Origin of the sequence: Parazoarcus communis SWub3 = DSM 12120 (assembly GCF_003226565.1) — a bacterium.
Lineage (GTDB): Bacteria > Pseudomonadota > Gammaproteobacteria > Burkholderiales > Rhodocyclaceae > Parazoarcus > Parazoarcus communis.
In genome coordinates, this window is sequence record NZ_QKOE01000002.1 from 57,672 (window position 1) to 115,342 (window position 57,671).

Below are 57,671 nucleotides of genomic sequence, written 5' to 3' on the forward strand. Positions count from 1 at the left end.
GCTGACCCAGCGCCTGGCCCGCGCGCTGCACCCCCACCAGGGCCCACGCATCTCCGCCGCGCTGATCACGCTATACGGCTGCGCCCAGCTGACCGGTCCGTGGCTGGCACGGATGTGGCTGGAGCAGGGCGGCAGCATGAGCGACACCTACTGGCTGGGGGCCGGCGCGCTGCTGTGGGCCACGGTATGGACGCTGCGTACCCAAGGCGCGCCCGCTCAGGCCGGGACTGGAGGAATCCACCCTCAACGCTGTGTTCCGGGACGTTGATACACCATCAGCATGGCGGCAACATCATCGCAATCGGTTGCCGCCAACCCAACAGACTCGCTTCGGTACCAATTTGTCATGCAGCCGCAGCATCCCGGCACCTGTGTGCCGGGACAGGATCGCTCAAGCGCGGCCCGCCACCACCGCAGTCAACCCAGCCAGTTGCCAGCCTGCCGTCTCGAGCGCGTGACGCAGTCGGCGCGCACTGTCGACCGCGCCGGGGGTGTCACCATGCACACAGATGCTGTCCATGGTCGCCGACAGCACCTTGCCGGATTGCGACACCACACCACCCGCATCAAGCATGCGCAGCACATGATCGACCAGCGCATCCGGGTCATGGATCACCGCACCCGGCTGCTTGCGTGGCACCAGCATGCCGGTATCGGTATAGGCACGGTCGGCAAAGATCTCACCCGCTACCGGCAAGTCGGCAGCCTCCGCAGCGCGGTACAGTTCGGACAACACCGGTGCCAGCAGGATCAGGTCACGGTCGAAGGCGCGCACCGCACGCACGACCGTCCAGGCCAGATCAGCGTCCTCACAGGCCTGATTGCTGAGTGCGCCGTGCGGCTTCACATGGGTCAGCCTGCCCCCCTCGGCCGCCGCAATGCCTGCCAGCGCACCGACCTGATAAAGAATCATCGCCTCCAGCTCGGCCGCCGCCAGCTTCATCGGACGCCGGCCAAAGCCCTGCAGGTCGGGATAGGCCGGATGCGCGCCCAGACTCACACCGGCGGCAAGCGCGGTGTGCACCGTCTGCCGCATCACCAGCGGATCGCCAGCATGAAAGCCGCATGCAATGTTGGCTGAACAGATCACCTGCAACAGCGCCGCATCCTCGCCCATGGTCCAGGCGCCGAAGGATTCGCCGAGATCGGCGTTGAGGTTGATCCGCTTCATCGAGTTCTCCCTTGCACCCATTCAGTCAACAGGCCACCACTGCGGCCGGTGTTCGGGCGACAGGGCGTGCACCACGCCACCCACCAGGTTGACACTGTACAGGGTGTCAAGATCGATGCCATCCGGTAGCAAGGGGCGGATGGCATCGATCAGCGCACGAGTCTCGGCCTCGGCGCGGCGGGCAGACTCCTCTGCTTCAAACGCAGCAACACGTGCAAAACGCAGTATCTGACCCGGCCGGCAAGCCGCCAGACGCGGTAGGTCGGCACTGATCACGGTAGCGATCTTCGGATAACCGCCGGCAGTCTGGGCGTCGGCCAGCAGCACAATGGGCTGTCCATTGCCCGGCACCTGGATGGAGCCGGGCACGGTGGCATCCGACACAATTTCTCGGGTGCCTGCGTGTTCCAGTGCCGGACCTTCCAGGCGGATGCCCATACGGTCGGCCTCGGTACTGATACGGTAATCGGCGCTGATCAAGGTATGCAGCGCCGCTGCGCTGAAATGGTCGGCCTGCGGTCCCAGCACCACGCGGATCGGCGACGGATCGGTTAAGGGCACATGCCTCAGGACCCGGTCCACACCCTCGCCATGACTCACGACCGGCAACTGCATGCCCGCAGCCAGCGCCCGCCCGTCAACGCCACCCAACACCGCGCGGGCATAGGTTGACACGCTGCCCAGGGTCTCAGGCAAGGCCAGGCCTTCGATCGCCACCACCGCAATCCGCCCGCCAGCAAGCAGCTTGCGAATCCGCAACTGATCACCATCAGCCAGCATGGTGGATCGCCATGGCGGCAAGGGGCGACGCTCACCTGCCACTTCCAGTTCGACCACCGCGTCGCCCGCAACCGCCACCCGGATGGGCCCGCCGTGAGCAAGCAAGACCAGGCCACCATCGAAACACTCGATCACGGCATGGGTTTCAGGGTTGCCAACCAGCGCATTGGCGATACGCATCAGTCTCGGATCGAGTACCCCCGCCCAGGGCACACCAATGCGGCGAAAGCCACGCCGCCCGCGATCCTGCACCGACGCATACGCCCCTGGCGCCAGAACCTCGATCCGCGCTGCATTCATTGCCCATCCTCCGCGACCCGTATCAGCCATTGCGCAGGATCGATGTCACCTGCCGCGCACGCGGCATCAAGCCTGAGGTACTCGCTGATCGACACCGGCTCGAAGCACACACGATCACCAGCGGCCAGCAAGGCGGGCGCGCGACGCCGGACGTCGAACAGGCTGACCGGACAGCGCCCGAGCAGGTGCCAGCCGCCCGGGCTTTCCCATGGGTAGATTGCAGTCAGCCCGGTCGCAATCGCGACGCTACCGGCCGGGACCCGCACGCGAGGTTGTGCCCGTCGTGGCAGACGCAGCAGGTCCGGCAGATCCCCCATGAAAGGAAATCCGGGGAGAAAGCCCATCATGTAGACGCAATACTCGGCGCCACTGTGCAAGGCCACCACCTCGTCCTCCGACACGCCGATTGCCGCCGCCGTCTCTGCCAGGTCTGGCCCGGCATCGCCTTCGTAACAGACTGGCAGACGCCAGCACCGTTGCTGAATGTCGGGTGCAGGTTCGGCAGATGCCGCCAACACCGGCCGCAACACCGACAGCAGCGCCTGGCGACCGGTCACCAAGGGGTCGAAAAACACCGTCAGCGAACGGAAGGTAGGCATGGTCTCGATCAGACCGGGCAGGGCGCCTGCCACGCTCAGCGCCTGGATCGCCCGGTCCAGGGCATCTACCCGGGCCAGTAGTGCCGGATCGATGGCATTGCCGAACTCGATCGTCAGGGCGGCATCACCCGCGTCAAGCACACGATAGGCGGGGAAAGTCTCGGTGGCCATGATCGATGTTGAAAGTTGTGGACGACGACGATACCGCAATGCCCGGTTCAGCAATGAACCCGTTGGCACACAATGCAAAAAGGCCCCGCAGGGCCTTAGCATTGTGCCAATAGCCGGACGAATCAGCTTTCGAGCAGGCTGCGCAGCATCCACGCATTCTTTTCATGCACCTGCATGCGCTGGGTCAGCAGATCCAGGGTCGGTTCATCACTGACCTTGTCAGCCAGCGGGGCCACGCTGCGTGCGGTGCGCACCACGGCTTCCTGACCTTGCACCAGCAGCTTGATCATGTCGGTTGCGCTCGGCACGCCTTCCGGCTCGCTCATGCTGGTGAGCTTCTGGAACTCCTTGTAGGTGCCCGGTGCCGGGAAGCCCAGCGCACGGATACGCTCGGCGATCAGGTCCACCGCCAGTGCGAGTTCGTTGTACTGCGCCTCGAACATCAGGTGCAGGGTGTTGAACATCGGGCCGGTCACGTTCCAGTGAAAGTTGTGCGTGGTCAGGTACAGCGTGTAGCTGTCGGCGAGCAGGCGGGACAGCCCGTTGGCGATGGCAGCGCGATCGTCCTTGTTGATGCCGATATCGATTTCCATACTGTTCTCCTTGTCGCGTGGTTCTCTCAGTCCGGCACGGATACCGTGCCGCCATGATCGAATGCTAAGCCAACCGATTCATCCTATCCAATTCAATAGCCCTATTCACCATATGGAAAAACCCTATGTGAGCAGGCTCAGCCCAACTCGAAAGCGGGCAAACGACCTACAGGGCGAACGCCGGGCAGCTCGCTCTCGAAGACCGCCGTACGCAGGATGTCGATCGCACCACTGCGCGGGTAGGTGACCCGCCAAGCCAGCGCAACCCGGCGCGAGGGTTCCGGCTGCGAGAACGGACGCACCGCCACCAGCGGATTCTGCGTTCCCATCTCGTCCGCGGCGGAGCTGGGCAGAACGGTCACCCCCAACCCGGTCGCCACCATATGGCGGATGGTCTCGAGCGAGCTGCCTTCCAGCGTGCGTTGCAAGCCACCGACATTGCGACAGTGCGGACACACCTCCAGCACCTGGTCACGGAAGCAGTTGCCGGATCCGAGCAGCAGCAATTGATCGTCCGCCAGGTGGACCGGATCGATTTCCTTGTCCGCAGTCCACGGATGCGAGGCCGGCAGCAGCACGCGGAACGGTTCGTCGTAAACCGGCTGGGTGACGATGCCGGCTTCTTCGAACGGCAGGCTGATGATGATGACGTCGAGTTCGCCACGCTTGAGCGCCTCGGCCAGCCGGGTGGTGTAGTTTTCCTGAATGATCAGCGGCATGCGCGGCGCCAGCTGATGCACTCGCGGGATCAGCCGCGGCAGCAGGTAGGGACCGATGGTGTAGATCACGCCGACACGCAAGGGGCCGGCCAGCGGATCCTTGCCGGCCGCGGCAATCTCGTGGATCTGGCCGGCCTCGACCAGCACCTTCTCGGCCTGGGCAACGATGCGGCGGCCGGTTTCGGTGATCTTGACCTCGGACGCACTGCGCTCGAACAACTGGATGCCCAGTTCCTCCTCCACCTTCTTGATCGCCACCGACAAGGTGGGCTGGGAGACATGGCACTTTTCGGCCGCACGGCCAAAGTGGCGTTCATGGGCCAGGGCAACGAGGTAACGCAGATCGGTCAGAGTCATCAGGCATACCAGTCTATCGAGGATGCAGCGTCAGGCTTGAAACGTGTCCGGTGGCAGCCGCCAAATCAATCTTGCATCGATAATGAATTCGCGTTTGGCTGAAGGATATAATCCAGCACTCCAAGATCATTATCCCGCCAAGCCAGCATGCCGGTCCGTCTCATTTCCCGCCGAGTTGCAGGATGCCTTCTCGCAGGCTTTGCTGCAACCGTGTCGGCGCATGAAGAAGCCAGCGAACGCAGCTTCTTCGAGGCCTTGCCGGTCGTGCTGACCCCCTCGCGCCTGCCACAGACGCTGCAGGATACGCCGGCTGCGGTCAGCGTCATCGATGCTGACATGATCGCCGCCACCGGGTATCGCGATCTGGGGCGGCTGTTCCGCCTGGTACCGGGGATGCAGGTGGCCCAGGAGCGGGGACACGACCAGTGGGTCACCTATCATGGGCTGGGCGGTGATTATCCCAACCAGATGCAGGTTCTGGTCGATGGGCGATCGGTATACAGTCCCTACTTCTTCGGCGGCGCCGACTGGGGTGCGCTTCCCGTCCGACCGGAAGACATCGAGCGCATCGAAATCGTGCGCGGAACCAATTCGGCAACTTACGGCGCAAACGCGTTCCTCGGCGTGGTCAATATCCTGACCCGGCACACCGCGACCGAAACCGGCAGCACCGTCAATGTCAATCTGGGCAGCCGCGGCATTGCCGACGCCAGCGCACGCATGATCAGCCAGAGCGGCCCGCTCGGTATCCGTATCAGCGCCTCTCACCAACAGGACGAAGGCATCAGCGCAGTCAAGGACAACCGCAGGATCAACGTACTGAACCTTCGCGGCGACCTCCGGCTCAGCGACACGGACGAACTCTCCATCATTGGTGGACACACCCAGGGGCGACGTGGTCAGGGCTTCGAGGGTGTGCTTTTCGATGGCAGTGCAACGCGCGACGCCAGGCATCAGGACAGCCATCTGCATCTGCGCTGGCGCCACACCCCTTCAGACCAGGAAGAATGGTCCCTGTCGTGGTTCACCAACCACGAGCGCACTCGCGATCCCTGGCAGGTAAACTCGCATGCCAACCTGGAAGGCAGCCTGGGCAGTGCCCCCGCGCTCATTGCCATGCTGCGCTCGGTTCCAGCCCTGATCATCGATGTCGATAACAATCGCGACAGCCGCCGCAACAACATCGAACTTCAGCACCGTCTGCGCAGCTCCGAGAACCTGCACCTGCTGTGGGGTGTGGAATGGCGCCAGGACTGGCTGGAGGCCGACTCGCTGTTCTACTCGGGAGAAGCCTACAGTCAGCAGGAATGGCGCATGTTCGGCAATGCCGAGTGGCGTTTTTCACCCAACTGGCTGCTCAATGCCGGCACCATGCTCGAGTACATCGAAGACGACCGCGCCCGTATCGCGCCACGTGTCTTCCTGAACTGGCAGCCCTCACCGGATCTCACCTGGCGGGCCGGTTACTCCGCCGGCTGGCGCCAGCCCTCGCTGTTCGAACGCCATGCCGATGTCCGTATCGTTCATGCCACCCAGGGTGAGCTGCAGATCCGCCATCAAGGCAACCCCGACCTTCGGCCACAACGTATTGACGCCGTCGAGATCGGCTTCCTGGGGCTGCTGCCGCGCGCCCAGGGAAGCGTCGATGTGCGTGTGTTCCATGAACGCGTCAAGGACTTCATCGTCCGGCGGCCGACTTCGTTTGCGCTCGACAACACGCTCGACACCTATTTCCCGGTGGTTCCCGGCATCGATACGACCTACCTGTTCCAGAACCTGCTGGGGAGCACCCGCTGGGACAATGCCAGAGGAACTGTCAGGCTGACCGGTCTCGAATACCAGCTACGGACACGCCCATGGCAGAACGGTGAGCTGATCCTCAACCACAGCATGATCAGGGCCCGCAGCTCGGACGCAGCAGTCACCGGCAGCGTTGCGCCCTATGTTGCGAGCCTGAGCTGGTTGCAGCAGATCGGCCCCTGGCAATCCATGCTCAGCCTGTTTCGCATGGGTCCGTCGGATGCGGGTACCGGTTACACCGAAGGCGAATCCCTTAGCATGAAGGCATACACTACGCTGGACTGGAGCGTATCGCGCAGGCTGCTGTTTGGACGACAGCCGGTCGAAGTCCGGCTGACCGGCATCAATCTGCTGGGCAAGCACCAGGAACTGATCCATCGTCCAGCCGAAACCCTGCCGCAATATGCGGGTAACAAGGCAGCCAATCCGATGGAACCCCAGGTCTGGATCTCGATGCGGACGACCTTCTGAATAGCCCATGGGCTTGATTCCGGAACCGATGGCCCTCATGTTGCCTGCAAGCTCCCGGGAACAGGACACCGATTCTGGCGTCAACACCCGGTCGATCGTCTTTGACTGAAAGGACTGCTCATGCGAAACACTCTGGCTGCAAGCACCCTGATTCTTGCCCTGACCGCCGCCATTTCCGGCAGCGGCCTGATCACTCCGGCTCACGCACAGGTCACTCAAGGTAGCGCGGCGACGTCGATGGTCAGCCCCAATCGCTACGGCCTGCCCGACTTTGGCGATCTGGTCGAGCAAGTTGGCCCGGCAGTGGTCAACATCAGCGTAGTGGAAGAGCGCCAGGTGGGCATGACAGACAACCCATTCGGCAACGATCCGTTCTACGACTTCCTGCGTCGCTTCGGTGTACCCATGCCCGACATGCCGGGACAACCCGGAGGCACCCCCCGCATCAACCGCGGGATCGGCTCGGGTTTCATCGTCAGTTCCGACGGCTACGTGCTGACCAATGCCCACGTTGTCGGCGACAGTGGCGCAGAGGTCACCGTCCGCCTGATCGACAAGCGCGAATTCAAGGCCAGGGTGGTGGGCACCGACAAGCGTACTGACGTTGCCGTACTCAAGATCGAAGCCAGCAACCTGCCGACGGTCAAGATTGGCAATGCCGACCGCGCGCGGGTAGGCGAATGGGTCGTTGCAATGGGCTCACCCTTCGGCTTCGACAACACGGTCACCGCCGGCATCATCTCGGCAAAGGCGCGCCGGCTGCCTGACGAAAACTATGTCCCCTTCATCCAGACCGACGTCGCCATCAACCCGGGCAACTCCGGCGGCCCGCTGTTCAACCTGGCGGGTGAGGTGGTCGGCATCAATTCACAGATCTACTCACGGTCTGGTGGATTCATGGGCATTTCCTTTGCCATCCCGATCGACGTCGCGATGACGGTCAAGGACCAGCTCGTCACCCACGGCAGGGTCCAGCGCGGTCGGCTCGGCATCGCCATCCAGGGCGTCGACAAGGAACTTGCCCAGACCTTTGGCCTGAGCGATGCACGTGGCGCCCTCGTTGCCAGCGTCGAACCGGGCAGTGCGGCCGACAAGGCCGGTCTGAAAGCCGGTGATGTCGTCCTGACCGTAGATGGCACCCGTGTGGTCGATTCTGCCGACCTGCCGCGCATCATCGGTGAAAAGCGCCCCGGCAACCGCGTCAGACTCGAAATCTGGCGAGACGGCAAGGCCCGCGAAGTCACCGCAACACTGGACGAACTGACCCCCGAACCCACCACCACGGCCCGCCGCAGCGGCGGCGAACCTGCAGGCGGCAAACTTGGCCTCAACGCGCGCATGCTCACCAGCCAGGAAGCGTCCCAACTTGGCGTGAGCAACGGTATCGTCGTCGAAGGCGCAAGTGGACCGGCTGCACGTGCGGGCTTGCGCCGTGGCGATGTGATCCTGGCGATCAACAACCAGCCCGTCGGATCACTGGAACAGTTCCGCCAGCAGATCGAACGCGCCGGCAATCGCTTCGCATTACTGATCCAGCGCGGCGAAGCGCGAATCTTCGTTCCCGTCCGGATCGAGTAAGTACTCGATGGCACCCGTCGGATCGGCATGTGGGCATGCATATCATCCGACGGGTGCCATGTTCATGGCCGGTACAACATGGTCAGTGGCGACGCTGCTCGCCTTTCCGGATTCTCCTTGTTACACAGAGGGTTTATGATGTCGGGTTTGGGGAGTCATGCATGACTCTCAAACACTCAGGCGATCACTGATGCCGTTCTCGGACACCCTGGCCCACAGCCCGACCGCGTTGCTCGAAACCGTCTTCGACGCACTGCCCGACAGTGTGTTCCTGATCGACCCCGACACTTCCCGCATCGTCTATTGCAATCGAGCCGCTTGGTCCGATCTGGGCTACGACCAGGCAAGCGACCTGCTCGACCACTCGGTACTCAGCCTGCAGAAAGACGTCATCGGGCCGGAGCAATGGCGCAGCATCGCGATCGAGATCCGCGCGCGCTCGCCTTATGTCTTCATCGGTCGCCACCGCCACCGCCAGGGCTGGGAACTGCCGGTCGAGGTCTATACCAGCTGCTTCGAGTTCGACGGTCGTGATTACTTCCTGTCGGTTGCCCGCGACATCACCACCCGTACCCAGCTGGAACGCGAACTCAGCGCACGCGATGCACAGTTGCGCTTTGCACTGAATGAAGCCAGCGACGGGCTTTGGGATTGGGACATCATCAGCGGATCGGTGTTCTTCAGCCCACAACTCAAACGCATGCTGGGCTACGGCCCCGAAGAGCTAGCCCCCCATCTGTCGAGCTGGGCCGACAACATCCATCCGGACGACGTGGTCTGGGTCCGATCCGTCATCGATGACCACCTCGCCGGCCGGCGCGAGCGTTTCGAAGCCGAATACCGCCTGCGCAACCGCAATGGCCACTATCTATGGGTTCATGATCGCGGCCGCATCTGCGAACGCGATCCGGATGGACGCCCCTTGCGCATGGTCGGCATGGTGCATAACGTCACCGACCGCAAGAACCTCGAACTCCGACTGCAGCGCCTGGCCTCGCACGACAGCCTGACCGGCTTGTTGAACCGGCGGGAGAGCGAGATCATCCTCGAAACCCAGATCAGCCTGTGTCGACGCCTGCAACTACCGCTGGGCATCTGCCTGTTCGACCTCGACAACTTCAAGTCGATCAATGACGTCCACGGTCACCTGTGCGGCGATCAGGTCCTCGCCGGCGTCGCCGAACTATTCAATCAGCACGTCCGCAGCGCAGACTACCTGTTCCGCTGGGGCGGTGAAGAGTTCATGCTGATCTGTGTCGACACCACGCTGGAACAACTTCAGCAGCGTGTCGAAGGGCTGCGCACCCTGCTCGAGTCCAAAACCTGGGACACCCTGCCCGCGCTGGGCAAGGTCACCGCCAGTTTCGGCATCGCGGTATTCCCTGACCACGGCGACAGTGCCCGCGAACTGTTCATTGCTGCGGATGCGGCACTCTATCGCGCCAAGTCATGTGGTCGTAATCGGGTGGAACTTGCCGACACCTGGCCGGCAAACACCTTCACACCCTGAAACGCGACACCAGATCCTGCAGTCGGGCAGCAAGCTGCTCCAATTCGCGAGCCGCCTCCACCGTATTCTCGATCGCCGCATTGTTTTCCCGCGCCATGCCGGCAATCGCGTCGATACTGGCGGTCACCGACTCGCTGGCACGATGCTGGTCGCCTGTTGCGCCAGCGATCAGATCCAGGCCTTCACCCACTTCCGTCACCGAAGAGTTGGCAGCAACCAGCACATCCGACACCACGTCGGCTGCCCGACGGCTGGAACTCAGATGATCCAGCCCGCGTGCAATCGAATCCTGCACCGAGGTCGACTGCCGGCTGATCTCCTGGGTGATCGAGTCGATCTCGCCAGCTGATCGTGCCGACTTTTCCGCCAGCTTGCGGACTTCATCCGCCACCACCGCAAAACCGCGCCCCTGCTCGCCCGCGCGCGCCGCCTCGATCGCGGCATTGAGCGCAAGCAGGTTGGTCTGTTCGGCGATCTCACGAACCTCTTTCGTCATGTTGGTGATCGACCGGGTCGAATCGACAAAGGCACCGACCGATTCCGCCATATGCCTGACCGCCTGCTCGACGTGCGAAACCTCACCGATCAACTGCTCCAGACTGCGCTGTCCCTCCTGCGAGCGCGCCAGACTCTCGCGCGACCGTGCCCGGACGGATTCGGTATTGCTCGCAATGCGCGAAATTCCGGCATTGAGCTCATCCACCGACTCGGCCGCACGCACCGAACTGTCATTCTGCCGGTGCGAACTCTCTGCCAGCCGCGACGCACCCTGAACCAGATTTCGTGCCGAGCCGGTCACCGCATCGGCCGATGTGCTGACCTGACGCACCAGGCCACCAATGGTCGCGAGCATGCGATTGAAGGTATCGGCGGTCCTGCCGATCTCATCCTTGCCCTCCGCCTCCAGACGACGGGTCAGATCCCCCCCTCCTGCAGCAATCTCCGACAGGCTGTCGGTCAGGTGCGACAAGGGCCGGGTCACGAAACGACGGATGAAAAGATAGACAAAACCGATCAGTGGCAAGGACACCAGCAGTGCAAACAGGATGCTCTGGTTACGGAATGCACTGACTGCGGCATTGACCTTGTCGAGCGAGATCCGCATGCTGACGACGCCCAGGGGCGTTCCTTCCGGCACCTGATGGCAGAGCGTGCAATCCTTGCCCAGGTAATTCCGGGCAGCCGGTGACGGAATCACCACCCGCAAATGATCGCCGTAGCGCTCATCACGCTGAACCTCGATGAAGGGCTGTCCATTCGCCAGTACCTTGCGTTCGGTCTCATCGAGCATTTGCTCACTGGCCGATCCGGGCCCATACACCTTGCTTACCGCCTCGCCACGGACCACCTTGAGATCGCGAACCGACGACAACTCCTTGATCTGGTCGAGAAACACATCGCGCTGATCGACCGTACCGGTAATCATCATTCCCGTCAGCCCAGCCATCGTCATCTCATTGACCGTACTGGCGAAATCCTTGGCCTGGTCAATCGCGGTATCGCGATTCACCTTGGTCTCCCAGGCAATCATGCTGCCCCAGGCAAGGATCAGCATCAGCCAGATCGCCCCGGTCAGACGTACCCAGATTGGTGTGTCGGACAACCGACCCATGACTCACTCCTCGATACGACACCCTGAGGGGTGTCATCTCTTCCATTGTACTCAGGGACTACGGCCAACTTCCGCCAAAGCTTTAGCCGATTATTCGTCGATCCGGATCAGCGCATCGAAGGTAATTTGAGTTGTCACGCAAAGGGAATATCATTCAATGACGATAAACTCGTTGAACCAAAAGATCCGATCGATTGTCGCAGTGCGGGATTCAGATTTTCCGTATGTGAATCCGTCGATCCATCCTACTAGAGGCCAAACATGAAAAAATCCTTCGCTCGCGCCACGCTCGGCATTCTTGCCTTCTCCCTTGCCACTGCAGCTTCCGCCCAGGTCAAACCGGAAGACCAGATCAAGTTCCGCAAGGCCGGTTACAGCTTCATGAGCTGGAACATGGGCAAGATCAAGGCCAACCTCGATGGCAGCTATGATGCCGCCCAGGTCACTGCCGCTGCCAACGCGATCGCCGCCATTGCCAACTCCGGCATGGGCGCACTGTATGGTCCGGGTACCGACAAGTCGATTGGCGACCAGAAGACCCGCGTGAAGCCTGAACTGTTCCAGAACATGCCTGAAGTCGGCAAGCTCGCCACCAACTTCAATGCAGCCACCACCGAACTGGCCAAGGCCGCCGCCACTGGCGACGCAGCGGCCGTCAAGGTCGCTTTCGGAGAAGTTGGCAAGACCTGTAAGGCTTGCCACGACCAGTTCCGCATGGACTGATCCTGCCCCGCCAGCTGCCCAGTCTGGACAGCGTGGTAAAAAAAGCCGCACTCACTGGTGCGGCTTTTTTATTTTGGAGTCTCCGAATCCTCACCAGGCGGGCGCGGCCTGGGCCGGCGGAGGGGGAGGGGGAGGCGACAACAAACCGCCCGTTGCGGCCCATACCGTTCCGCTCGCAAACACAAGCGCGATAATGAAAGCCACCAGCCCACCGCCCTTGGCCGCTTGCGCGGCAGGATCCTCGACGGCCTTGACCCCGGTGATCATTGGTTTGACCAGGTTGTCCTTCTTTACATGAACATAGAAGAGGATGGCAGCCACATGCAGCGCAACCAGGGCCCCAATCAACCAGATGTTGAGCCGATGCAAGCCTGTCAGCCAATCGCTGGTGTCCTTGCTGACCAGCGCGTACAGCGGCCCTTCAAAGGCAATGTCGTCGTTCGACATCAGCCCGCTGACCACCTGGAACGTTGCGACCGCCAGTAGTGCCAGCACCGACAAGGCGCCCAGCGGATTGTGCCCCAGGCCTTCCCATTCGCCCTTCAGGTAGGCCCTGATCCGGCCGGGGCCAGGAACGAAATGGGCAAAGCGCGCATAGGTCGAACCGACAAACCCCCATACCAGCCGGAAGGCCAGCAGACCGGCAATCGCAACCCCCAGACGCCCGTGCCAGACGATCAGGTTGCCACCTTCCAGACCAGTGACGAACACGCCAATCATCAACACCACCAGTAACCAGTGAAACAATCGGGTAGGCAGGTCCCATACCCGGACATGTTTGGTATTCATTGAAAAATCTCAGAAAAAAGAAAGCGTCGGGGCTAAAGACCCCTTTAGCCTGAAATGGTTTCGGAACACAGGCACGACGCCTGAGCCGAAACCGGCTCAATCCCCTCCGCGACGCAAGTCGAGAAACTCCCTCAGGTGACGCCCGGTGTGCGAAGCCGGTATCGCCATTGCCACCTCGGGCGGCCCTTCAGCCACCACCCGGCCACCTCCATCCCCACCTTCCGGCCCCAGGTCGATCAACCAGTCGGCCTCGGCCATCACGTCCAGGTCATGCTCGATCACCAGCACGGTATGGCCGGCATCAGTCAGCCTGTGCAGCACATGGATCAACTTATCCACATCGGCCATGTGCAAGCCCACCGTCGGCTCATCCAGCACATAAAGGCTGTGCTTGTCGGCCGGCAAGGGTACGCCTCCGGTATCGCTCGCCTCTCCTGGACGTCTGCGCACCTTGGCAAGCTCGGTCACCAGTTTGATGCGCTGCGCCTCTCCGCCCGACAAGGTCGGACTGGGCTGCCCCAGGGTCAGGTAACCCAGGCCGACATCCTGCAGCAGCTGCAAGGGGTGGGCGATTGCCGGATGTGCGGCGAAAAAGCCCACCGCTTCGTCTACCGGCATCGCCAGAACCTCGGCCACGGTCTTGTCGCGCCAGCGCACTGACAATGTTTCCGGGTTGAAACGTGCGCCACCACAGGCTTCGCAAGGGGTCTTCACATCGGGCAGGAAATTCATCTCCACCGTCGTCTGACCCGCACCATCGCATACCGGACACCGCCCAGCCCCGGTATTGAAGGAGAAGCGCGATGCATTCCAGCCCCGGGTACGGGCGTCGAAGGTGTCGGCAAACAGCTTGCGGATCGCATCCCAGAAACCCACATAGGTTGCCGGGCAGGAGCGTGGCGTCTTGCCGATGGGCGTCTGGTCCACTTCCAGCACGCGACCAACCTGCTGCCAGCCCTGCAGCGCACGGCAACCCACCAGCGGCTGATCCACCTCGTCCGGTTGCGCCTGACCTCTCCGCCGCGCCCGCGTCGCCTCCGGATCGCCCAGACGGGCACGCAAGTTGGCATGGATCACATCGCGCGCCAGCGAGGACTTGCCCGACCCGGACACGCCGGTCACCACCGTCAGCCGTGCCAAGGGAATTTGCACCGTCACATCGCTCAGGTTGTGCAGATCGGCCCCCTCCACCCGGATCGCCGGATGACGCTCAGCCACCTCACGGCGTGGTCGCATCGGATGCTGCAAGGGCTGACGGAAGCAAGCGCCGGTCGCCGACTCCGGCGCGGCCAGCAAGGCTGCCACGTCACCTTCGGCCACCACCCGGCCACCGCGCACCCCCGCACCCGGACCAAGGTCGATGACATGATCGGCACGGCGGATGGTGTCCTCATCATGCTCCACCACCAGCAGGGTGTTGCCACGGTCGCGCAAGGCCTCCAGCGTGTCGAGCAACAGACGGTTGTCACGCGGATGCAGGCCAATGGTCGGCTCGTCGAGGATATAGCAGACGCCACGCAAGTTGGAGCCCAGCTGGGCCGCCAGCCGGATGCGCTGAGCCTCGCCCCCGGACAAGGTCGGTGCAGCCCGGTCCAGTGCGAGGTAGCCCAACCCGACGTGACGGAGAAAATCCAGCCGGCCACGGATCTCGCTGATCAGATCGCGGGCAATATCGGTTTCGCGTGCATTCAGTTCCAATTCACTGAAGAAGCCCGCTGCCTTATCCACCGGCAACGCAGCCAGCTGATGCAGGCCGCGGTCACGGAAGCGCACTGCACGCGCAACCGGATTCAGGCGCGCACCTTCACAGGCCGGACAGGCTTCGTCCTCGCTCACCATCTCTTCGGCATCACCCAGATCGAGCGCATCCGGATCCTCGATCCGGCTGGTGGTCTTCAGGCCGGTGCCATAACATTTCGGACACCAGCCATGTTTGGCGTTGTACGAGAACAGGCGCGGATCCGGCTCCGGAAAACCCGTGCCGCAATCCGGGCAGGCACGCAGCGTCGAAAAGGTGACCGGCTGGGCGCCAAGCTTACCCAGTTCCAGCACCTTCAACACACCCTTGCCGTGCTCGAGCGCGACCTGCACGAACTCGCGCAGTGTGGTTTCCGACGCCGGCTGCACCACCACCATGCCAACCGGCAACTCGATGGTGTGTTCCTTGTAGCGATCCAGCCGTGGCCACTTGGCAGTCGGCAGGTACTCGCCATCGACGCGCAACTGGGTGTGCCCCTTTCCGCGTGCCCATTTCGCAAGATCGGTATACAAACCCTTGCGGTTACTGACCAGCGGCGCCAGCACTTCGACCGATGTATCACGGTGTTCACGCAGGATCTGGCCGACAATGGCCTCGAAGCTTTGCGGCGTGACCGGCACATTGCAGTCGGGGCAGTACTGGGTGCCAAGCTTGACGTACATCAGGCGCAGGAAGGGATGGATCTCGGTCAGCGTCGCTACCGTGCTCTTGCGCCCGCCACGGCTGGTACGCTGCTCGATCGCCACCGTGGGCGGAATGCCGAACAGGCCATCCACATCCGGACGGCTTGCCGGTTGCACGAACTGGCGCGCATAGGCATTGAGCGACTCCAGATAGCGACGCTGCCCCTCGCCAAACACGATGTCGAAAGCCAGTGTGGATTTGCCCGAGCCAGACAAGCCCGTCACCACGGTGAAACGGTCACGTGGAATCGACACGCTGATGTTCTTCAGATTGTGCTCACGGGCATGGCGGATCTCGATCTCGGGTGCCGCCAGCGTCCGATAAGCAACCGCTGGCTCGGCCAGGATCAAAGGTGCCGCCCGTGTTCGCGCCAGCGCTTCGGCGTAGTCGCGCAAGGCTGCAGCAGTGTGCGACAGCCGATGCGCGCGCAGCACGTCCACCGGGCCCTCGGCCACGATCTGTCCACCCGCCTCGCCTCCTTCCGGCCCCAGGTCGATGATCCAGTCGGCGGCTGCAATCACATCGAGATTGTGCTCGATGACGATCAGCGAATGCCCCGCCTGCAACAGCTTGTCGAAGGCGCCCAGCAAGGTGGCGACATCCTCGAAATGCAGGCCGGTAGTCGGTTCGTCGAACAGGAAGAGCAGACCGGGCTCCACCTTGTCCACAAATTTCTCAACAAGGTTATCCACAGGCCGGACCTTGCGCGCGGACTTCTTCTGCGCCGCCTCGGCAAGATGACCTGCCAGCTTCAGGCGCTGCGCCTCGCCACCGGACAAGGTCGGCACCGGTTGCCCCAAGCGCAGGTAATCCAGCCCGACATCAGCCAACGGCGCCAGTGCAGCCAGTACCTTGGGCTGATCATCAAAAAACTGCAGCGCCTCACGCACCGTCATGTCCAGCACATCTGCAACCGACTTGCCACGCCACTGCAACTCGAGGATTTCCGGGCGATAGCGCTTGCCATCGCAATCCGGACAACGCAGCCACACATCGGACAGGAACTGCATCTCGACATGCTCGAAACCCGAACCGGTACAGGTCGGGCAACGACCGTGGCCCGAGTTGAAACTGAAGGTGCCCGGCGAATAGCCACGCTCCTTGGCCTGCGGCAGTGCGGCGTACAGGTTGCGGATCGAATCCCAGGCACCCACATAGCTCACGGGATTGGAACGCGAACTCTTGCCGATCGCCGACTGATCGACCATCACCACACCACGCAACTTATCCACACCTTCGAGGCGCTCGAATGCCCCCGGCGTCTCGACGGCCTCGCCAAAATGTTTGGCCAGTGCCGGATACAGTACGTCCTGGATCAGCGTCGACTTGCCCGACCCCGATACGCCCGTCAGACAGGTCATGCGGCCGAGCGGAAAATCCACCGTCAGGTTGCGCAGATTGTGCTCGCAGGCCCCGACAAGACGCAGCCGCGGCGTGTCATCGCAAACCGGTCGCGGCGGACGCTGCACATCGATACGCTTGCTGCCAGCCAGCCAGGGCCCGGTAATGGAGTCAGGATTGGCGGTGATTTCGGCCGGCGTGCCGCGCGCAACGATATTGCCGCCACGCTCGCCCGGCCCCGGTCCGATCTCCAGCAGTTCATCCGCAGCCACCATCACCTGCGGGTCGTGCTCCACCACCACCAGGGTATTGCCGGCATCGCGCAGACGCGTCATCACCCCAAGAATCCGCCCGATATCACGCGGATGCAGGCCGATCGACGGCTCATCGAGCACGAACAGGGTATTCACCAGCGAGGTACCCAGCGCCGTCGTCAGGTTGATGCGCTGCACTTCACCGCCCGACAAGGTGCGTGACTGCCGGTCCAGGGTCAGGTACCCCAGTCCCACATCGGCCAGATAGGTCAGCCGGCTGCGGATCTCGCCCAGCACCAGTTCAGTCGCCTCATCGGCGATTCCCGGAAAGACCAGCGCATCCACGGCCTGACGGATACGATCCACCGGCAGCGCCATCAACTGGTGTATCGCCAGGCCCGGACCATCCTGCATCGGCAAGCGCCACAACAGCGCTTCGGGTTTGAGTCGGGCACCGTGGCAAGCCGGACATTCGGTGTAGCTGCGATAACGCGACAGCAGCACCCGGATGTGCATCTTGTAAGCCTTGGTCTCGAGCCAGGCAAAGAAGTGACGCACGCCATACCAGTAGCGCGGCCAGGAGCTGTCCCAGTTCTTCCACTTCTCGTCGCCTTCCAGCACCCAGCGCCGGTGCTCCGGCGGCAGGTCGCGGAAAGGAATGTCCATCGCCACCCCGGCCTTCTTCGCCATCTTGGCCAGGTCCTGCTGACATTCCTTGTAGCTCTCGGTCTGCCAGGGTTTGATCGCGCCTTCGGCCAGAGTCTTGGACTCATCCGGCACCACCAGCCCGAAATCCACCCCGATCACCCGACCGAAACCCCGGCAGGTCTCGCACGCACCGATTGCCGAATTGAACGAGAACAGACCCGGGCTGGGGTCGTTGTAATGAATGTCGCAGTCGGCACAGTGCAGCCCATCGGAGTAGCGCCAGGCCACCTCCCCCTGCACCACGCCGTCACCACTGGCAAACACGGTCAGCCGTCCATGCCCCAGCCGCAAGGCAGCTTCCAGCGCTTCTGCCAGGCGTGACGGCTCTGCTGACGACAAGCGGAAACGGTCTTGCACCACCTGCAGCACATCTCCATCGCTACCTTCGTCCCGGCGGTGGATGCGGGTGTAGCCCTGTACATTGAGCAAGGCGGTGACTTCAGCCTCGGTGTAGGCCTTCGGTATCGTCACTGCAAAACAGATCACCAGTCGCGGATCACCCGCCGCCGCACAGCGTTGCTGCAGATCTGCCGCAATGCTGTCTGTGGAATCCCGACGTACCGGCTCACCGCAACTGCGACAATGCAGACGCGCGGCACGTGCATACAGCAGCTTGAAATGGTCGGCGAGCTCGGTCATCGTGCCCACCGTCGAGCGCGAGGTCCTTACCTGGCTGGTCTGATCGATCGCAATCGCCGGCGGCACGCCCTCGATACGATCCACCTGCGGCTTGTCCATCCGGTCCAGAAACTGCCGCGCATACGGCGAAAAGGTCTCGACATAGCGACGCTGACCCTCGGCATACAAGGTATCGAACACCAGCGAGGACTTGCCGGAGCCGGACACCCCGGTCACTACCGTCAGCTGGTTGAGGGGCAGATCGAGCGACAGATTGCGCAGATTGTTCTGGCGCGCACCGCGGATGCGGATGGCGTCAGGGGTGGAACGGGGATCAGCTTCGGACATGGGAATGGGGAAATCGGTGGCAGGACGCTATTGTAGGTGCGTCAGCCCTGCCCGCCATGGCTTGATCCCCGAAACCGCGGCGGACCGTTTGGTGACGACTTGAAAAGTCACCGCCTCCCGCGGCCCCAGGTCAGGATTTACTGCTCCGCGGCAGCATCATCCGGCCGCTTTCGCACCGCATCAACCACGTCCTTGCCCGCATCCTTGAGTTTCAGCGCAGCTTCACGGGTGGCGTCGGCAATGCGCCGGGCGGCCTGTTCGGCGGCCTCCTTGGCATCGCGGGCGGACTCGCTGGCCACACCGGCGGCTTCAGAAGCCTGTTCACTGCCCGCTTCAACCTTTTCGGTCGCGGTTGCGGTCACCGCCTCGACGATGGCCTTGCCCGCCTCACCCGCCTTCTGTGCCGCCTCGCCAGCCTTGTCCAGCGCTTCCTTTGCGGCAGTGGCTGCCTCCTTGGCGGAACGTTCGGCCTTTTCGGTCGGGGTTTCCTGCGCACAACCGGCAAGTAGCAGGGCAGTCAGGGACAGGGCGGCGAGGTAAGGGGATTTCATCGACTTCAACATGGACGACACAAGGAACTGGGACGATACCGGATCAGACCCACAGAGACTGCAAACAAGTTCCGACAAATGAAAAAACAAGGGGCCCACTCGGGGCCCCTGGCGAACACTGCGCGAGAATTACTTCACGCGGTTCTTGTACTCGTCGGTACGCGTGTCGATTTCGATCTTGTCACCGATTTCGACAAACGCCGGTACCGGCAGCTCGAAACCGGTGGAGATCTTGGCCGGCTTCATGACCTTGCCCGAGGTGTCGCCCTTGACGGCGGGTTCGGTGTAGATCACTTCACGCACCACGCTGTTCGGCAGTTCAACCGAAATCGCCTTGCCGTTGTAGAACACCACTTCGCAGGCCAAGCCATCTTCCAGGTACTTCAGTGCATCGGTCATGTTCTCGGCTTCGACTTCGTACTGCTCGTAGTCGGCATCCATGAACACGTACATCGGATCGGCGAAGTAGGAGTAGGTGACTTCCTTGCGGTCGAGCTGAACCACTTCGAACTTGTCGTCGGCCTTGTAGACCGATTCCGACGGTGCGCCGGTGAGCAGGTTCTTGAGCTTCATCTTCACGACTGCAGCGTTGCGGCCGGACTTGTTGTATTCGGACTTCTGGACCACCAGCGGGTCGCTGCCGACCATGATGACGTTGCCGGAGCGGAGTTCCTGAGCGGTTTTCATGCTGTTTCCCGAGAATTGGACGTCGCGGCAAAGGCCGCAGGACGGACTGAAATTTAGGCGCGGGATTCTACCCCGCCGTTCGCCCGCTGTGGGAACAGAATTTTGTCAAGGCCGTCGCAAGATCGTCACAAAGTGCAAGCTCGTCACACCAGCGCTCGGCATGGCCACGCAGTTCAGGCAGCACAGCGACGTAAGCCGACCATGCCTCTGCGGGCGTGCCAACGCCGTTCCAGGCCCGCCAGAAGGTGCGCAGCGCGATCTCTGCTTCCTTTCCCAGCCCCCTGCAATAACGGTCGAGAAATGCCTCGAGCTTGTCCAGGTGCACACCTTCATCCTGGTGGTAAATCTGCCACACCAGCGGCCGACCGGCCCATTGCGCCCGGACGAAGGAATCCTCGCCGCGGACAAAGTTCAGGTCGCAGGCCCACAGCAGGCGGTCGTAGGCCGATGGCTCGGAAAACGGCAGCACCTGCACACGCAGGCTGTCCAGCTGAACATGATCGCCGGCCTTGATCCGTTCGCGACCGAGGGCTCGGGCAAGATCGGGCAACACCCGTCCTTCAGGTACCAGCACCACGACCGGCGTCCCGGACTGCTGCCACTGCTCGAGCAACCGCGGCAGATCAGGCTGCTCATAGGCAAACAGCGAGACCAGCAAGGCCTCGGCAGGCAGATCGGCAAGCCCCATGGCCGCCAACCAGGCGGGGGCCGCCCTGCCTTGCGCGCGAAACGCTGCACGTTCGGCAAGCAGGTCGCACTCACGCAACAGACCGCCGGTCTTGGGATCGAATCCCGGAAAGAAGAAATGCTTGGTCAAGGGCAGCCGGGGATGCGGCGACCCCAGTCCATGACACGCCTCCACCCAGGGTTCGGCCGACAGGTACTCAAGGTTGATCCATTGCGGTGCCGGCACCCTCCTCGCCATCTTGTCGATGTAGGACGCAGGCAATTCGCAGGCAAAGGCTTCGATCACCACATCCGCGGCGTCCACCTCGGGAAAGTCGTCCCTCCAGTGACGCAGACGGACACCATCGACGATGGAATCCGGCATTTCAGCCGCGGGCACCAGGCGTCGGAGCGCTGCCCAGTCATCCACCCAGAGTGTCGGCTGCAGCCCGTGTTCACTTGACAAACAGCGCGCAAGCCGCCAGCACACGCCGATATCCCCAAAATTATCCACAACCCGGCAGAAGATCGCCCATTGTGCAATGCGACATGGGTCAGAAAAGCTCATGACGGTGCACAACTCATGGGAGCAAACCGGGAGAGCTTGTGGATAAAGGCTTCGCGACCGAAAGCGGTAAAAATCATGGACATTTCATCCACACCTGTGAACAGTATTTATCAACCAAACCATCAAGCCCTGCATCGCATGAAGCGCCTGGGCAGAGCCAAGTTATCCACAGAAAACGGGGCACTGTTTACTTCTTTATCTTTATATTTAATAGAAACTTAGAACAACAAAACACTCGGCCTACGAGACCGCACCAACAGCAGTAAGCCGGAAGCCATGCAGAAAAAAAGCCGGTCATCCTGGCCGGCTTGTGTTCAGGTTCAGTACTCGGGGTGATCTGCCAGTTGCTGCAGATCCGCGGCTTCCAGGTAACGCCATTGACCGGGAGCCAGCGCCGGATCCAGGATCAGGCCGCCAACCTGGGATCGATGCAGACCCTCTACCCGGTTGCCGGCAGCACCGATCATCCGCTTGACCTGGTGATACTTGCCCTCGCACAAAGTCAGCTGCAAGGTGTGGTCGCCCGTCTGGCTGCAGGCGACTGCAGCAACCACTTCGTTGTCCTCGTGCAGTTCGACACCGGCCAGCAGTTGCCGGACCAGGTCATCAGTCACGGGGTGCTTGAGCGTCACTTCATAAACCTTGGGCGTACGCTTCTTGCCCGAGCTCCAGTGGTGGATGAACTGACCATCGTCGGACAGCAGCAGCAGGCCGGTCGTGTCCTGGTCCAGCCGACCGACGCACTGCACGTTGATCGGCAAGAACTGCGGCGGCAGCAGACGGAACACGGCAGGGTGGAATGTCGGTTTGTGCGAACATTCGTAACCTGCCGGTTTATGCAGCATCAGGTAGCGTTGAGCGCGAAAGTGCCAGACTTCGTCATCGACGCTGAATTCCAGACCTGGAGAACCATTGCTGGAACCCGGATCGAAGTCGGCATTGGGGTCTTCACAGGGAACGCCGGCCACCGAAACCAGGCCGGCACGAATGAGGGCCCGGCATTCCTTACGGCTGCCGAACCCTTGAGCATGGAGAAGTCGTTCGAGTTGCATGCCCGGCATGGTAGCGCAAGTACCTGTCGCATCAAGCCCTTGCAAGACTCCAGGGCACGTCAGACAAGACGGACGCCGGTCTTGTGCTCGGGGTAAACTATGCGTCCGACCGGTTCGGGAGTCCCTCTTGAAGTTCGAACACCTGATCGAGGTCAATGATCTCGCCAATCCCCTGCAATTCCGCCTCACCCGCGATGCCCTATGGTTCGGCCTGCTGTACCGTGCCGAAGACGCACGCCCCTTTCTGCCAGGTCTCGATGCCTGCGTGATCCTGCAGCGCACCGACACCGTACTCACGCGGGAACTGCGCTTCGGTAGCGCGGTGATTCACGATGAAGTCACGCTGTGCCCACAGTCGTGGATACGCTTTGAATCCCGTGCGACCGAACAGCATGCAGGCGGCCGTCTGACCATCTCCATCGAAGAGCCGCAGGTCGATGCCCTGTTCCTGCGCTTCAGCTATGTCACCACGCTGCCCGAGGGGGCCGGTAGCGAAGATGGCCAGTACGCGGACTTTGTCCGCTCCGCTTATCACGCCTCCGATCTCGATACCGTCCAGGTGATCCGCCGCCTGGCCGAGAACGGTCGCCCTCACTGAAACCTTTCACGATTCGCCGCCGGTTGCCAGGCAGCCGACGGCTTTCATTGCAAAACAGGAAAAAACCTATGTGGTTCAAGAATCTGCAAATCTATCGCCTGCCCGCCAACTGGGACATGAGTATCGAGAAACTCGAAGAACAGCTGGCGAAAAAGCCGTTCCATCCCTGCGGCAGTCAGGATATGGAAAGCCGGGGCTGGCTGTCACCGTTGGGCAACGATGTGCTCGTTCATGCGGTCGGTGGTCAGTGGCTGGTATCGCTTGGCTTCGAAAGCCGCCTGCTGCCCTCCTCGGTGGTCAAGCAGGTGGCCGACGAGCGTGCGGAAGAGCTGGCTGAACAGCAGGGTTACAAGCTTGGCCGCAAGCAGCTCAAGGAGTTGCGCGAGCAGATCACGCAAGAGCTGATGCCACGCGCCTTCACCCGCCGTCGTCGCATGTTTGCCTGGATCGATCCGGTGGGCGGCTGGCTGGTCATCGACGCTTCCAGCCCGGCACGTGCGGAAGATGTGCTCGAGCAGCTGCGCCATACCCTGGACAGCTTTCCCCTCACCCTCTTGCGTACCGAACGCTCGCCGATGTCGGCCATGGCCGACTGGCTGGCTGGCAACGAAGCGCCGGCGGGTTTCACCATCGATCAGGATTGCGAGCTGCGTTCGGTGACCGAGGACAAGGCAGCAGTGCGCTATGTCCGTCATTCCCTCGAAGGTGACGAGGTCAAGGGCCACCTCGAAGCCGGCAAGTTGCCAACCCGGCTGGCGCTGACGTTTGATGATCGCGTCAGCTTCGTGCTGACCGAGAAGCTCGAGATCAAGCGCCTGGATTTTCTCGATGTGGTCCGTGATCAGATCGAAGGTCAGGCAGAAGACGCCGAGATGCTGTTCAACGCCGAGTTTGCGCTGATGACTGGCGAACTGGGTCATCTGCTGCCGGCGGTGGTTGCTGCACTGGGTGGTGAGTTGAACAGCGATCCGATCTCGCAGGCACCGGTTGCGCCCACGCCAGTGCCTGCAGCGGCGACTGCGATCAGCCCTGCTGCTGAGGCAAGTGCGGTGCCATACGACCCACCGTTCTGATATCTGCCGACAGGCAGGCCCCATAAGTAGTGCTGCTGCCAGCAGGCGGCAGCCCGTCTTAAAGGGTGTACACAGTATTTAAAGATTTAAAAGACTATAAAGACAATAGTCAGCAAAAAACTGTGGATAAGTCGTTTTAAACTTTTAAAACAGGTGTTTAAAAAAATTAAACCCTGTAAACAAGTTGTCTGTTTACGACGGACGAATTGTTGATGGTTCCGGACCTCGTCCTCTTTTCCACGCTTATCCACAATTTTGCCCTACGGCTGGTCACAGCTTATACAGGCAGCCATCCCCCGGTTTGCTCACACCATTCAGGTGGAAAAACCGGGGTCTCCACGCCGTGGATCAGCGGATGCCGCCCATGCACAGGTACTTCATTTCGACGTAATCCTCGATGCCGTACTTCGAACCTTCGCGGCCGATACCGGATTCCTTGACCCCGCCAAAGGGCGCGACTTCGGTCGAGATGATGCCCTCGTTGATGCCGACGATGCCGTACTCCAGGCGCTCGGCCACCCGCCAGATGCGGGCGATGTGACTGGCGTAAAAATAGGCTGCCAGACCGAACTCGGTATCGTTGGCCATACGGATCGCTTCGTCTTCAGTGTGGAAGCGGAACAGCGGTGCCACCGGGCCGAAGATCTCTTCACGCGCGACGCGCATCTGTGGGGTCACGTCGGTCAGGATGGTAGGTTCGTAGAAGGTGCCACCCAAGGCATGGCGTTTGCCGCCGCAAGCCAGCCCTGCTCCCTTGGCAAGCGCATCGGCAACCAAGGTCTCGACCTTTGCGACCGCCTCGTCGTTGATCAGCGGGCCTTGTTGGACCTCTCCCGACAATCCGGGTCCGACCTTGAGCTGGCCAACGGCTTCGGCCAGTCTGGCGGCAAAGGCGTCGTAGATGCCGTCCTGCACCAGCAGGCGGTTGGCACACACGCAGGTCTGACCGGCGTTGCGGTACTTCGACGCCATGGCACCAGCGACCGCGGCGTCGAGGTCGGCATCGTCGAACACGATGAATGGGGCGTTGCCGCCAAGTTCCAGTGAAACCTTCTTCACCGTACCGGCGCATTGCTTCATCAGCAACTTGCCGACTTCGGTCGAACCGGTAAAGGACAACTTGCGTACCGTGGGGTTGGCGGTCAGTTCGCCACCGACTTCGGGTGCCTTCAGCGTCGTGACGACGTTGAGCACGCCTGCCGGCAGCCCTGCACGCTCGGCCAGTACCGCCAGCGCCAGCGCACTCAGCGGGGTGTCCTCAGCGGGCTTGATCACCATGGTGCAGCCTGCGGCCAATGCCGGCCCAGCCTTGCGGGTGATCATTGCAATCGGAAAGTTCCATGGCGTGACTGCCGCCACCACGCCTATCGGCTCCTTCAGCACGATGATGCGTTTGTCGGCACCGTGTGAGGGAATCACATCGCCGTAGATGCGCTTGCCTTCCTCGGCAAACCATTCGATGAAGGAGGCACCGTAGGCCACTTCGCCACGTGCCTCAGCCAGTGGCTTGCCCTGTTCGGCAGTCATCAGCACGGCCAGGTCGTCCTGGTTGGCCATGATCAGCTCGAACCACTTGCGCAGCACCGCTGCACGCTCCTTGGCCGTACGTGCCCGCCATGCGGGCAGCGCGGCATTGGCCGCAGCGACGGCGCGTCGGGTCTCGCGGGCGCCCAGGTCAGGCACCTGTGCCAGCACACTGCCATCGGCCGGGTTGGTTACCGCAAAGTGGCTGCCGTCGTCAGCCTCGATCCAGTGGCCATCGATCCAGGCGTGTTGGCGGAGCAGGGTGGGGTCCTTGAGTTGCATGGCATGTCCTCTTGAGATGTGCGATCACGGGACGTCCTGGCACGACGGCCGGAGGCTGGCATTCAGGACGCGGAGATTTACGCCGTCACGGTCATGGCGGGCGCGTGGCAGATGTCAGCTTGCCGGGCACCGGCACACTGCGCAAGGCTTGCAAGGTGTTTGGTCTAACCCGGCATCCGCAGGATCAGGGTATCGCCGCGCTGGATGAACTCCAGGTGCTTGAGTACGCTCATGCCAAGCAGCACCTGATCGTCGCGCATGCCGGGGTTCAGGTGGCTGCGGACCTGACGCACGCGGAAGGGGCCGAGACCCAGCTCGTCAATCAGCGTGGTGCGCACGGTAACGGTGCCGTTGGCGGTCATGACCTGTGCCGCGGCGCCTGCTTGCAGGCCGAGTTCGGGACCGAGGTGAGCGGGTACCGACACCTGGGTGGCGCCGGTATCGAGCAGGAAGGTGACCGGACGGCCGTTGATCGTGCCCGGTGCCACGTAGTGACCCATGCGGTTGCGCTGCAGTACCAGTTCCTGGCTGCCGGGCTCGACCACGATGTTGCGGTTGGGGTTGTGCTGGTCCTGCACCTTGCCGTCAAAGAACAGCCAGAGCACGCCCAGCAGCGCCAGCGCTGCCAGCCAGCTCATGACCCGGCCGATGCGCCGGGTATCGTGCTCGGGGGCGCTCATTGGCTCCACCTGCAAGCGTCACTCACCATTTGGGGAGCCTGAATGATGTGTTCAGACCGGTCAAGCCTTGTGCTGATGATCAATGCGGTCAAGTGTTTGATGTGTGATTGATCAATCCGGATCGCGTGTAGGGCGGAATGAAATCCCGTCTGTGGCCGCGCGGGTACGCTGGCTGGCGTCAGCCATACCGATTTTGCAGGCCATGCACCAGTGGCGGCGGGGTTGGCACCCCGCCCTACGCCAGGGTAGGGCAGCACCTTGGATGGGATAGGGTGCAGCACCATCATGTGCAAGGCATTACTCGAGCACCTGGCCGTGCTCGCGAGTGGCGTGGAAGCCGACCTTGGGCCATTTCTCCATCGTGACCGCCAGGTTGTAGCGGCTGCTGGCCAGGTAGACCAGGTTGCCATCGACGTCCTTGCCCAGACGCAAGGCCTGTTCACGCTCGAAATTGCGCCGGGTCAGTTCATCCGGGAAGGTCAGCCAGCGGGCGGTGTGGATGTCGGCCGATTCGAAGATCGCATCGACCTTGTACTCGTCCTTCAGGCGCTGGGCGACGACTTCGAACTGCAGCTGGCCAACGGCACCGAGCAGCATTTGTCCGCCTTCCTGCTCGAACACCTGGATTGCACCTTCTTCGCCCAGCTCCTGCAGGCCCTTCTGCAACTGCTTGGACTTGAGCGGATCGCGCAGGCGCGCGGCGCGGAACATTTCCGGCGAGAAATAGGGAATGCCCTTGAAACCGATCACCTCGCCTTCGGTCAGGGTATCGCCGATCTGCAGCTGGCCGTGGTTGTGGATGCCGATGATGTCGCCAGCCACGCCGTCTTCCTTCAGCACGCGTTCGTTGGCCATGAAGGTCAGCGCGTTGGCCAGCTTCATGTCGCGGCCGGCGCGCACATGCCTGACCTTCATGCCCGAGCTGTAGCGCCCCGAGCAGATGCGGAAGAAGGCGATACGGTCGCGATGCTTGGGATCCATATTGGCCTGGATCTTGAACACGAAGCCGGTGAATGCGGGCTCGGCCGGTTGCACCATGCGCTTGCCTGTGTCGCGCGCTTGCGGCGGCGGGGCCCAGTCGATCAGCGCCTGCAGGATTTCCTGAACGCCAAAGTTGTTGATACCCGAACCGAAAAACACCGGGCTTTGGGTGCCGGCAAGAAACTCGTCCAGAGCGAAAGGAGGCGAAGCCTCGTTCAAGAGGTCGACATCGTCGCGCATCTTGCCGATTTCCATCGGATAGCGCTGATCCAGCTCGGGGTTGCGCAGGCCTTTCAGGACTTCGGCATCACTCTTGCGTTCTTCGCCGGCGGTGAAGGTCAGCACCTGGTCCTGCAGCAGGTGATACACACCGCGGAAGGCCTTGCCCATGCCGATTGGCCAGGTCACCGGTGCGCAGCTGATCTTGAGCACGTCTTCGATCTCGGCAAGCAGCTCGAAGGGCTCGCGTACCTCGCGGTCCATCTTGTTGACGAAGGTGATGATCGGCGTGTTGCGCAGGCGGCAGACATCGAGCAGCTTGATGGTCTGCGCTTCCACACCCTTGGCAGCGTCGATCACCATCACCGCCGCATCCACTGCAGTCAGCACGCGATAGGTGTCTTCGGAGAAATCCTCGTGGCCCGGGGTGTCGAGCAGGTTGATGGTATTGCCCTGGTATTCGAACTGCATCACCGAGCTGGTGACCGAGATGCCGCGCTGCTTTTCGACTTCCATCCAGTCCGAAGTGGCATGGCGTGCAGACTTGCGTGCCTTCACCGTACCGGCAAGCTGGATTGCGCCGCCGTACAGCAGCAGCTTTTCGGTCAGCGTGGTCTTGCCCGCGTCGGGGTGGGAAATGATGGCGAAGGTGCGGCGTTTCTGGACGTCGCGCACGAGCTCGGGTGGATACGGAGTGGACAAGGGATGACAGCCAGTAGTGAACGGGGAGGCAGGCCGGATGTATGGCATCAAAGCGGCCGGGTGGCAGGATTCTACCAAGCAATCAGGTGCTTCCGTAGTCTTGCCACGTGCTTGTCACATGTTGGCAGGCGGGTGCGTGTGCAACGGACTCAGGCAGCCTGCCCGCAATATCGACCGATGCAACGCGCCAATCCACTGCGTGGCGTCTTCTGGATGGCCAGCAACAGATCATGTTCCACCCGTTTCAGCTGGTAACGCTGACGCAGGGTTTCATCCAGTCGCATGAAGAGGTGCGCAGTCGCTTCGGCATCGGCCAGCGCACGGTGAAAGCGCCCGGTGTCGGGCAGACGCAGGCTGCTGACCAGGGTGCCCAGCTTGTGATTGGGTGCATCGGGAAAGATCCGCCGCGACAGCAGCAGCGAGCAGATGAAGTCTGCCGGACGGCTGCGGCCGACACGGGCCAGCTCTGCATCCCAGAACTTGCTGTCGAAAGCGGCATTGTGGGCAACCAGGGGATGCGCACCGACGAACTCGGCGGCTTCGGCCATGACCTGCTCCACCCGGGGGGCGGCCCGCACCATCGCCGTTGTGATGCCCGTCAGTTGCTGAATCTCCCAGGGGACTGACAGGCCGGCATTCATCAGGCTCTGGTAACGATCGACGATCTGGCCGTCGCGTACCAGCACCACGCCGATTTCAGTCGGCCGTGCGCCAAGATTGGGTGCCATGCCGGTGGTTTCGAAGTCGATGACGGCGTAGGTAGGCATCTGAATGTGGATCTGGCGGCATTAAAGGAGGGATTATCGCGGATCATGACCGGAGATGTTGCTCAGGCTTCAGACAGGCCGCGGTAAATCGTGCTTGATCTGCAGATCTGGCCTGGTGGCGGGGCAAGCCGTTTCAAACCGACACGCATTCCTGTGCCCTGTGGGTGAATAATGGATGGGCTGCCGGAGATCAGGAAAACGTCTGTCCGTGCGCAATGAGAGCCTGTAATGGACTGGCTGTGCAACTTACTTCAATGCATCCGGAGGTCAGGAATGGGCATTATCTCGACGATTTTAATTGGTCTGATTGTTGGCCTGATTGCACGTATGGTGAAACCGGGCAATGACCCGATGGGTTTGATCATGACCGCGTTGCTGGGTATTGGCGGATCGATGATTGCAACCTACGGTGGCCAGGCGCTGGGTCTTTACCACGCAGGACAGGGGGCTGGCTTTATCGGTTCGGTCGTGGGTGCGGTGGTCTTGCTGGTTGCGGTGGGCATGCTCCGCAAACGTTGAGCAGGCGGATCTTCAAGACCCTGTGTCGACATCAAGGGCGTGGGGTCGAGGAGGCGCTGCGGTCAAGTCCGACCGTAGCGATGCACCAGCGCCCACAGCAGGCGAGTGGTTGAGGGGTGATGCAAGCGAGGCATCGCGTCAATGATCAGTACAAAACGGTTTATCCCAATGTGAACCGGCCAGAATCCTACCTGGCTGTTGCCTGATGCATTGACCACCCCCCAGGCGGATGTACCCAGGCCCAGCGCATCCTGAAGCAGGGCGATGTTCCGGTCGTGAATGGAACACAGACTGGCTGAAAGGGCGGCAAGCTCTTCGGCAACGGCTTCCGGATAGCCCGTATTGGCTACGCAGAAGCCTTGGGGATCGGCCAGCACAACCTTGCCTGTGGTCGAGAGTGCCGGCAGCAGATCGGGGAGCAGGATCTCGAAGGGTTCATTGGGTACGGTAAGCGGCCTGTCGAAACCTTCCAGCCACCCTGCCTGCTGCATGGACCGGATGAGTGTCGTCGTATCGGTACGGTCGAGGCCGCTGAGTGACATGATCGTGTTCAGCTCGGCACGCGGACTGCGATCGCATTGCAGTATTTGCAGGATGAACTGCGCTGCCGGTTCAGGCCTGTTCATGCTGACTGCGTGGTATGCACCTGCCGGACTGGGCAGGAAGTAGCCCGTGACCCGGGTACCTTCATTCATCATCGGGCTCCATCAGGCCAGGATCGATTGAATACAGCAGGGCTTTGAGCAAGGTCCGCATGTCTTCATTGGAGCGAGCGTCGACCTCGAACACCGGGACATTCCATCCCAGTCTTGCAAGATGTGCGTGGTAGTCCTCGATATATGGATGCGGTGCCAGGTCCATATGACTCACGCCAACGACAAAACGTGTCTGTTCGATCAAGGTGTGGAACGCCTTCAGGAAGAACTCGACTTCATCCAGTGGAGAGGGGCGATTGTTGTTGATCAGCACGACCAGTCCGATGCAGCCCTCGCTGAGGATCTCCCACATGAAATCGAATCGCGCCTGGCCGGGCGTCCCGTACAGGTGAATGTGCCCATTGCCGTCGAGATCGATCCGGCCGTAATCCATCGCGACGGTGGTGGTCAGCTTGAGCCGGGCGGTCTCATCGGAGGCCTGCGCATCCGTTCTGACAGGGTCGATATCGGAAAGTGATGAAATGGCGGTTGTCTTTCCCGCGCCCACCGGGCCGGTAAAAATGATCTTGTGATGACTCATGAGTATTCGTTTGCCGAGCGGCTCGAAAAGATCCGCTTCAGGATGCGGGACAGCAGCTTGCGCCTGTCGGGCTGGCCGCCTGCAAGGTCCGGTCTGGGGGCTGAGGGCTTCAGGATGCGTTGTTCATCTTGCGAATCGATCAGCTCGAGCGCAGTGCATGCCGTGTGAAAGACGTGGATGTCGCTGGCTGAGATCATCAGCTTGCGTGCGGTTTCATCGATGGAGCATTGGCCCGATAGCCAGAGGGGGACGATCTGCATGGCGTGCGGTGTGGCGAGCAGGCGCGTCAGGTTTGGCCAATGACGCAGGCGTACCGGTGTGTCCCCGGAGGTGCCTTCGATGAGGCGTCCGCGCGAGGTCCAGATGGCAAGACGCCACAACAGGGGATCCAGCGCTTCTGCTGCGCTGCCGGTAGGTCGAGTGATGGTGCCGTGATCGAGGGGGACAAGGTGAAAGCGTATGCGTGTCAGGGCGATGGAGCGTAGAACTTTGTCCGTCATTCCGGTGCAGGCACAGCGGGACGATGCATCGACCTTGACGGCGGGGAGGTCCCAGCGAATCTCGACCGGCTTGCCTTGTGCCCGCGACAGGCGCCTGGCCTGCATCATGGCGCCGAACAGGTAGTTGTCGGGCTGAAAGGTGGTGGCGCTACCTTCGGTCGTGTTATCCGACTGGAACAGATAGTGGTTGAACGCTCTATCGTCCATGGCCAGCGCCACTCCCGCGACCCGGGTCGAATGATCGTGTCCGAGGCGGGATGGCTCGGCGATCTGTTGTATTGTCGTGACTGAGGCTCGCTCCTGTGCCAGCAGGCGCTCGATTGCATGCTCGAGCGTGGCGGAAAGCGCTGAGGGGCTGACTGGCTTCTGCAGGAACAGTACGTTTTCGGGATGTGCGCGATTGGCACTGATGACGACCACGACCGAGTTGATCGGGGTCGAGTTCAGGTCGTGCTGAGCCAGGCGTCTGCCTTCCTGCGTGTCGATGTCGATCAACAGGATATTGGCTTGAGATGGATCCTCCGCAAGCAGGTATCGATTCTCGCCGAACTGTCTGAAGAAATACTCATAGGCGTAGCGAGTCTGAAGATCCATACCAAGCAAGGCACATCTCGCCTTGCTCATGATCGTCGTCTGGCTGAGGCCCGGGCATCGGCCTCATCGAGGAAGTGCTCGAGCTTTCTCAAGGCGGTGAATAGCGCCGGATCCGAAGGCCATTTTTTTAGTCCGAGCGAGAGCAGATGACGTCCGGAATCGGTTCGTCCTTCAAGAATGTGGTCGCTGGCTTGCGAAAGCAGATCCTGGACTGTGCTGCCGTCCATGTTGAGGACATTGCTTGGCCTGGCTTCTCCGGTGCCATCGTCCGCGATGGAAAAGCGGGTGTTACCGCTGGTCCCACTGGCAAGTACGGATCCGAGACCGGGGGGAATGGGCTCATGTGGATCAAGTCCTGGATCCAGCTTCAATTGCAGCCACTGGGCCACGATCTCGTCCAGCCGATCGGAACACCGTTCAAGCATGTGGCGGCGCAGTCCGCAACCCCGCTTGCCGAGCACCAGGTACAGATCGACAAGCGCACCTGCCAGCTGGGTCGGAGTGCCTTTGTCGTAAAGATGAAGGATGCGCTGCACGTGGCTGCGTAGTTCGTGGGGCTGGCGGGCAACCCGGAATGCAAACCAGCGATTGGTTTCCTCGACATCCAGTCCGCGACCTGCACGATGCAGATGTTTGCGTCCAGGCAGCACGAATCCAACGTCAGCTCTCATCATCGGGTGTCCAGAGTAGGCTTACGAAGTTTGCAGGCGGTGGTGAGGGAATGCTATTTGGGGCTGCGGCTGGATTGGGTGCCGGCCTTATCCAGCTCGATCAGCAGATTCACCAGTTGAAACGACAGTCGATGCATTTCGGTGACGGCTTGTTCGGCGCCTTCGAGGTCGCCCTTTTCCTTGAGTGCAAGGGCGCGATGACTGGCTTCATGGAATGCCTCGTGCGGTCCGAACAACTGTTTGAAGATATTCGTTGCGTCGTCGCCGCAAGTCGCAACCTCCTGCATGCCTGTGCCGTGCATCCAGCTACCAAGTTTGCAGGCGGTATGAGGGCAGCCGGTAAAGTCGCCGCGACCGGCCAGTGTGGCCTCGATGTTGTTCAAGTAGCGGATATGGTCGTTCAGCCGCTGCAGGAAGAATGCGCCTTGAGCCATATCGGGTGTCTCCGTCAGCCCACCATTCGGGCAACTTCCTGTGCGGTCCGCTTGACGTCGAGAAAAACCAGGCCAAGCTTGGCACCCGGTCGGGTCAGGACGGTGAGCACGGCGTTTTCACCCGCGTAGGTCATCAGCACGAAACCCTTGTCACCCTTGACCAGAACCTGTTCCATGGTGCCGCGTGCCAGTTCCTGTGCGGTGCGGTCTCCCAGTGACAGCATGGCTGCGCTCATGGCACCCACCCGATCTTCGTCCATGCTTGCCGGCAGCAAGGAAGCAATGATCAAGCCGTCTGTCGAGATGATTGCGGAGGCTTCAATGTCGGTAGAACTGCTGTTGAGTTGGCTGAGCAGTGAATTCAGCATGTCTGCGCGCATGATGACGTCTCATTTTCATGGTGAAGGCCCGACGCTTCCGGGGTTCATGTATGTACTCATTATGGATCAAAAAATGACAATAGTGAAACGCTTATAGTCCATCAGGATACGGAAGCGGCAGATGTGTCAGGGCTGAACGAGACGGTGCTGGCCTGTTGCTTGAGCAGCAGCGCCTGGCAGCTGGCTGAGTCCATGGCGGGATAGAACAGCCATCCCTGCATGCAGGTACAACCCATGCGCTCGAGCAATGCAAGATCGTCGAGGTTTTCGACGCCTTCAGCCACGACCTCCTGTCCGAGTAACCGGCCCAGCATCAGCGTGGCATCGACAATGGCGGCGTTGCAACTTCTGGAGGCCATGCCATTGACGAAGCGTCGGTCGATCTTGAGGCGATCGAAGCAAAGGGACTGCAAGCGCGCAAACGAGGCGAAGCCTGTACCAAAATCATCCAGTGCAAGGCCTATGCCTTTCTGCCGGAGTTGCTGGACATTGCGGGTAGCGAGATCGTGATGTTCGATCAGCGCCGATTCAGTGATCTCGAGTTCGATCAGCGAAGCCGGAACCCGGTGTTTGTCCAGCAGGCGGTCGACCGCATCGGCAAAGTCCGGGTTGGACAGGGAACATGCCGAGATGTTGATCGCCATCCGTGTCCGGATGCCGGATGCCTGCCAGTTGCTGTAGTGGCCAAGCGCCGTGTCCAGCACCCAGTTGTCCAGCCAGTAGGCCAGGCCGGCATGTTCGGCAAGCGGGACGAAGCAGAGCGGTGAAATGGTGCCGAATTCCGGGTGGCGCCATCGCAGCAGGCATTCGACACCGACGATCCTGTTCCCGGGGCATTCCACCTGGGGTTGGAAGTACAGGTCAAGTTCCTGCTGGCCGGTCTGCAGCAGATTGCTCAGGGAGGACATGATCTCGTCCTGTTGTGGTGAGTCGACCGGATCATGTGTGGACGGCTGGTGCGGACATGCATGAACCGTGGCCCCCTGGCAGACGCAGGCGGGACCTTCTCCGTGCGCGGTGGGATAGGGGGAGGCAACCAGCGAATACCATGCGGTTCCTTCACCGTCACAACGATGCACGATGACGTCGACAAGCGTCCGGAACTGCCCGGTATCGGTTCTGAAGTAAAGTTTGCGATTGCTGTGCGATCCGGTCTCGGTTGCCGATATCAGCGCCTTGACCTCGTTGGCGTCGGTGATGGTGATGACCTCATCCAGGTCCACCGGACCTGTCCGTCCTGCGCTACGAAGGCTGTTGCCGAGCGCGCGGCGCGCGGCCGGGTTCAGGTAGATCAGCTGATGGTTGGCGTTGAACTGCAGCACCCATGTGGATGCAGCTTCAACCACGGCGAGCCAGGCCAGCCGTTCGTTGTCCAGCCGAACCACTTCCTGCTCGTCGTCGACGAAGATCAGGATCGAAGTGGAGGATTCCATGGGGACCGACACCACACCGATCCGTACCGGGTGAAGGTCTCCGCTGCTTCGCCGGATCATGGCATGTACGTCCTTGCTGCCGATCTTGGGGAAGCCTGGCCCGGACACCGGAAACAGGGTGTCGACCTGCAGCCCGACGAGGGCGATCTCGTCGAAATAGCCCAGTTGATCGAGCAGTCGATGGTTGCAGGCGAGAATCCGGCCATCATCACTGACCTTGATCAGGCCGGCAGGCAGGTCGCAGAATATGTTCTCGTAGGTACGCTGCAACTCGCCATAGCGACGGGAAAGGCTGCGAAGCTCCGTTTCGGCGGGCATGAGGCGCCTGACGGTATGGAGGGTGCCGAGCAGCCCCATCGAAAGTCCGATCAGGCTGACGAAGATGGCAATAGCACTGCCTTGCACAATCACCAGGCCAAGCGAGGATGCCGTGATCAGCCCAAGGGCGATTGCCAGGCGCATGCTGTTATCGTTGTTCAACATGGGTACCAGTGTCTTTGTGGTCGCACGAGGCCCGTCGCGAGCACTGTCGTTACGGTTGCCGATGGGGGTATCCGCATCCAGAATCAGAAGCGCAATCGTGCAGGGGGTCTGATCATGCGCATGGCAGCCCTGCCAGCTCGATTCAATCCGGCATGTGAGTTTGTTGAATCCAGTCCTGGTGCGTGTTTATGTCTTGGGCCACGCTGCTCGACCGAGGCTTGCAGCATGTCTGGACCTGTAACGCAGACGTATCCGCATGCGATGAAGAATGCCGGTTCCGTGTGTAGATTCGGTTCGTTTCCGGGGGGTATGGCGGGTCCGCCGACCGCGACGAAGAAAGCCCCTGGACGAATGATGACGATGTAATGAAGCGAGTCGCCTGCTTGAAGGCGCAGGGGATACGTGCACTGGGTTAGAATCGGAATATTTGCAGATTGCACGGCTGGGTCGGGGCGACCGGTAATAGCGGTGCATCAGCTGCCTTGCGACCGAAGCCAAGGGCGTGAAGAGGCTGTATTGCGGGTGACAGCGGATGTATTGGCGGAGCATGACGTAGGGCCTTTTCAAGGGTTGGTGATGCTATATCAATACTCCGTTGGGTTCTAGTGAAGTTCTATTAAATGCTTTTTGAGTTAATCCAAATATAAAGCAGCATATACCAGTTGGTCAACACCAAAGAGCATGGAACTTGTGATTACCACTAAAAAACAGAAGTTGCTTTCTTGAAAGAAACTGCTTTTTCTACACAAGTCCTGGCCCGACTCGGGTTGCCCGGCATGCCGACCAGTTCGGAAGGCTGGCGGACGATCGCGATCAACGAAGGGTGGCCTTACCAGGAGTATCCTGGGCGGGGGCGTGGAGGTATGCGAAGGGAATATACACCGCCGCCGCGCCTGCTCGAGTTGATACAGCGACAGCAGCGTGGTGAAACCGTCACCGAGGATGAAGTGCGTGCAGCCAGGGTACGGCGCTTGTACGAAAAGGCGTCTGGTGCACATCTTCCGCAGTTGATCGCAGAAGTGAGCAAGACGCGGCAATCCAAGTATCCCGTCGGCGTCGGTCTTCAGCACCTCGCGCTGCGCCTCGGAATCTACACGCACGAATGCGACTGGCTGCCTCATACCTTGACGGTGGAACAGCGCGCCACCCTGGCCAGCCGTGCGGCCATTGCGCTTCAGGCTGTCGTAGATCAAGTTAAGGACGTCGGGAGCCCGGAATCGAATTCAAGTGTCCTGGAGTGTGCCTTGAAGTTGGCATGGTTGGTTCAGACACAGGATGGACACGAAACGAAACCCTGAGCCACCATCGAACTGAACAGTGAGCGTGAGCCCGCCGTCGAGACTGCTGCAAGCATGTTCGTTTCGACCATCTTGCCCAGGGGATGGTGCGGGCAACACCGATATCCTGCCGCGTGCAGGCGCTTGGCTGGCTGCTGGTACTTTTTTCTGCTGTCAGTACGTGGGTCTGATACGGCCCAGGCGCATTCAGGCTCGTCGGGCTGTGCAACAATAGCGCTCTCCCACTCACCCATCTCAGTCTGGCGACGATGAGAAAACCCGTCTATCGTGCCTGCGGTCTGTTTGCGCTCGGCCTCGGCGGCTTGGGTGTGGCCCTGCCCTTGCTACCGACAACACCTTTCCTGATCCTGGCGGCGTACTGCTTTTCCCGTTCCCACCCGGAATGGGAGGCCCGGTTGCTGGACCATCCCCAGGTCGGACCGGCGATCCGCGCCTGGCGGGCGCATCGTGCCATCCCACCACTGGCAAAAGGATTTGCCCTGGTCTGCCTGGTCATCAGCGCTGTACTCGGGTGGTTCAGTTTGCCCGACTCGCTGCGCTATCTTCCCGGACTGATTGCCCTGCCGGTCGCGCTCTGGATGTTGAGCCGCCCGTCCCGGTAAGTCTGCCCATATCGAACTTCCTCGCCTGTGCGAACGAGCTGATTCATGAAACAGATCCTGCCCGACTGGGCCGAACCCTGGCTGGAATTCATCGTCCTTGGCCTGCAGATCGTGCTGATCCTGCTGGGGGCCTGGTTACTGACAATGATCATGCGGCGCATCGTTCGCCGGGTCGGCGAGCGCTACAGCCTGCCGCCCGAGCTTGTGATCGGTGCCCGTCGCGTGGGTGGTTTTGTCATCTATGCCGGCGCCTTGCTGATGGCGCTGGACCGCTTCGGCGTATCGGGCATGGTGTTGTGGACCGCCTTCACCGGTTTCGCCGCGGTCGCCGCGGTGGCGTTCTTCGCTGCCTGGAGCGTGCTGTCGAACATTTTCTGCACCCTGTTGATCTTCACCACCCGGCCATTTCGCCTGTACGACCACATCGAATTGCTCGAGAACGGCGAGAAACCTGGCTTGAAAGGCCAGGTGACCGACATCAACCTGATCTATACCACCTTGCAGGAGCGTCTCGCAGACGGCAGTGATACCGTGCTGCAGGTACCCAACAGCCTGTTCTTTCAACGCGTGATCCGGCGCTGGCGTACTACAACCCAATGAGATAAGGGGTACGGCCTGCTGGTATATGATGGCTTGAGGAATTTCCTCGAGCGTCAAAGATCCTGTTTTGCCCGATACATCGCCTGATCGGCGTGCCGTAGCAGTTGTTCGATGTCATTGCCATGATCGGGGTACAGGGCGATGCCGACGCTGGCCGTGATGCGGGCCTCGGCGTTCTCCAGCGTGATGGCGGGTGCAAGCGCTTCGCGTATCTTCGCTATTACGGCCAGGACATCGGTTTCGTCACTCACATCTTCCATCAGGACCACGAATTCGTCCCCGGCAAGCCGGGCGACGGTATCGCTGGCGCGTACTGTACCTGCCAGCCGGGTGGCAAACTCGCGCAGGAGCAGGTCACCACTGGCATGGCCAAAGCTGTCGTTGATCTGCTTGAAGTCGTCGACATCCACATAAAGCAATCCCAGGCGGGACTGTTTTCGCTGGCAGCGTGCAAGTGCTTGCCGGGTGCGGTCGTAAAGCAGCCGGCGATTCGGTAGCCGGGTCAGTTCATCGTACAAGGCCGCCTGCAGCAACTCGGCCTTGAGTCGGGTGCGTTCGATGGCGATTGCGGCCTGTGCGGCGATGAATTCCATGAGTTCGCGGTCGATGCCCGAGTAAGTCTCACCTGGTGGAGTTTTGAGCATCGCAACGCCGACTGGGCCGTTGCGGGTTGTCAGTGGCAGGATCAGCAGGTATCCGTCATCTTTCCAGCAGGCGGGAAGTGCCTTGCCCTCCAGCATCCGCGCTTTACCGCCAGCCAGCACATCCGTGCACAGGCTACTGCCAACCGGGGTGCCTGCTTCATCATCTGGCCAAAGATGGCGGTAGCTGAAGGACAACTCGTCTGATGTGCCGTGGCAGGTGGCAACAGCAACGGCGGTGACGGGTATCAGGCTGGCGACGATGTGGTGCAGCTCGGCAAACAGGGCGTCTGCATCGGCTGCATTCTGAGTCGCTTCCGAGACGGCATAGACGGCAGCCTGCATGGTCTCCACGCGTTTCTGCCGGGTGATATCCCTCGCCACGCCCAGCCGAAGGCGGTCTCCGTCGACCCAGCGTGCGGACCAGGTCAGATGGACCACATGCCCGTCCTTGTGGCGATATCGGTTCTCGAAACCGATGCGGCCTTCACCGCCCATCACCTTGGCTGCCTCAGCCCGGGTGCGTTCGCGGTCTTCAGGCAATACCAGTTCGATCATCGGATGACCGATCAGCGACGACGGCGGATACCCCAGGATGCGCTCACACGCTGCGTTGGCAAACACGATCCGGCCGGTTTCGTCGACCAGAAAAACCATGTCGAGCAACAGGTCGATGAAGTTGGGGATGCGCTGTTCAATGTTCGTGTTCATGCAAGCGCCAGATGTTCCGGTTCGCTTTGCGTGGAGAATGGATGCATGTGCCGGCGAGCCGCCGCCAGCAGGTGACGAGCAGGATCGAACCTGGTCGCCACAACCGGGTGCGTCGCGCGTTTACCGCACTGGTGACACTTGGCGAAGGCGTAGAACGTCGTGTTCATCTGGCTTTCGGGTCATCAGCAAGGAGGTGCCGGCAGCTTGCAGGTTGACGGTCAATCCGTACACGCGGTGTGTGGGTCACCATGCCGACACTGGAGTCTGATGTGTCGGCATGGCTGGCGACAGCGCCTATTCCGCGCTCTTGCTCTTGGCGGGCGCCCGCTTGCGTGCGGCAGGCTTCTTTTCGGTGGCTTCTGCAGGTGCGGTGGCGGCGGTCTCGTCGGCGCCATTGGCCTTGCTTGTCTTTGCCGTGGTGGCTTTGGGTGCCTTGGCCTCGAATTCGAAGCCAACCTTGCCATCCTTGCCACGCACCAGGAAGGCCGAGAACTTGCGCCGGGTACGTGCGGAGACGAAGCCCTTGAGCAGTTCGGTCTTGCCTTCGGTCAGCAGTTTCACCATCTGCTCGCGCTCGATCGGCTGCTGCAGGATGATCTTGCCGGAGCGGAAATCGCAGCTCTTGCCCGGGCCGACCGATTTCTCGCACACATAGGCCATGCCGTGTTCGAAGACGTTCGACTGGCACTTGGGGCAGGCGCCGATCGGTGCCTGGTCGGAGAAGTCGACCGCTTCGGCTTCCTCGCCTTCCTTGGGCTGGCCGAAATCGAACGTGGGCTGCTTGTCCTCGTTGAGCACGATGTCGGCATTGAACAGCCGGCCCATCTTGTTGCGGAAGCCAAGCAGCGGGCCGACCTTGCCTTCGCGCAGCAAGGCCTCGATCTCGGGGATCTCGAACTGACGGCCGGCGACGATCTTCCAGGTGCTCCAGTCGCAGGACTGGCAGGCAAACTTCTTGTAGTTCTCCTTGACCACCCCGCCGCATTTCGGGCACGGGGTCTGAAGCGTGACGAAGTCACCCGGCACGGTGTCGGATTCGAAACTTTTGGCGCGTTCCACCACTTCACGCGCCATCTCCGCGATCTCGCGCATGAAGGCTTCACGCGACAATTCACCGCGCTCCATCTGCGCCAGCTTGTACTCCCAGCCGCCGGTGAGCTCCGGCGAGGTCAGCGCACTGACGCCCAGGCCCTTCAGCAGGGTGATCAGCGAAAAGGCCTTGGCACTGGGGATCAGCTCGCGGCCGTCGCGGTGGATGTACTGTTCGGCAATCAGGCCTTCAATGATCTGCGCCCGGGTGGCTGGCGTGCCGAGACCGCGTTCGGCCATCGCCGCACGCAGTTCCTCGTCATCCACCATCTTGCCCGCACCTTCCATCGCCGACAGCAGCGTGGCTTCGTTGAAGCGTGCCGGTGGCTTGGTCTGCAAGGACTTGAGCAGGATGTCCTCGGTGCTGACCTTCTCGTTGGGCGTGACCGCTACCAGTTGCGGGCTGCTGCCTTCCTTGGCGTCCTTGTCCTCGTTGGCGGCTTCCTTGCCATACACCGCAAGCCAGCCGGGATTGACCAGCACCTTGCCCTCGGTCTTGAAGGCCTCGCCTTCGACGCGGGTGATACGGGTGGTGATCTGATACTCGGCAGCAGGGTAGAACACGGCCAGGAAGCGGCGTGTGACCAGGTCGTAGATCTTGTGTTCGGCCTCGGACAGGGTCTTGGGCAGCGTGCCGGTGGGGATGATGGCGAAGTGGTCGGAGATCTTGGCGTTGTTGAAGATGCGCTTGTTCGGCTTGACCCAGCCCTGCTTGACGATCTCGTTGGCAAAGGGCGCGTATTGATCGGGCAGCGCGCGAATCACATCCTTCACCGTGCCGAGATAGTCCTCTGGCAGTGCGCGTGCATCGGTTCGCGGATAGGTCAGCACCTTGTGCTTTTCATACAGCGCCTGGGCCAGCTGCAAGGTGACCCGCGCGGAAAAACCAAAGCGGCCGTTGGCTTCGCGCTGCAGGCTGGTCAGATCGAACAGCAAGGGCGACAGCTGGGTTGAAGGCTTGGCCTCTTCGGTAACCACACCGGGCTTGCCTGCACACTTTGTGCGGATGGCTTCGGCCTGCGCCTTGTCCCACATGCGGAAGGCGGTCGCATGCTCGTCGCCCTCGGGCTTCTTGAACTTCTCGTCAAACCAGCGCCCCGGGTATTCGCCTTTGGCGCAGCCGAAGCGTGCTTCGAGTTCCCAGTAGTCGCGGGACTTGAACTTGCGGATGCGATCCTCGCGTTCCACCACCAGCGCTAGCGTGGGGGTCTGCACCCGACCGACTGTGGTCAGGTGAAAGCCGCCGGTCTTGGAGTTGAAGGCGGTCATCGCCCGGGTGCCGTTGATGCCGATCAGCCAGTCGGATTCGGCCCTGCAAACTGCAGCATTGCGCAGGCCCTCGACTTCGTGGGCGGCGCGCAGGCTGGCAAAGCCATCGCGGATCGCCTGTGCGGTCATCGATTGCAGCCACAGGCGCTGCATCGGCTTCTTGGTGCCCGCATGCTCTGCAATGAAGTTGAAGATCAGCTCGCCCTCACGTCCCGCGTCACAGGCGTTGATCAGGCCGGTAACGTCCTTGCGCTTGATCAGCCGGGTCAGCAGCTTCAGGCGGTCGTCGGTTTTCTCGATCGGCTTGAGCGCGAAATGCGGTGGGATCACCGGCAGATGGGCAAAGGTCCATTTGCCGCGCTTGACTTCGTATTCCTCGGGCACGGCCAGTTCGAGCAGGTGGCCGACGGCCGACGACAGCACGTAGTGCTCCGACTCGAAGTAGTCCTTTTCCTTGGTGAAGCCGCCCAGCGCACGGGCGATATCCTGTGCGACCGAGGGTTTTTCCGCGATGATCAGTTGCTTGCTCATGCCGGCCTGGCTATTGCGGCACGCCGCATGCGGCGCCCGACTGTTGGGTGGTGAAGCGGCGGATGATAAAGAGCCCGCCGGCTGACTTGCAAGCGAGCCGCGATCCGTCCGTGCTCAATGAAATACGGGTTGCCACTCTTCATCGTCAATCGACAGCAGTTCGTCGATGATCAGGCTGTCGACCGGCTGCTCCTGCTGCCACAGCACCATCAGCACGATGACCTTGAGCCGGTTCAGGGTGACGGCAAAGCCATCCAGCGCCATGGCCCGTTCGATGATCAACTCGCGTTGCGCGGTGTCGACGACACCGGCCGACTCGAGAAAGGCGATGAAACCGCGACAGGCCTGACTCAGGTGAGCGATTTCCTCGTCGGCGTAGATCCGCATCGAGCCGGCCGCCGGCGGGATGCACGGCAGGGTGCTTTCGCTGACGCGGCGCAGGCCGGCCAGCCAGTCGAGGGCCTCGTTGATTTCCTCATCCTCGAAACCTGCCGCAGACAGCTTGCGTGCAAGCTGATCGGTTTCGGGGCAGGCATCGGCGTGGATGTAGCTTTCGAAGAGGTATACAAGAACGTCGAACATGATGACCTCCCGGCATGAACATGATGGTTCAACAAGCCGTCCTGGCAATGGATGCGGACGGCGGGAGACCGACTCCCGAACGGACGCCTAAGGTCTGCGAAGGCGCTGGAACCGGTTACCGGCAGCACGGGCAATGCTGCCGTCGAGTTCCATGGGCAGCAGAATGGCGTACAGCGCATCCACCGTCAAGCCGGAACGCAGCGCCAGGGTGTCGATATCGACGCAATCCTCGCCGAGTATCTCGAGCACCGTTGCCGCTTCGGGCGAGGTTGTCCCCACGTCGGTGCTGGCGACCGGCAACGCGCGTTGGGTGCGTCCGGAGGACCGCCCGCGCGTCTTGCGCAGAGCGGGCGCCGGCAGACCCTCGACCCGGTTGCGTAGCTCTTCGAGCACATCCTCGGCGGTTTCAACCAGCTTGGCACCCTCCCGGATCAGCCGGTGACAGCCACGTGCAAGCGGTGAATGGATGGACCCCGGAATCGCAAAGACCTCGCGTCCGATCTCGGTTGCCAGTCGCGCGGTGATCAGGGAACCGCTGCCAAGTGCCGCCTCCACCACCAGCACGCCGTGGCTGAGGCCTGCGATCAGGCGGTTACGGCGTGGAAAGTTGTGGCGTAACGGTGGTGTGCCCAGTGCAAACTCGCTGACGATGACGCCATGGGCGGCGATCTCGCGTGCGAGGGCGGCATTGGCGGCCGGGTAGATGCGGTCGGCCCCGGTGCCGATGAAGGCGACAGTGCTGCCACTGCCGGCCGCCAGCGCACCGCGATGGGCTGCCGCATCGATTCCCTGGGCCAGTCCGCTGACGATGGTCAGACCCGCTTCGCTCAGGCTGCGGGCAAAGGCTTCGGCATTGGCTTCACCCTGCGCAGTGGCGGAGCGAGCGCCTACCATGGCAAGCGCCGGCGTTCGCAGTAGTGCGGCATCGCCCTTGATGTACAGCAGGATCGGCGGGTCGGCGGATTGGAGCAGTGCGGGCGGGTAGTCGGCGTCGGCCAGCGTCAGGATGCGGTTGCCGGCCTCGTCGTGCCAGGCCAGCGCGGTCTCGATTGCAGCCTTATCCGGTGTGGCAAGCAGTGCATCGGCGGCTTCGCCCCCTACGACCGCATTCAGGGCGCTGCGGCTTTGCGCAAAGATGGCGCCGGGCAGTCCGAACGCAGACAGCAAATGGCGCTGGCGCTCGGGTCCCAACCCGGGGGCCAGCGCCAGTCGAAGCCACGCAGAGAGGTCGTCGGGATCGTCCCCGGTGTTCAAGGGGCTCAGGGCTTGCGTACGACGTCGTTGACCGAAACCGGCCCGTCGGACTCCATGATCAGCGCGTAGGCGACACGGTCGAAGGTGCGGAACACAAAGGCCAGGCCATAACGTTTCTCAGGCAGCTGGAAGGTTTCCTTGCCCTCTTCACCCTTGTACTCGGCAACCCCCCGGTTGCGGTACAGCGCCAGCACGTGTCCGCGCTCCAGCCCGTCACGCTCACCGACGTTCAGCGTGACCACATGATGGCGGCCGGTCTCGACAACGCCACGGTAGATGCCGGCGATGCGGCCTTCGATCGCTTCGGCGGGTGCATGCGGTACGAAGGAGAACACGGATGGCTGTTCGCTTGGCAGCATCAGATCGCCCACGCCGATTTCCTCGACTGCATCGACGATCTCGAGCGTGACCGGGTCGCTGCGCTCGCTCACGCGGGCGGAGCCCAGATAGTCGGCCTCGTAGGCGATGACTTCGTTGGTGACAGGATCCCGCAGCGGCTTGGCCGGCCGGAAGATCTGCCACACGTCGGCATCTTCGCGTACGTTCTTGCCGAAGATGGTGTCACCAGTGGCCATGTACACGCGGCTGGTTTCAGTCGCGACGATGGTGGCTGCACCGTCGATGCGGGCCTGGTCCACCACCAGCGGGCGGGTCAGGAAGGGGGCGATGGCCTGCAGCGGGATGCTGGGAATCTCGCTGCCCAGGGCCTCTTCGTAGACCTGGGGCACCAGCTTGTCCTGGCCAATACGGCGCCCGATGCTCAGCCACGGGCCGCTGCGGTCGAGGTGGATGATCTGGCCCGGATAGATCAGATGTGGATTACGGATCTGATCGCGGTTCAGGCGCCAGACTTCAGGCCAGCGCCAGGGTTGCTGAAGGAAGCGGCCGGAGATGCCCCACAAGGTGTCGCCCCTGACTACGGTGTACGAGTCGGGCGCGTCCTCGGCCAGCGTGACGCCCTGTGCGGTGGCAGCGCTGCTGACAAGGGTCGCGATGCTGACGATGAGAGGGAATATAATTCGTATCATTGCTCGCTTCCGGTTGATGCGGGTCGGCACCTGCCGACCCGGAACGCCACTGGCTGGCGGGTGTCGAAACACAACGCATTCACGACGACAGGCGCAGTACATGGTCATTCATGTCAAAGCGCTTGAAATTCTGCACTTAAAGGCTTAACGCGGCAAGCATTTATGGCTCTACTACCGATACTCCGTTTCCCCGATCCACGACTTCACACACGCGCCGTTCCGGTCGCCGAGGTGAACGATGGCATCCGCAAGCTCGTCGCCGACATGGCCGAGACCATGTACGAAGCACCTGGCATCGGCCTGGCTGCCACCCAGGTGGACGTGCATAAACGGGTCGTCGTGATTGACGTCAGCGAGGACAAATCCGGCCTGATGGTCTTCATCAACCCCGAAATCGTCGAGCGTGACGGCGAGCAGGTGTGCGAGGAAGGCTGCCTGTCGGTACCCGGCATCTACGAGAAGGTCACCCGCGCCGAGCATGTCCGGGTGCGTGCGCTCGATGCCGACGGCAAGCCTTTCGAGCTGGAGGCCGACGGATTGCTGGCGGTCTGCATCCAGCACGAGATCGACCACCTCGACGGCAAGGTGTTCGTCGAATACCTGTCGCAGCTCAAGCTCAACCGCATCAAGACGCGCCTGGCCAAGAAGGCCCGCATCACCGCTTGAACCTGACGGAAACGAATCGATGAATTCTCCTCTGCGGGTGGCCTTTGCCGGCACGCCCGAATTTGCCGCATGCGCGCTCGACGCCATTATCGACGCTGGCTACGAAGTGCCCTTGGTGCTGACCCAGCCCGACCGTCCCGCCGGGCGTGGCATGAAGCTGACCCCCAGTGCGGTCAAGCAGGTGGCGCTGGCGCGTGGTATCGAGGTCGACCAGCCCGAGCGCCTGCGCACCGAGGAACAACGCGCCCGCCTGGCCGCCTGTACGCCCGACGTGCTGGTGGTGGCGGCTTATGGGCTGATCCTGCCGCCGGCAGTGTTGCAACTGCCGCGTCTGGGTTGCCTCAACATCCATGCCTCGCTGCTGCCGCGCTGGCGCGGAGCGGCACCCATCCACCGCGCCATCGAGGCGGGTGATGCCGAGACCGGCATCACCATCATGCAGATGGACGAAGGCCTGGATACCGGGCCGATGCTGCTGAGCCGCGCGTTGCCGATCCAGGCCGACGATACCACCGGCAGCCTGCACGACAAGCTGGCTGCGCTGGGTGCAGCGTGCATCGTCGATGCCCTGCGGCGCCTGCCCCGAGGCGAGCTGTCCGCTCAGGTGCAGCCGCTCGAGGGCGTGACCTATGCCAGCAAGATTGGCCGCGCCGATGCCGAACTCGACTGGCGGCGGCCGGCGGCCGAACTGGCCTGTGCGGTGCGTGCCTTCAACCCGTTTCCTGGTGCGGTCGGACACCTGCGCGATACCGCAATCAAGCTGTGGACGGCGCAGGTGGTACCGGCGGTCACCGGCGAACCGGGTGTCGTGATGCAGGCTGATGAGCAGGGGGTGGTGGTGGCTTGCGGGCAGGGTGGTCTGCGTTTTACCGAACTGCAGCGGCCGGGTAGCCGACGTATGGCTGCGGGGGAATTCCTGCGTGGATTCGCAGTCAATGGCGGTGAGCGCTTTACCCTGCCTGAACCTGCAGATTCTTGATTTTTAGACACTTGCCCTCATCTGAAGGGCTGACCTACGATTACAGAGGAACCCGACAATGTTTGGAAACTGGCTGAAGACGTCCATTCTGATGGCCGGCATCGTCGCCTTGTTCGGCGTCGTCGGCGGTGCCATCGGCGGCCAGCAGGGCATGCTGATTGCCTTGCTGCTGGGGGGCGGCATGAACCTGTGGGCCTACTGGTTCTCCGACAAGGCGGTGCTCAAGATGTACAACGCCCGCCAGGTCGATGCCAGTACCTCGCCCTATCTGTACAACATGGTGCGCGAGCTGGCGCAACGTGCCAACCTGCCGATGCCCAAGGTGTACATCATCGACGAGGCCCAGCCCAACGCCTTTGCCACCGGGCGCAATCCCGACCACGCCGCGGTGGCGGCTACCACCGGCATCATGCGCATGCTGTCCGAGCGCGAACTGCGCGGCGTCATGGCGCACGAACTGGCCCACGTCAAGAACCGCGACATCCTGATCTCCACCATTTCGGCCACCGTCGCCGGTGCGATCTCCTCGCTCGCCCAGTTCGGCATGTTCTTCGGTGGCCGTGACGGCGAGAACCGGCCCAATCCCATCGTTTCCATCATCATCATGATCATGGCGCCGATCGCCGGCATGCTGATCCAGATGGCGATCAGCCGCACCCGCGAGTTTGGTGCCGATCGCGGTGGCGCAGAGATCTCCGGCGATCCGGAAGCGCTTGCCAGCGCGCTGGCCAAGATCGAGGCCTACGCCAAGGGAATCCCGATGCATGCTGCCGAAGCGCATCCCGAGACCGCGCAGATGATGATCATGAACCCGCTGTCGGGCGGTGGCTTGCGCGGGCTGTTCTCCACCCATCCCTCCACCCAGGAGCGGATCGCCAAGCTGCGCGCGATGCGCTGATCCTGCAGTGCCGGCGCCATCAGCCGGCTGCCGACCTGTCGGGGCAAGGTGTCCAGTGCGGACCTTTGCCCCGATTGTCTTTGCATCCCATAGAATCCGGTTCGGGGCCGATCATCCATCGGTCGTAGTCTGACGGTCAGCGTACCGTCATCCAAACTGCCTGCCATGCTGCGGGCATTGTCAGCGCCGGCGGCATCCCGCACCGGTGTGGTTACAACAAACCGGGAGATTCATCCATGACTCAGGACATACACGGCTCGCGCCGCCAGTTTCTGGCTGCGGCCGGCGGCCTGGCTGCCGCAACGGTGATCACACCGGCGCTGGCACAGGGCACTGCCGCCGCACCTTCGCTGCCACCCTTGATCGGTCGCAGCACTGACACCCTCATCCCGCGCGGCAAGGTGCCGCGGGTGGTGATTTGCGGCGGTGGCTGGGGCGGCGTGACTGCGGCCAAGTACCTGCGCCAGTACGCACCGCATCTCGAGGTGGTGTTGCTCGAGCGCAACCCGGTGTTCTTCTCCTGCCCGATGAGCAACAAGTGGCTGGTCGACGTGGTCGACACCGCTTACCTCACGCACGACTACCTGGCCGTATCCGAGAAGTACGGCTATCGCTTCATTCAGACCGAGATCCTGGAGATCGAGCGCGACCGCAAGCGGGTCATCACCGCGGCCGGGGCACTGGACTACCATTACCTGATCCTGTCCCCGGGTATCCGCTACAACTACGAAGCCTGGTTCGGCAATGACCGGCGCATGGCAGAAGCCACCAAGGCACGTTTCCCAGCGGCCTACATTCCCAGTGCCGAACACTTTCGCCTCAAGCAGTCGCTGCAGGACTTCAAGGGTGGCACCCTGGTGATGACACTGCCGCCTCCGCCGCAGCGCTGTCCGCCCAGTCCCTACGAGCGCGCTTGCCTGATTGCCTCGATGTTCAAGCACAAGAACATCCCCGGGCGCATCCTCATCCTTGACCACAAGGACGGCGTCCGGCCCATCGGCCCTGGTTTCCGCAGCGCCTTCGAGGAGTTGTACAAGGACATCATCACCTATGTGCCCAACGCCCATGTGCAGGAGGTCGACCCCTTCCGCAAGCACATCAAGACCGCTGCGGGTGACTTCGACTTCGACCATGCCATCCTGATGGCACCGCACCAGGCCGGCGATCTGGCATGGAAGGCCGGTGTCGTGCCGCAAGCTGGACAGGGCAAACCGGGCGGCTGGGCCGATGTCGATCCACTGTTCCTGCACGACCGCAATGACAAGGATGTCTACGTGATCGGCGATGCAGTCGGCTTCGTCTCGCCGCAGTTTGCCTTCTACCCCAAGGCTGGCCACGTCGCCAACCGCCAGGCCCGTATTGTTGCCCGCTACATCGCCGAACGCGAGGCCGGGCGCACGCCCGACTTCGCCCTGCCCGACAACCTCTGCTTCATGATGGTCAACACCCAGCCGCAGGAGGGCATCTCGGTGCAGTTCGACTACAAGGTCAACGACCAGGGCATCATCGAACAGCGCCAGATGGACTTCAACGAGCGCTCCCCGGCAACCATTCCGGAGGACTTCAACTGGGCGCGCCTCATTTACGAGGACCTGTTCAGCTGATCCACCCGGTCGGCAGCGTCTGGTCGCGTGAATGTCGACCGGGCGTTGCCGTCATAGCAGGGGCGAAGCTGGCCACGCTTTGATCAAGCAGCCGATAGAATGCGCTGTACCCGGTCGATCATCCAGCGGATGGCGGGCGTCGATTCATGCCGTGGATGCCAGTGCAGTTTGACATCGAAGCTCGGCAGGGCAACCGGTACCGGGCGGGCGACAACGTCGCTCTGGGTACAGAAAGTGCGTGCAACCACCGAAGGCAGGATGACGACCAGTTCGCTGTCCGCGATCAGTTGTGGCAAGGCGGTGAAATACGGCGTGCGGATCGCCACCGGGCGGACGATGCCAAGATCCGACAATGCATCCTCCGCCAACTGGTGCCCGGAATAGGTGGACGAAACCACTGCATGGCGTGCATGCCGGAAGGCCTCCAGGTCGAACTTGCCCAGACGTTCGGCATGTGCGCGGCCCAGCAGGCAGACGTAGTACTCCCGGAACAAGGTTGCGCTGCGGGTCTGGCCGCGGATCTGTGGCAGGTTGCCAAGTGCGGCGTCGATCTTGCCGGCCGCCAGCTGGTCGACCAGTTCATTGACCGGCACCTGGCGGATCTCGATCGAGATCCGTGGCGCCTCGCGCAGCAGTTCGCGTTCCAGTGGCGGCAGAAAGGACATGCTGCCGATATCGGACATCGCGAAGTTGAATGTCCGGCTCGTCGAAACCGGATCGAAGTGGCGCGTCTCCTCCACCGCCTCGCCGATCAGTGACAGTGCGTCGCGAAAACGGGCGTACAGCGCGTCGGCACAAGGGGTCGGTTTGAAGAAGCGCTGTTCGCGCACGAACAGGTTGTCGCCGATCATGTCGCGCAACTTGCCCAGGCCATAGCTGACCGTGGGTTGGGTCAGGTCCAGCCGCTCGGCCGCCGCGGTGACGCTGCGGGTTTCGTAGATCGAAACGAACACGCGGATCAGGTTGAGATCGAAGCGCTCCATGGGACTTTTTCTTTAGTTATAGATTCCATCGATTTGTAACATAAACGGTATCGGTTGGATCGATACTGACGCAGGACTACGCTTGTCTTCACAGAACGGCCCCGCGACAGATGAGGGCCGCACCCCGATAACGGAGGAGACCGGCATGAGCCCCACCCTGCCCTTTGGCGCACAAGCGTCACCACACGGCCCATGTCCCGAGCCCGGCATCCGTGCCGTGCCAAATTTCTCCTCGATACGCTGATCTGGTTCGCCCCGCGGGCTTTCGCGTCCGGTCATACCGGACGTGCCGGCGCGCATTCGTTTGACTGCAAGGAGGAGACACGACATGAAAACAAAGCTGTTTGCCCATCGGCCCTGTGGCGTACTGGCCCTCGCGTTGTCGACCATGCTCGCGGCGTCAGCCGCGAATGCGCAGGAGCGCAAGGTCGAGCTGCGCTTCGCCAACTGGTTGCCCGCGCAGCACGCACTTGCCAAGACCGGTTTTGAGCCTTGGGCAAAGTCGGTGGAGGCTGCTTCGGACGGCACCATCAAGGTGATGCTGTTTCCTGCCCAGCAATTGGGCAAGGCAGCCGACCACTATGACATGGCACGTGACGGCATCGCCGACATGAGTTGGGTCAGCCCCGGTTATCAGGCCGGCCGCTTCCCCATATTTGCCGCCAGCGAGCTGCCTTTCCAGGCCGCCGATCCCGGCCCTGGCTCGGCGGCACTCGATGGCTGGTACCGCAAGTACGCCGAGCAGGAGATGAGCGATGTGAAGTTCTGCTTTGCCCACATGCACATCGGTACCCTGCATTCGAAGAAGCCGATCACCGATCCCGAGCAGATCCGGGGCATGAAGATTCGCCCTGCCAACGGCACGGTGGCACAGATGGTGACCACGCTCGGCGGCTCCAACGTACAGGTGTCCGCACCGGAGTCGCGCGACGCCCTCGACAAGGGTGTGGCCGATGCCATTACCTTCCCGTGGAACTCGACGGTGGCCTTCAACGTTCATCGCGCGGCCAGCTTCCACACCGACATGCGCCTGTACAACGCCAGTTTCGTATGGGTGATGAACAAGGCCTGGTATCAGCGGCTGTCCGACAAGCAGCGCTCGGTCATCGACGATCACTGTTCCAATACCTGGGCGGCCCGTGTCGGCAAGGACTGGGGCGGTGAGGAAGATGCGGGCCGAGACAAGATCGCCGCGATGAAGGACCAGACCATCGTGGCGCTGACGCCCGAACAGCTCGACAAGTGGAAACAGGCGGTCAGGCCGGTCTATGACCAGTGGGCGCGCTCCATGCCCGCGGGTGGTCCGGATGCCCAGCAGGTGCTCAAGGCGTACCAGGACGAACTGGCCAGTCGCGGCGGCAAGCTCTGATCGCGGCGGACCTCAGCCCATGAAACGACTTCTGTCGATGACGGAGACGGTCGCGGCCGTCTTCCTGCTCGCCATCGCCCTGCTGACCACGTGCAACGTGGTCGCTCGGGAGTTCTTTGGCGTCACCATACCGGACTGGTTCGACGGTTCGCGCCTGCTGCTGGGCATTGCCCTGTTCTGGGGGATTGCGCTGGCGACTTACCGCGGCGGCCATATTTGTGTGGATCTGTTGTGGGAGCACGTCGGGCCGCGCTGGCAACACCGTCTAGACCTGATCGCGGGTGCCATCACCCTGGCCCTGTTTGCACCGCTGGCCTGGATGGTATGGGTCAAGGTCGGCGGCCTGGGCGCCCAGGCGACCTCCGACCTGCGTCTGCCGCTGTTCTGGTTCCAGTCGGTGGCGGCGGCCGGTGCTACCGCCGGTGCATTTGCCGCACTGGCCCGTCTGGTCGTACTGGCACGCGCGCCGCGGGCAGGGGAGTTGGGTCATGGATCGTGATCTGGTTGCCCTTTGCGGCTTCGTACTGATGTTCGTGCTGATGGTGCTGCGGGTGCCGGTTGGCGTCGCGATGGGGGTGGTCGGTGTGCTGGGCTTCGGCATGCTGGCCGGCACCACGCCGGCGCTGAACCTCCTGGCCAATGTCCCCTTGTCGGTGCTCACCGATTACAACCTGGCGGTGATCCCGATGTTCATCCTGATGGGCGCGTTTGCCGCCAATTCGGGCATGAGCCGGGAATTGTTCGAGTCCGGGCGGATGTGGTTCGGCCATCGTCGCGGAGGCCTGGCCTATGCGTCGATTGCGGCCTGTGGCGGCTTTGCCGCGATCAACGGGTCGTCGGTGGCCACCGCGGCGACGATGACCCAGGTGGCGTTGCCGGAAATGCGCAAGGCCGGCTACGCCCCCTGCTTTTCCGCTGGCCTCATTGCCGCAGGCGGCACGTTGGGCATCATGATTCCGCCCTCGGTCATCTTCGTGCTCTACGGCATCATGACCGACACCGACATCACCCAGCTGTTCGCTGCCGGGGTGGTGCCGGGTCTGCTCGGTGTCGCCTTCTACTTTGCGCTGGTGCAGTTCATCGCCTGGCGCAAGCCGGCCAGCGTGCCGGTGGGCGCACGTCATGGCTGGGGTGAGCGCATCCGCAGTTCGATTGGCCTGTGGCCGGTGATTCTGCTGTTCCTGATGGTACTCGGCGGTATCTATGCCGGCCTGTTTACTGTGCAGGAAGGTGCAGGGGTCGGCGCCATCGGCACGCTGGCAATCGGGGTGGTCCGGCGCAAGCTTGGCATTGTGGCGATCCGCGCGGCATTGATCGATGCCCTGCGCATCTCGTCATCGATCATGACCATCGTTGTCGGTGCCTATCTGTTTGGCTACTTCCTGACCATCACCCAGTTCACCCAGCAGGCGGTCGACTTCCTGGTGCATCTGCCCATCGGCGCCTACGGTGTGCTGGCACTGGTACTGGTCGGCTACTTCGTGCTCGGTGCGGTGATGGACGAGCTGGCCATGATCCTGCTGACTGTGCCCATCGTGTTTCCGGCGATGATGGAGCTGGGCTTCGATCCGGTGTGGTTTGGCGTCATCACGGTAATGGCGGTGACTTTCGGCATGATCACGCCGCCAGTGGGCATCAATGTGTTCGTCATCAACTCGATTGCACGTGATATTCCACTGGGCACGATCTACCGTGGCATCGCCCCCTTCGTGGCAGTCGACATCGTCCGACTCGTCGTATTGTGCGTCTTTCCGGCGCTGTCGCTGTGGCTGCCGGCCATGCTGACCTGACCGATTGCGATGATGATGAAGCTCAATACCGAAGACCACCGGCGTGCTGCCCGCCGCCACCTACCCCGTTTCGTGTTCGAATTTCTCGACGGCGGCGCCGAGCGTCAATGCTGTCTGGCGCGTAATCGGGGTGACCTCGACCGGGTGCTGTTGAATCCCCGTGTTTTGCGTGACAGCACCGTGCTCGACACCCGCATCGAGGTGTTCGGCGAAACCTGGCGGCGTCCCTTCGGCATCGCGCCGATGGGATTCACCGGCCTGACCCGTCCGGGGGGCGACGTCATGCTGGCGCGTGCGGCGGCCGCAGCCGGTGTGCCCTTCGTATTGTCGACCGCATCGAACAGCCGCATCGAGGCCGTGGCCCAACCCGGCTCGGCGCTTGGCTGGTTCCAGCTTTATGTCATGCGCGATCGTGCCATTGCCGGGCAGATGATCCGGCGCGCGCGTGCCGCCGGTTTCAAGGCACTGGTACTGACCGTTGATGTACCGGTCAGTGGATACCGCGAGCGTGATGTCCGTAATGGCTTCCGGCTGCCATTCCGGCCGCCGCTGGCCACGCTTGCCGATATCGCGCTGCATCCGCGCTGGTTGCTGCGTTTTCTTGGCAGTGGCATGCCGGCTTTCGTCAACCTTGCGGAGACCGAAGGAACTGACACCCTGGCGCTGCAGGCTGCGTTGCTCAGTCGTGACATGGACCGCAGCCTGGACTGGGATGGCCTGGCCTGGTTGCGCCGCGAATGGGACGGTCCGCTGGTGCTGAAGGGTGTGCTGCACCCTGACGATGCGCGTGAGGCCTGCCGGCGTGGCGTGGACGGGGTGATCGTGTCCAACCACGGCGGTCGCCAGCTCGATGCCGCACCATCGTCCATTGATGCCCTGCGCAGGGTGCTCGATGCGATTGAGGATCGCATTCCGGTGTTTGTTGACAGCGGGTTTCGCAGTGGTCTCGATGTCGCCCGCGCACTGGCCCTCGGCGCGCGTGCGGTCTTCCTTGGCCGGCCCTTGTTATACGGCCTGGCTCATGGTGGCGAGGCGGGTGCGGCAGCGGTGCTCGATCAGTTCGGCAGCGAACTCGAACGCACGATGACATTGACTGGTGCCCCCACGGTGGCGGCTCTCGACCGTAACCTGCTCGCTTCCGGAGATCCCTTATGAACCCTCCTGCCACCATGCGCCGTATTGCGCGCATCTGTGCCCGTGCGGTCAATGCACCGCTCGAGTATCCGGTCCACACCAGTGTCGGCTCGGTTGACGCCTCGCCACTGGTGCTGATCGATCTTCATCTCGACGATGGCACGGTGGGTCACGCCTATGTGTTTACCTATACCCCGTTGGCATTGGCAAGCGTACGGAAAATGGTTGAGAGTTTGGGCCAACTGCTGATTGGTGAGGCGCTGGCACCCTTCGAGCTCGACCGTCTGCTGGCTGGCCGACTGCGTCTCATTGGACGCCAGGGTGTGGCGATGATGGCCAGCGCCGGGCTCGATATGTCGGCCTGGGATGCGCTGGCCAAGGTGCGGGGGGTGCCATTGGCTGAACTGCTTGGAGGACGGGTGCGGGCGTTGCCCGCCTATGACAGTCACAGCATGGACGGGATGGAAATTGGTATTCTGCGCGCGCGCCGCGCGGTGGAAGCCGGTTTTGGTGCGATCAAGGTCAAGATCGGTTACCGCGAGCTGTCCGAGGACTGTCGTATCGTCGAGGCCATCCGCAATTGCATTGGTGATCAGGTGCAGTTGATGGTCGACTACAACCAGTCGTTGTCCGTACCCGAGGCTGCCCGCCGCATGCAGGCACTGGCGGCGTATGCGCCGGCCTGGGTCGAGGAGCCGACGGTACAGGAAGACTACGCCGGCCATGCACGTCTGCGTGGCACTGCGGGTCTGGCGATACAGATGGGCGAGAACTGGTGTGGCCCCGAGGAGATGCAGCGGGCACTGGATGTGGGCGCCTGCGACTTTGCCATGCCTGATGTGATGAAGATTGGCGGCGTCACTGGCTGGTTGAAGGCCGCCACGCTTGCCCAGGTTCGTGGCGTTCCGATGTCCAGCCATATCTTTCAGGAAATCAGTGCCCATCTGCTGGCGGTAACGCCCACTGCGCACTGGCTAGAGCGCATGGATCTGGCTGCCCCCATCCTTGCACGTCCGCTCGTCTTTCGTGACGGGATGGCCTGCCCCAGTGACGAACCAGGAACCGGGGTTGCCTGGAATGAGGATGCGGTGAGCCGTCATGCCGTGACCTGACTTTTTCGGGCCGGTGCGCCCTGCATTCCCTCCTCCCCGCACCGGCCTCTTGGTGCCCGCATGGACGGGCATCTTTTTTCCGACCCAAGTGGCCGGAGGGGGCGCATGCGCCCACCCTCCGCTGACCCCTCGCGTCTGGCGTCAATTCGCTGGTCATGAAGGTGATCGTCGCCACCGTGATGTTTGCACTGGCCATGGCCGGGGCACAAAGACCAGAAAGGAGACCACAGCATGGAAGTATCGTTCAGCAAGGAGGTCAGCCAGCTGCGCCAGGGCGCGGGCACTACTTTCCATGGCGAGGGCATTCTAGCCATCACCAAGGCCCTGTTGCAGTCGGGGGTGTCCTATGTCGGCGGCTATCAGGGGGCACCGGTATCGCATCTGCTGGACGTCATGGTGCAGGCCGAGGACTACCTGGCCGAACTGGGCGTGCATGTCGAAGCCTGCTCCAACGAAGCGTCGGCTGCGGCCATGCTCGGTGCGTCGATCCACTACCCCCTGCGCGGTGCAGTAACCTGGAAATCGGTAGTGGGAACCAATGTGGCGGCCGATGCGCTGTCCAACCTGTGCTCGCCCGGGGTGACCGGAGGCGCGTTGATCGTGGTGGGCGAAGACTATGGCGAGGGCGCCAGTGTGATTCAGGAGCGCACCTACGCCTTTGCGCTGAAGTCGTCGATGATCCTGATTGATCCGCGACCTGATCTCGAAGTCATGGTGCGCATGGTGGAGGAGGGCTTCGCGCTCTCCGAAGCAGCCAACACGCCCGCCTTTCTGCAACTGCGCATCCGTGCCTGCCACCTGCGTGGCCGTTTCGAGTGCAAGGACAATATCGCCCCTGCAGTCTCGCGCCGCCACCTGATGGCAGACCCCGCAGCCTTCGACTATGGGCGGCTGGCCCATCCGCCTGCCACTTTCCGCCACGAAAAGCTCAAGAGCGAGGCGCGCCTGCCGGCGGCGCGACGCTACATCGTCGAGCAGGGTCTGAACGAGCTGTTCGACGGCCGCCGCGACGACCTTGGCATCATCGTTCAGGGTGGCGTGTACAACGCGCTGATCCGCGCCTTGCAGCAGTTTGGCCTGGCCGACGCGTTTGGGGCCGGCGAGCTGCCCATCCTCAACCTTAATGTGGCTTATCCGCTGGCACCGCAGCAGATCGAAGATTTCTGCCGCAGCAAGCGCGCGGTGCTGGTGGTCGAGGAGGGGCAGCCCGAGTTCATCGAGCAGGAGATTGCGTTGATCCTGCACCGCGCCGGCATCGCGACCCGCCTGCATGGCAAGGATGTGCTGCCGATGGCAGGCGAATACAGTGTCGAGGCCATCGCTGGTGGTCTTGCCACCTTTATCGGCGAGCATGCGCCCGAGCTGCCGCTGGCGGGCGGGCGCGACTGGCTGGCAGCGATTGCCGCGCGGCGCGAAATGGTCTCTGCCGCGCTGGGTGCTCCTCTGCCGGCACGCCCGCCGGGCTTCTGCGTGGGGTGTCCCGAGCGCCCGGTCTTCTCTGCGATCAAGCTTGCCCAGCAGACGGTTGGCAAGGTGCACTACGCCGCGGACATCGGCTGCCATTCCTTCGCCACCTTCGAGCCCTTCTCCTTTGGCCACACCATTCTCGGCTATGGCATGAGTCTGGCCAGCCGGGCCGGGGTCTCGCCCATGATGCAGCGACGCACGCTGGCGGTGATGGGCGACGGTGGTTTCTGGCACAACGGCCTGCTCACCGGGGTGGAATCCGCGCTGTTCAACTGTGACGATGCAGTGTTGCTGATCATGAAGAACGGCTACACCTCGGCCACCGGTACGCAGGAGATCATTTCCACCCCCGACGACGAAATCAAGGCGCAGACCGCCGACAAGCACCAGAGCCTGGTGGACCGCAATGTCACCATCGAGCACACGCTGCGCGGCGTTGGCGTGAAATGGCTGCGGGTGGTGCCGAGCTACGAAGTGGCACGCATGAAGGCGACGCTGGAAGAAGCCTTCAGCACCGACTTTGACGGGCTCAAGGTCATCGTTGCCGAGGGTGAGTGCCAGCTCGAACGCCAGCGCCGG

51 protein-coding genes (2 of these 51 cut by a window edge) are annotated in these 57,671 nt (G+C 62.1%); 21 read left to right on the plus strand and 30 right to left on the minus strand.

Features of this window, described 5'->3' with window-relative positions:
* A protein-coding gene (locus DNK49_RS03935) for a YbfB/YjiJ family MFS transporter (protein ID WP_110523034.1) crosses the window boundary here: on the plus strand, positions 1-268 show its 3' portion. It extends 968 nt beyond the left edge of the window; only the last 268 of its 1,236 coding nucleotides appear in the window; the start codon falls outside the window, past its left edge; the stop codon is at positions 266-268.
* 123 nt (positions 269-391) lie between these two features.
* Here the strand turns inward: DNK49_RS03935 and DNK49_RS03940 are convergent, their stop codons facing one another.
* From DNK49_RS03940 to DNK49_RS03960, 5 genes are all read right to left on the minus strand, one after another.
* Positions 392-1,171, minus strand: a complete 780-nt coding sequence (locus DNK49_RS03940) for a LamB/YcsF family protein (RefSeq protein WP_110523035.1) — start codon at positions 1,169-1,171, stop codon at positions 392-394.
* 21 nt (positions 1,172-1,192) lie between these two features.
* Positions 1,193-2,251 (minus strand): 5-oxoprolinase subunit C family protein, encoded by a 1,059-nt coding sequence (locus DNK49_RS03945; RefSeq protein ID WP_110523036.1) that lies wholly within the window; start codon positions 2,249-2,251, stop codon positions 1,193-1,195.
* The gene (pxpB, locus tag DNK49_RS03950; protein WP_110523037.1) at positions 2,248-3,021 is read right to left on the minus strand and encodes a 5-oxoprolinase subunit PxpB; all 774 of its coding nucleotides are present in this window, start codon (positions 3,019-3,021) and stop codon (positions 2,248-2,250) included. The genes DNK49_RS03945 and pxpB overlap by 4 nt, the downstream gene beginning before the upstream one ends.
* A 122-nt stretch (positions 3,022-3,143) precedes the next feature.
* Positions 3,144-3,614, minus strand: coding sequence for a Dps family protein (locus tag DNK49_RS03955; RefSeq protein ID WP_110523038.1), 471 nt, complete (start codon positions 3,612-3,614; stop codon positions 3,144-3,146).
* Positions 3,615-3,751: 137 nt separating this feature from the next.
* A complete protein-coding gene (locus DNK49_RS03960; RefSeq protein ID WP_110523039.1) occupies positions 3,752-4,690 on the minus strand; it encodes a hydrogen peroxide-inducible genes activator in 939 nt (312 codons plus the stop codon).
* A gap of 210 nt (positions 4,691-4,900) precedes the next feature.
* Between DNK49_RS03960 and DNK49_RS03965 the strand changes: the two genes are divergently transcribed.
* The 3 genes from DNK49_RS03965 (at position 4,901) to DNK49_RS03975 (ending at position 10,049) form a co-directional block, all read left to right on the plus strand.
* Positions 4,901-6,961 carry a TonB-dependent receptor plug domain-containing protein gene (locus DNK49_RS03965; protein WP_110523040.1) on the plus strand — a complete coding sequence of 687 codons (2,061 nt, stop codon included), beginning with the start codon at positions 4,901-4,903 and terminating at the stop codon, positions 6,959-6,961.
* Positions 6,962-7,081: 120 nt separating this feature from the next.
* Positions 7,082-8,539 carry a DegQ family serine endoprotease gene (locus tag DNK49_RS03970; RefSeq protein ID WP_110523041.1) on the plus strand — a complete coding sequence of 486 codons (1,458 nt, stop codon included), beginning with the start codon at positions 7,082-7,084 and terminating at the stop codon, positions 8,537-8,539.
* Between the two features lie 190 nt (positions 8,540-8,729).
* Positions 8,730-10,049: a sensor domain-containing diguanylate cyclase gene (locus DNK49_RS03975; protein ID WP_110523042.1), complete on the plus strand. Its 1,320-nt coding sequence runs from the start codon at positions 8,730-8,732 to the stop codon at positions 10,047-10,049.
* Here the strand turns inward: DNK49_RS03975 and DNK49_RS03980 are convergent.
* The gene (locus DNK49_RS03980; protein WP_110523043.1) at positions 10,039-11,661 is read right to left on the minus strand and encodes a methyl-accepting chemotaxis protein; all 1,623 of its coding nucleotides are present in this window, start codon (positions 11,659-11,661) and stop codon (positions 10,039-10,041) included. The genes DNK49_RS03975 and DNK49_RS03980 overlap by 11 nt on opposite strands.
* Positions 11,662-11,922: 261 nt before the next feature.
* Between DNK49_RS03980 and DNK49_RS03985 the strand changes: the two genes are divergently transcribed.
* Positions 11,923-12,384 carry a c-type cytochrome gene (locus tag DNK49_RS03985; protein WP_110523044.1) on the plus strand — a complete coding sequence of 154 codons (462 nt, stop codon included), beginning with the start codon at positions 11,923-11,925 and terminating at the stop codon, positions 12,382-12,384.
* 90 nt (positions 12,385-12,474) lie between these two features.
* On the opposite strand, the gene DNK49_RS03990 is transcribed toward DNK49_RS03985, so the two are convergent.
* The 6 genes from DNK49_RS03990 to DNK49_RS04015 form a co-directional block, all read right to left on the minus strand.
* Positions 12,475-13,173 (minus strand): cytochrome b/b6 domain-containing protein, encoded by a 699-nt coding sequence (locus DNK49_RS03990; protein ID WP_110523045.1) that lies wholly within the window; start codon positions 13,171-13,173, stop codon positions 12,475-12,477.
* 96 nt (positions 13,174-13,269) lie between these two features.
* Positions 13,270-18,885, minus strand: a complete 5,616-nt coding sequence (uvrA, locus tag DNK49_RS03995; protein WP_110523046.1) for an excinuclease ABC subunit UvrA — start codon at positions 18,883-18,885, stop codon at positions 13,270-13,272.
* A gap of 137 nt (positions 18,886-19,022) precedes the next feature.
* Complete coding sequence (locus tag DNK49_RS04000) at positions 19,023-19,436, minus strand: hypothetical protein (protein ID WP_243632230.1); 414 nt, start codon at positions 19,434-19,436, stop codon at positions 19,023-19,025.
* 129 nt (positions 19,437-19,565) lie between these two features.
* Positions 19,566-20,123, minus strand: coding sequence for an elongation factor P (efp, locus tag DNK49_RS04005; protein ID WP_110523048.1), 558 nt, complete (start codon positions 20,121-20,123; stop codon positions 19,566-19,568).
* Positions 20,124-20,190: 67 nt separating this feature from the next.
* Complete coding sequence (gene earP / locus DNK49_RS04010; RefSeq protein WP_110523049.1) at positions 20,191-21,357, minus strand: elongation factor P maturation arginine rhamnosyltransferase EarP; 1,167 nt, start codon at positions 21,355-21,357, stop codon at positions 20,191-20,193.
* A gap of 320 nt (positions 21,358-21,677) precedes the next feature.
* The gene (locus DNK49_RS04015) at positions 21,678-22,418 is read right to left on the minus strand and encodes a 16S rRNA pseudouridine(516) synthase (RefSeq protein WP_110523050.1); all 741 of its coding nucleotides are present in this window, start codon (positions 22,416-22,418) and stop codon (positions 21,678-21,680) included.
* A 118-nt stretch (positions 22,419-22,536) separates the two neighbouring features.
* Between DNK49_RS04015 and DNK49_RS04020 the strand changes: the two genes are divergently transcribed.
* The gene (locus DNK49_RS04020) at positions 22,537-23,007 is read left to right on the plus strand and encodes an SRPBCC family protein (RefSeq protein WP_110523051.1); all 471 of its coding nucleotides are present in this window, start codon (positions 22,537-22,539) and stop codon (positions 23,005-23,007) included.
* A 68-nt stretch (positions 23,008-23,075) separates the two neighbouring features.
* Complete coding sequence (locus tag DNK49_RS04025) at positions 23,076-24,080, plus strand: recombination-associated protein RdgC (RefSeq protein WP_110523052.1); 1,005 nt, start codon at positions 23,076-23,078, stop codon at positions 24,078-24,080.
* 348 nt (positions 24,081-24,428) lie between these two features.
* Here the strand turns inward: DNK49_RS04025 and gabD are convergent, their stop codons facing one another.
* From gabD to DNK49_RS04045, 4 genes are all read right to left on the minus strand, one after another.
* Positions 24,429-25,886 (minus strand): NADP-dependent succinate-semialdehyde dehydrogenase, encoded by a 1,458-nt coding sequence (gene gabD, locus DNK49_RS04030; RefSeq protein WP_110523053.1) that lies wholly within the window; start codon positions 25,884-25,886, stop codon positions 24,429-24,431.
* Positions 25,887-26,050: 164 nt separating this feature from the next.
* The gene (locus DNK49_RS04035; RefSeq protein ID WP_110523054.1) at positions 26,051-26,566 is read right to left on the minus strand and encodes a retropepsin-like aspartic protease family protein; all 516 of its coding nucleotides are present in this window, start codon (positions 26,564-26,566) and stop codon (positions 26,051-26,053) included.
* A 297-nt stretch (positions 26,567-26,863) separates the two neighbouring features.
* The gene (locus tag DNK49_RS04040; protein ID WP_110523055.1) at positions 26,864-28,516 is read right to left on the minus strand and encodes a peptide chain release factor 3; all 1,653 of its coding nucleotides are present in this window, start codon (positions 28,514-28,516) and stop codon (positions 26,864-26,866) included.
* 101 nt (positions 28,517-28,617) lie between these two features.
* Positions 28,618-29,235 (minus strand): 3'-5' exonuclease, encoded by a 618-nt coding sequence (locus DNK49_RS04045; RefSeq protein WP_110523056.1) that lies wholly within the window; start codon positions 29,233-29,235, stop codon positions 28,618-28,620.
* A gap of 273 nt (positions 29,236-29,508) precedes the next feature.
* Between DNK49_RS04045 and DNK49_RS04050 the strand changes: the two genes are divergently transcribed.
* Positions 29,509-29,754, plus strand: a complete 246-nt coding sequence (locus DNK49_RS04050; RefSeq protein ID WP_110523057.1) for a GlsB/YeaQ/YmgE family stress response membrane protein — start codon at positions 29,509-29,511, stop codon at positions 29,752-29,754.
* Positions 29,755-29,816: 62 nt separating this feature from the next.
* Here DNK49_RS04050 and DNK49_RS04055 read toward each other — a convergent pair whose 3' ends face one another.
* The 7 genes from DNK49_RS04055 to DNK49_RS04085 all read right to left on the minus strand — a co-directional run bounded on the left by DNK49_RS04055 (position 29,817) and on the right by DNK49_RS04085 (position 35,485).
* A complete protein-coding gene (locus DNK49_RS04055) occupies positions 29,817-30,449 on the minus strand; it encodes a hypothetical protein (RefSeq protein WP_110523058.1) in 633 nt (210 codons plus the stop codon).
* Positions 30,442-30,990: a GTP-binding protein gene (locus tag DNK49_RS04060; protein ID WP_110523059.1), complete on the minus strand. Its 549-nt coding sequence runs from the start codon at positions 30,988-30,990 to the stop codon at positions 30,442-30,444. Before DNK49_RS04060 ends, DNK49_RS04055 begins: the two co-directional genes overlap by 8 nt.
* A complete protein-coding gene (locus DNK49_RS04065; protein ID WP_133255082.1) occupies positions 30,987-32,114 on the minus strand; it encodes a hypothetical protein in 1,128 nt (375 codons plus the stop codon). Before DNK49_RS04065 ends, DNK49_RS04060 begins: the two co-directional genes overlap by 4 nt.
* Positions 32,111-32,758, minus strand: coding sequence for a hypothetical protein (locus DNK49_RS23900; protein WP_133255083.1), 648 nt, complete (start codon positions 32,756-32,758; stop codon positions 32,111-32,113). Before DNK49_RS23900 ends, DNK49_RS04065 begins: the two co-directional genes overlap by 4 nt.
* A 50-nt stretch (positions 32,759-32,808) precedes the next feature.
* Positions 32,809-33,189, minus strand: coding sequence for a CZB domain-containing protein (locus tag DNK49_RS04075; RefSeq protein ID WP_110523062.1), 381 nt, complete (start codon positions 33,187-33,189; stop codon positions 32,809-32,811).
* A gap of 14 nt (positions 33,190-33,203) precedes the next feature.
* Positions 33,204-33,569 (minus strand): roadblock/LC7 domain-containing protein, encoded by a 366-nt coding sequence (locus DNK49_RS04080; RefSeq protein ID WP_110523063.1) that lies wholly within the window; start codon positions 33,567-33,569, stop codon positions 33,204-33,206.
* Between the two features lie 101 nt (positions 33,570-33,670).
* Positions 33,671-35,485 carry an EAL domain-containing protein gene (locus DNK49_RS04085; protein WP_110523064.1) on the minus strand — a complete coding sequence of 605 codons (1,815 nt, stop codon included), beginning with the start codon at positions 35,483-35,485 and terminating at the stop codon, positions 33,671-33,673.
* A 722-nt stretch (positions 35,486-36,207) separates the two neighbouring features.
* Here DNK49_RS04085 and DNK49_RS04090 point away from each other — a divergent pair.
* The 3 genes from DNK49_RS04090 (at position 36,208) to DNK49_RS04100 (ending at position 37,985) form a co-directional block, all read left to right on the plus strand.
* Positions 36,208-36,783: a hypothetical protein gene (locus DNK49_RS04090; RefSeq protein ID WP_133255084.1), complete on the plus strand. Its 576-nt coding sequence runs from the start codon at positions 36,208-36,210 to the stop codon at positions 36,781-36,783.
* 248 nt (positions 36,784-37,031) lie between these two features.
* Positions 37,032-37,385, plus strand: a complete 354-nt coding sequence (locus tag DNK49_RS04095) for a YbaN family protein (RefSeq protein WP_110523066.1) — start codon at positions 37,032-37,034, stop codon at positions 37,383-37,385.
* A 45-nt stretch (positions 37,386-37,430) separates the two neighbouring features.
* Positions 37,431-37,985, plus strand: a complete 555-nt coding sequence (locus DNK49_RS04100; RefSeq protein WP_110523067.1) for a mechanosensitive ion channel family protein — start codon at positions 37,431-37,433, stop codon at positions 37,983-37,985.
* 53 nt (positions 37,986-38,038) lie between these two features.
* Here the strand turns inward: DNK49_RS04100 and DNK49_RS04105 are convergent, their stop codons facing one another.
* The 6 genes from DNK49_RS04105 to DNK49_RS04125 all read right to left on the minus strand — a co-directional run bounded on the left by DNK49_RS04105 (position 38,039) and on the right by DNK49_RS04125 (position 45,090).
* On the minus strand, positions 38,039-39,337 hold the full coding sequence (locus DNK49_RS04105) for a diguanylate cyclase domain-containing protein (RefSeq protein ID WP_110523068.1): 1,299 nt from the start codon (positions 39,335-39,337) through the stop codon (positions 38,039-38,041).
* The gene (locus DNK49_RS24055; protein ID WP_165843261.1) at positions 39,334-39,504 is read right to left on the minus strand and encodes a hypothetical protein; all 171 of its coding nucleotides are present in this window, start codon (positions 39,502-39,504) and stop codon (positions 39,334-39,336) included. The genes DNK49_RS04105 and DNK49_RS24055 overlap by 4 nt, the downstream gene beginning before the upstream one ends.
* Before the next feature lie 127 nt (positions 39,505-39,631).
* Entirely contained in the window at positions 39,632-42,226 is a 2,595-nt protein-coding gene (locus DNK49_RS04110; RefSeq protein ID WP_110523069.1) for a DNA topoisomerase III, read from the minus strand.
* Between the two features lie 114 nt (positions 42,227-42,340).
* Positions 42,341-42,808 carry a Smg family protein gene (locus tag DNK49_RS04115; RefSeq protein WP_110523070.1) on the minus strand — a complete coding sequence of 156 codons (468 nt, stop codon included), beginning with the start codon at positions 42,806-42,808 and terminating at the stop codon, positions 42,341-42,343.
* 87 nt (positions 42,809-42,895) lie between these two features.
* Complete coding sequence (gene dprA / locus DNK49_RS04120; protein WP_110523071.1) at positions 42,896-44,062, minus strand: DNA-processing protein DprA; 1,167 nt, start codon at positions 44,060-44,062, stop codon at positions 42,896-42,898.
* 5 nt (positions 44,063-44,067) lie between these two features.
* Positions 44,068-45,090, minus strand: a complete 1,023-nt coding sequence (locus tag DNK49_RS04125; protein ID WP_110523072.1) for a LysM peptidoglycan-binding domain-containing protein — start codon at positions 45,088-45,090, stop codon at positions 44,068-44,070.
* Positions 45,091-45,252: 162 nt separating this feature from the next.
* Here DNK49_RS04125 and def point away from each other — a divergent pair, with 162 nt between their 5' ends.
* The 4 genes from def to DNK49_RS04145 all read left to right on the plus strand — a co-directional run bounded on the left by def (position 45,253) and on the right by DNK49_RS04145 (position 49,237).
* Positions 45,253-45,756 (plus strand): peptide deformylase, encoded by a 504-nt coding sequence (gene def, locus DNK49_RS04130; protein WP_110523073.1) that lies wholly within the window; start codon positions 45,253-45,255, stop codon positions 45,754-45,756.
* Between the two features lie 19 nt (positions 45,757-45,775).
* On the plus strand, positions 45,776-46,735 hold the full coding sequence (gene fmt / locus DNK49_RS04135; protein WP_110523074.1) for a methionyl-tRNA formyltransferase: 960 nt from the start codon (positions 45,776-45,778) through the stop codon (positions 46,733-46,735).
* Between the two features lie 58 nt (positions 46,736-46,793).
* Positions 46,794-47,633: a zinc metalloprotease HtpX gene (gene htpX, locus DNK49_RS04140; RefSeq protein WP_110523075.1), complete on the plus strand. Its 840-nt coding sequence runs from the start codon at positions 46,794-46,796 to the stop codon at positions 47,631-47,633.
* A gap of 236 nt (positions 47,634-47,869) precedes the next feature.
* Entirely contained in the window at positions 47,870-49,237 is a 1,368-nt protein-coding gene (locus tag DNK49_RS04145) for an FAD-dependent oxidoreductase (protein ID WP_110523076.1), read from the plus strand.
* 83 nt (positions 49,238-49,320) lie between these two features.
* Here the strand turns inward: DNK49_RS04145 and DNK49_RS04150 are convergent, their stop codons facing one another.
* Positions 49,321-50,220 carry a LysR family transcriptional regulator gene (locus DNK49_RS04150; RefSeq protein ID WP_110523077.1) on the minus strand — a complete coding sequence of 300 codons (900 nt, stop codon included), beginning with the start codon at positions 50,218-50,220 and terminating at the stop codon, positions 49,321-49,323.
* A gap of 328 nt (positions 50,221-50,548) precedes the next feature.
* Here DNK49_RS04150 and DNK49_RS04155 point away from each other — a divergent pair, with 328 nt between their 5' ends.
* The 6 genes from DNK49_RS04155 to DNK49_RS04180 form a co-directional block, all read left to right on the plus strand.
* A complete protein-coding gene (locus DNK49_RS04155) occupies positions 50,549-51,589 on the plus strand; it encodes a TRAP transporter substrate-binding protein (protein WP_110523078.1) in 1,041 nt (346 codons plus the stop codon).
* A 19-nt stretch (positions 51,590-51,608) separates the two neighbouring features.
* Positions 51,609-52,088 carry a TRAP transporter small permease gene (locus tag DNK49_RS04160; RefSeq protein ID WP_110523079.1) on the plus strand — a complete coding sequence of 160 codons (480 nt, stop codon included), beginning with the start codon at positions 51,609-51,611 and terminating at the stop codon, positions 52,086-52,088.
* Complete coding sequence (locus DNK49_RS04165) at positions 52,078-53,379, plus strand: TRAP transporter large permease (protein ID WP_110523080.1); 1,302 nt, start codon at positions 52,078-52,080, stop codon at positions 53,377-53,379. The genes DNK49_RS04160 and DNK49_RS04165 overlap by 11 nt, the downstream gene beginning before the upstream one ends.
* A gap of 9 nt (positions 53,380-53,388) precedes the next feature.
* Positions 53,389-54,534: an alpha-hydroxy acid oxidase gene (locus DNK49_RS04170; protein ID WP_243632232.1), complete on the plus strand. Its 1,146-nt coding sequence runs from the start codon at positions 53,389-53,391 to the stop codon at positions 54,532-54,534.
* Entirely contained in the window at positions 54,531-55,625 is a 1,095-nt protein-coding gene (locus tag DNK49_RS04175) for an enolase C-terminal domain-like protein (RefSeq protein ID WP_207806880.1), read from the plus strand. Before DNK49_RS04170 ends, DNK49_RS04175 begins: the two co-directional genes overlap by 4 nt.
* Positions 55,626-55,856: 231 nt before the next feature.
* Positions 55,857-57,671: the 5' portion of a thiamine pyrophosphate-dependent enzyme gene (locus tag DNK49_RS04180; RefSeq protein ID WP_110523081.1), read on the plus strand. Its footprint extends 339 nt past the window's final position; the window shows 1,815 of its 2,154 coding nt (coding positions 1-1,815); it begins with the start codon at positions 55,857-55,859; its stop codon lies off the right edge, out of view.

Bases quoted from the DNA above. Each gene is read 5' to 3' on its own strand.
- DNK49_RS03985 (WP_110523044.1), top strand. From the start codon at position 11,923: ATGAAAAAATCCTTCGCTCGCGCCACGCTCGGCATTCTTGCCTTCTCC.
- DNK49_RS04045 (WP_110523056.1), bottom strand. From the start codon at position 29,235: ATGCCTACCTACGCCGTCATCGACTTCGAAACCACCGGCATGGCACCC.
- DNK49_RS04085 (WP_110523064.1), bottom strand. From the start codon at position 35,485: ATGTTGAACAACGATAACAGCATGCGCCTGGCAATCGCCCTTGGGCTG.
- DNK49_RS04165 (WP_110523080.1), top strand. From the start codon at position 52,078: ATGGATCGTGATCTGGTTGCCCTTTGCGGCTTCGTACTGATGTTCGTG.
- fmt (WP_110523074.1), top strand. From the start codon at position 45,776: ATGAATTCTCCTCTGCGGGTGGCCTTTGCCGGCACGCCCGAATTTGCC.
- DNK49_RS04170 (WP_243632232.1), top strand. From the start codon at position 53,389: ATGATGATGAAGCTCAATACCGAAGACCACCGGCGTGCTGCCCGCCGC.
- DNK49_RS03960 (WP_110523039.1), bottom strand. From the start codon at position 4,690: ATGACTCTGACCGATCTGCGTTACCTCGTTGCCCTGGCCCATGAACGC.
- DNK49_RS04075 (WP_110523062.1), bottom strand. From the start codon at position 33,189: ATGGCTCAAGGCGCATTCTTCCTGCAGCGGCTGAACGACCATATCCGC.
- efp (WP_110523048.1), bottom strand. From the start codon at position 20,123: ATGAAAACCGCTCAGGAACTCCGCTCCGGCAACGTCATCATGGTCGGC.
- DNK49_RS04065 (WP_133255082.1), bottom strand. From the start codon at position 32,114: ATGAGCAAGGCGAGATGTGCCTTGCTTGGTATGGATCTTCAGACTCGC.
- earP (WP_110523049.1), bottom strand. From the start codon at position 21,357: ATGAGCTTTTCTGACCCATGTCGCATTGCACAATGGGCGATCTTCTGC.
- DNK49_RS03940 (WP_110523035.1), bottom strand. From the start codon at position 1,171: ATGAAGCGGATCAACCTCAACGCCGATCTCGGCGAATCCTTCGGCGCC.
- DNK49_RS04095 (WP_110523066.1), top strand. From the start codon at position 37,032: ATGAGAAAACCCGTCTATCGTGCCTGCGGTCTGTTTGCGCTCGGCCTC.
- DNK49_RS04000 (WP_243632230.1), bottom strand. From the start codon at position 19,436: ATGAAATCCCCTTACCTCGCCGCCCTGTCCCTGACTGCCCTGCTACTT.
- DNK49_RS04100 (WP_110523067.1), top strand. From the start codon at position 37,431: ATGAAACAGATCCTGCCCGACTGGGCCGAACCCTGGCTGGAATTCATC.
- DNK49_RS04155 (WP_110523078.1), top strand. From the start codon at position 50,549: ATGAAAACAAAGCTGTTTGCCCATCGGCCCTGTGGCGTACTGGCCCTC.
- DNK49_RS04115 (WP_110523070.1), bottom strand. From the start codon at position 42,808: ATGTTCGACGTTCTTGTATACCTCTTCGAAAGCTACATCCACGCCGAT.
- DNK49_RS24055 (WP_165843261.1), bottom strand. From the start codon at position 39,504: ATGAACACGACGTTCTACGCCTTCGCCAAGTGTCACCAGTGCGGTAAA.
- DNK49_RS04080 (WP_110523063.1), bottom strand. From the start codon at position 33,569: ATGCGCGCAGACATGCTGAATTCACTGCTCAGCCAACTCAACAGCAGT.
- htpX (WP_110523075.1), top strand. From the start codon at position 46,794: ATGTTTGGAAACTGGCTGAAGACGTCCATTCTGATGGCCGGCATCGTC.
- DNK49_RS03980 (WP_110523043.1), bottom strand. From the start codon at position 11,661: ATGGGTCGGTTGTCCGACACACCAATCTGGGTACGTCTGACCGGGGCG.
- def (WP_110523073.1), top strand. From the start codon at position 45,253: ATGGCTCTACTACCGATACTCCGTTTCCCCGATCCACGACTTCACACA.
- pxpB (WP_110523037.1), bottom strand. From the start codon at position 3,021: ATGGCCACCGAGACTTTCCCCGCCTATCGTGTGCTTGACGCGGGTGAT.
- DNK49_RS04125 (WP_110523072.1), bottom strand. From the start codon at position 45,090: ATGATACGAATTATATTCCCTCTCATCGTCAGCATCGCGACCCTTGTC.
- DNK49_RS04175 (WP_207806880.1), top strand. From the start codon at position 54,531: ATGAACCCTCCTGCCACCATGCGCCGTATTGCGCGCATCTGTGCCCGT.
- DNK49_RS04110 (WP_110523069.1), bottom strand. From the start codon at position 42,226: ATGAGCAAGCAACTGATCATCGCGGAAAAACCCTCGGTCGCACAGGAT.
- DNK49_RS04055 (WP_110523058.1), bottom strand. From the start codon at position 30,449: ATGAATGAAGGTACCCGGGTCACGGGCTACTTCCTGCCCAGTCCGGCA.
- DNK49_RS04160 (WP_110523079.1), top strand. From the start codon at position 51,609: ATGAAACGACTTCTGTCGATGACGGAGACGGTCGCGGCCGTCTTCCTG.
- DNK49_RS04015 (WP_110523050.1), bottom strand. From the start codon at position 22,418: ATGCCGGGCATGCAACTCGAACGACTTCTCCATGCTCAAGGGTTCGGC.
- DNK49_RS03975 (WP_110523042.1), top strand. From the start codon at position 8,730: ATGCCGTTCTCGGACACCCTGGCCCACAGCCCGACCGCGTTGCTCGAA.
- DNK49_RS03970 (WP_110523041.1), top strand. From the start codon at position 7,082: ATGCGAAACACTCTGGCTGCAAGCACCCTGATTCTTGCCCTGACCGCC.
- uvrA (WP_110523046.1), bottom strand. From the start codon at position 18,885: ATGTCCGAAGCTGATCCCCGTTCCACCCCTGACGCCATCCGCATCCGC.
- DNK49_RS04105 (WP_110523068.1), bottom strand. From the start codon at position 39,337: ATGAACACGAACATTGAACAGCGCATCCCCAACTTCATCGACCTGTTG.
- DNK49_RS04040 (WP_110523055.1), bottom strand. From the start codon at position 28,516: ATGCCATACATCCGGCCTGCCTCCCCGTTCACTACTGGCTGTCATCCC.
- DNK49_RS04025 (WP_110523052.1), top strand. From the start codon at position 23,076: ATGTGGTTCAAGAATCTGCAAATCTATCGCCTGCCCGCCAACTGGGAC.
- DNK49_RS04050 (WP_110523057.1), top strand. From the start codon at position 29,509: ATGGGCATTATCTCGACGATTTTAATTGGTCTGATTGTTGGCCTGATT.
- DNK49_RS04035 (WP_110523054.1), bottom strand. From the start codon at position 26,566: ATGAGCGCCCCCGAGCACGATACCCGGCGCATCGGCCGGGTCATGAGC.
- DNK49_RS23900 (WP_133255083.1), bottom strand. From the start codon at position 32,758: ATGATGAGAGCTGACGTTGGATTCGTGCTGCCTGGACGCAAACATCTG.
- DNK49_RS04145 (WP_110523076.1), top strand. From the start codon at position 47,870: ATGACTCAGGACATACACGGCTCGCGCCGCCAGTTTCTGGCTGCGGCC.
- gabD (WP_110523053.1), bottom strand. From the start codon at position 25,886: ATGCAACTCAAGGACCCCACCCTGCTCCGCCAACACGCCTGGATCGAT.
- DNK49_RS03945 (WP_110523036.1), bottom strand. From the start codon at position 2,251: ATGAATGCAGCGCGGATCGAGGTTCTGGCGCCAGGGGCGTATGCGTCG.
- DNK49_RS03955 (WP_110523038.1), bottom strand. From the start codon at position 3,614: ATGGAAATCGATATCGGCATCAACAAGGACGATCGCGCTGCCATCGCC.
- DNK49_RS03990 (WP_110523045.1), bottom strand. From the start codon at position 13,173: ATGAATACCAAACATGTCCGGGTATGGGACCTGCCTACCCGATTGTTT.
- DNK49_RS04150 (WP_110523077.1), bottom strand. From the start codon at position 50,220: ATGGAGCGCTTCGATCTCAACCTGATCCGCGTGTTCGTTTCGATCTAC.
- DNK49_RS04060 (WP_110523059.1), bottom strand. From the start codon at position 30,990: ATGAGTCATCACAAGATCATTTTTACCGGCCCGGTGGGCGCGGGAAAG.